Source organism: Anabaena sphaerica FACHB-251, assembly GCF_014696825.1.
In the GTDB taxonomy this organism is placed as follows: Bacteria; Cyanobacteriota; Cyanobacteriia; order Cyanobacteriales; family Nostocaceae; genus RDYJ01.
Genome location: NZ_JACJQU010000015.1, coordinates 1 through 57,671, shown reverse-complemented (window position 1 = coordinate 57,671; position 57,671 = coordinate 1). Strand labels below are relative to the sequence as shown.

General features: G+C 37.6%; 47 protein-coding genes and 2 pseudogenes (1 of these 49 running past the window's edge). 30 read left to right on the top strand and 19 right to left on the bottom strand.

Annotated features, from left to right (window positions below; translation table 11 throughout):
- Both thiO and H6G06_RS20230 read left to right on the top strand, forming a co-directional pair.
- Window positions 1–339: the end of a glycine oxidase ThiO gene (gene thiO, locus H6G06_RS27875; protein ID WP_190563388.1), read on the top strand. 1,665 nt of this gene lie to the left of the window's left edge; the window shows 339 of its 2,004 coding nt (coding positions 1,666–2,004); its start codon lies off the left edge, out of view; the stop codon is at window positions 337–339.
- A 168-nt stretch (window positions 340–507) separates the two neighbouring features.
- A complete protein-coding gene (locus H6G06_RS20230; RefSeq protein ID WP_190563497.1) occupies window positions 508–1,194 on the top strand; it encodes a Coq4 family protein in 687 nt (228 codons plus the stop codon).
- 61 nt (window positions 1,195–1,255) lie between these two features.
- Here the strand turns inward: H6G06_RS20230 and H6G06_RS20225 are convergent, their stop codons facing one another.
- Window positions 1,256–1,714, bottom strand: coding sequence for a hypothetical protein (locus tag H6G06_RS20225; RefSeq protein WP_190563386.1), 459 nt, complete (start codon window positions 1,712–1,714; stop codon window positions 1,256–1,258).
- Between the two features lie 2 nt (window positions 1,715–1,716).
- On the bottom strand, window positions 1,717–3,024 hold the full coding sequence (locus tag H6G06_RS20220) for an AAA family ATPase (RefSeq protein WP_190563384.1): 1,308 nt from the start codon (window positions 3,022–3,024) through the stop codon (window positions 1,717–1,719).
- 240 nt (window positions 3,025–3,264) lie between these two features.
- Here H6G06_RS20220 and psb34 point away from each other — a divergent pair, with 240 nt between their 5' ends.
- From psb34 to H6G06_RS20185, 8 genes are all read left to right on the top strand, one after another.
- On the top strand, window positions 3,265–3,444 hold the full coding sequence (gene psb34, locus H6G06_RS20215; protein ID WP_190563382.1) for a photosystem II assembly protein Psb34: 180 nt from the start codon (window positions 3,265–3,267) through the stop codon (window positions 3,442–3,444).
- Between the two features lie 238 nt (window positions 3,445–3,682).
- The gene (locus tag H6G06_RS20210) at window positions 3,683–5,851 is read left to right on the top strand and encodes a tetratricopeptide repeat protein (protein ID WP_190563380.1); all 2,169 of its coding nucleotides are present in this window, start codon (window positions 3,683–3,685) and stop codon (window positions 5,849–5,851) included.
- A 206-nt stretch (window positions 5,852–6,057) separates the two neighbouring features.
- The gene (locus H6G06_RS20205) at window positions 6,058–7,938 is read left to right on the top strand and encodes an ABC transporter ATP-binding protein (protein WP_190563378.1); all 1,881 of its coding nucleotides are present in this window, start codon (window positions 6,058–6,060) and stop codon (window positions 7,936–7,938) included.
- 852 nt (window positions 7,939–8,790) lie between these two features.
- Window positions 8,791–10,059 carry an insulinase family protein gene (locus tag H6G06_RS20200; RefSeq protein ID WP_190563495.1) on the top strand — a complete coding sequence of 423 codons (1,269 nt, stop codon included), beginning with the start codon at window positions 8,791–8,793 and terminating at the stop codon, window positions 10,057–10,059.
- 130 nt (window positions 10,060–10,189) lie between these two features.
- Window positions 10,190–11,464: a M16 family metallopeptidase gene (locus tag H6G06_RS20195; protein ID WP_190563376.1), complete on the top strand. Its 1,275-nt coding sequence runs from the start codon at window positions 10,190–10,192 to the stop codon at window positions 11,462–11,464.
- A gap of 109 nt (window positions 11,465–11,573) precedes the next feature.
- The gene (locus tag H6G06_RS27870; protein ID WP_277875212.1) at window positions 11,574–11,708 is read left to right on the top strand and encodes a hypothetical protein; all 135 of its coding nucleotides are present in this window, start codon (window positions 11,574–11,576) and stop codon (window positions 11,706–11,708) included.
- A gap of 26 nt (window positions 11,709–11,734) precedes the next feature.
- On the top strand, window positions 11,735–12,553 hold the full coding sequence (locus H6G06_RS20190) for a peptidoglycan-binding domain-containing protein (protein ID WP_190563374.1): 819 nt from the start codon (window positions 11,735–11,737) through the stop codon (window positions 12,551–12,553).
- 72 nt (window positions 12,554–12,625) lie between these two features.
- Complete coding sequence (locus H6G06_RS20185) at window positions 12,626–12,979, top strand: phage holin family protein (RefSeq protein ID WP_190563372.1); 354 nt, start codon at window positions 12,626–12,628, stop codon at window positions 12,977–12,979.
- Between the two features lie 46 nt (window positions 12,980–13,025).
- Here the strand turns inward: H6G06_RS20185 and H6G06_RS20180 are convergent, their stop codons facing one another.
- Complete coding sequence (locus tag H6G06_RS20180; protein WP_190563370.1) at window positions 13,026–13,460, bottom strand: cobalamin biosynthesis protein; 435 nt, start codon at window positions 13,458–13,460, stop codon at window positions 13,026–13,028.
- Between the two features lie 370 nt (window positions 13,461–13,830).
- Entirely contained in the window at window positions 13,831–15,114 is a 1,284-nt protein-coding gene (locus H6G06_RS20175) for an ankyrin repeat domain-containing protein (protein WP_190563368.1), read from the bottom strand.
- Window positions 15,115–15,269: 155 nt separating this feature from the next.
- On the opposite strand from H6G06_RS20175, the gene H6G06_RS20170 reads away from it, so the two are divergent.
- Window positions 15,270–15,740: a DUF4079 domain-containing protein gene (locus H6G06_RS20170; RefSeq protein WP_190563366.1), complete on the top strand. Its 471-nt coding sequence runs from the start codon at window positions 15,270–15,272 to the stop codon at window positions 15,738–15,740.
- 110 nt (window positions 15,741–15,850) lie between these two features.
- Here H6G06_RS20170 and H6G06_RS20165 read toward each other — a convergent pair whose 3' ends face one another.
- A complete protein-coding gene (locus tag H6G06_RS20165; RefSeq protein WP_190563364.1) occupies window positions 15,851–16,513 on the bottom strand; it encodes a DUF1997 domain-containing protein in 663 nt (220 codons plus the stop codon).
- A 179-nt stretch (window positions 16,514–16,692) separates the two neighbouring features.
- Here H6G06_RS20165 and H6G06_RS20160 point away from each other — a divergent pair, with 179 nt between their 5' ends.
- Entirely contained in the window at window positions 16,693–17,358 is a 666-nt protein-coding gene (locus tag H6G06_RS20160) for an NAD(P)H-binding protein (RefSeq protein ID WP_190563362.1), read from the top strand.
- Window positions 17,359–17,444: 86 nt separating this feature from the next.
- Window positions 17,445–18,152 carry a glycoside hydrolase family 24 protein gene (locus tag H6G06_RS20155; protein WP_190563360.1) on the top strand — a complete coding sequence of 236 codons (708 nt, stop codon included), beginning with the start codon at window positions 17,445–17,447 and terminating at the stop codon, window positions 18,150–18,152.
- Between the two features lie 238 nt (window positions 18,153–18,390).
- Here the strand turns inward: H6G06_RS20155 and menH are convergent, their stop codons facing one another.
- Window positions 18,391–19,221 carry a 2-succinyl-6-hydroxy-2,4-cyclohexadiene-1-carboxylate synthase gene (gene menH / locus H6G06_RS20150; RefSeq protein ID WP_190563358.1) on the bottom strand — a complete coding sequence of 277 codons (831 nt, stop codon included), beginning with the start codon at window positions 19,219–19,221 and terminating at the stop codon, window positions 18,391–18,393.
- A 175-nt stretch (window positions 19,222–19,396) separates the two neighbouring features.
- On the opposite strand from menH, the gene H6G06_RS20145 reads away from it, so the two are divergent.
- From H6G06_RS20145 to H6G06_RS20135, 3 genes are all read left to right on the top strand, one after another.
- Complete coding sequence (locus H6G06_RS20145) at window positions 19,397–20,767, top strand: aminopeptidase P family protein (RefSeq protein ID WP_190563356.1); 1,371 nt, start codon at window positions 19,397–19,399, stop codon at window positions 20,765–20,767.
- Window positions 20,768–20,969: 202 nt separating this feature from the next.
- Window positions 20,970–21,482 (top strand): hypothetical protein, encoded by a 513-nt coding sequence (locus H6G06_RS20140; protein WP_190563354.1) that lies wholly within the window; start codon window positions 20,970–20,972, stop codon window positions 21,480–21,482.
- A gap of 300 nt (window positions 21,483–21,782) precedes the next feature.
- Window positions 21,783–22,127: a hypothetical protein gene (locus H6G06_RS20135; RefSeq protein WP_190563352.1), complete on the top strand. Its 345-nt coding sequence runs from the start codon at window positions 21,783–21,785 to the stop codon at window positions 22,125–22,127.
- Window positions 22,128–22,256: 129 nt separating this feature from the next.
- On the opposite strand, the gene H6G06_RS20130 is transcribed toward H6G06_RS20135, so the two are convergent.
- The 5 genes from H6G06_RS20130 to H6G06_RS20110 all read right to left on the bottom strand — a co-directional run bounded on the left by H6G06_RS20130 (window position 22,257) and on the right by H6G06_RS20110 (window position 27,890).
- The gene (locus tag H6G06_RS20130; protein WP_190563350.1) at window positions 22,257–22,859 is read right to left on the bottom strand and encodes a hypothetical protein; all 603 of its coding nucleotides are present in this window, start codon (window positions 22,857–22,859) and stop codon (window positions 22,257–22,259) included.
- Between the two features lie 42 nt (window positions 22,860–22,901).
- Window positions 22,902–23,927 (bottom strand): glucokinase, encoded by a 1,026-nt coding sequence (locus H6G06_RS20125; RefSeq protein WP_190563348.1) that lies wholly within the window; start codon window positions 23,925–23,927, stop codon window positions 22,902–22,904.
- 196 nt (window positions 23,928–24,123) lie between these two features.
- Window positions 24,124–24,771, bottom strand: a complete 648-nt coding sequence (locus tag H6G06_RS20120; protein ID WP_190563346.1) for a histidine phosphatase family protein — start codon at window positions 24,769–24,771, stop codon at window positions 24,124–24,126.
- Between the two features lie 893 nt (window positions 24,772–25,664).
- Window positions 25,665–26,333, bottom strand: a complete 669-nt coding sequence (locus H6G06_RS20115) for a ribonuclease T2 family protein (protein WP_190563344.1) — start codon at window positions 26,331–26,333, stop codon at window positions 25,665–25,667.
- A 387-nt stretch (window positions 26,334–26,720) separates the two neighbouring features.
- On the bottom strand, window positions 26,721–27,890 hold the full coding sequence (locus H6G06_RS20110) for an FAD-dependent oxidoreductase (protein ID WP_190563342.1): 1,170 nt from the start codon (window positions 27,888–27,890) through the stop codon (window positions 26,721–26,723).
- 159 nt (window positions 27,891–28,049) lie between these two features.
- Between H6G06_RS20110 and H6G06_RS20105 the strand changes: the two genes are divergently transcribed.
- The 5 genes from H6G06_RS20105 (at window position 28,050) to H6G06_RS20085 (ending at window position 37,340) form a co-directional block, all read left to right on the top strand.
- Window positions 28,050–28,712 carry a pentapeptide repeat-containing protein gene (locus H6G06_RS20105; RefSeq protein WP_190563340.1) on the top strand — a complete coding sequence of 221 codons (663 nt, stop codon included), beginning with the start codon at window positions 28,050–28,052 and terminating at the stop codon, window positions 28,710–28,712.
- Between the two features lie 253 nt (window positions 28,713–28,965).
- Entirely contained in the window at window positions 28,966–30,438 is a 1,473-nt protein-coding gene (locus H6G06_RS20100) for a pentapeptide repeat-containing protein (protein ID WP_190563493.1), read from the top strand.
- 385 nt (window positions 30,439–30,823) lie between these two features.
- Window positions 30,824–32,296: a S8 family peptidase gene (locus tag H6G06_RS20095; RefSeq protein ID WP_190563338.1), complete on the top strand. Its 1,473-nt coding sequence runs from the start codon at window positions 30,824–30,826 to the stop codon at window positions 32,294–32,296.
- 704 nt (window positions 32,297–33,000) lie between these two features.
- Window positions 33,001–34,179: a lipase family protein gene (locus tag H6G06_RS20090; protein ID WP_190563337.1), complete on the top strand. Its 1,179-nt coding sequence runs from the start codon at window positions 33,001–33,003 to the stop codon at window positions 34,177–34,179.
- Window positions 34,176–37,340, top strand: a complete 3,165-nt coding sequence (locus tag H6G06_RS20085) for an NB-ARC domain-containing protein (protein WP_199306814.1) — start codon at window positions 34,176–34,178, stop codon at window positions 37,338–37,340. The genes H6G06_RS20090 and H6G06_RS20085 overlap by 4 nt, the downstream gene beginning before the upstream one ends.
- A 222-nt stretch (window positions 37,341–37,562) precedes the next feature.
- Here the strand turns inward: H6G06_RS20085 and H6G06_RS20080 are convergent, their stop codons facing one another.
- Together H6G06_RS20080 and H6G06_RS20075 are read right to left on the bottom strand one after the other, a co-directional pair.
- Complete coding sequence (locus H6G06_RS20080; protein WP_190563335.1) at window positions 37,563–39,059, bottom strand: beta-barrel domain-containing protein; 1,497 nt, start codon at window positions 39,057–39,059, stop codon at window positions 37,563–37,565.
- Window positions 39,060–39,124: 65 nt separating this feature from the next.
- On the bottom strand, window positions 39,125–40,003 hold the full coding sequence (locus H6G06_RS20075) for an SDR family oxidoreductase (protein ID WP_190563333.1): 879 nt from the start codon (window positions 40,001–40,003) through the stop codon (window positions 39,125–39,127).
- Window positions 40,004–40,123: 120 nt separating this feature from the next.
- On the opposite strand from H6G06_RS20075, the gene H6G06_RS20070 reads away from it, so the two are divergent.
- The 4 genes from H6G06_RS20070 (at window position 40,124) to H6G06_RS20055 (ending at window position 45,094) form a co-directional block, all read left to right on the top strand.
- A complete protein-coding gene (locus tag H6G06_RS20070) occupies window positions 40,124–40,339 on the top strand; it encodes a hypothetical protein (RefSeq protein WP_242039789.1) in 216 nt (71 codons plus the stop codon).
- 150 nt (window positions 40,340–40,489) lie between these two features.
- A complete protein-coding gene (locus H6G06_RS20065) occupies window positions 40,490–42,586 on the top strand; it encodes a hydantoinase/oxoprolinase family protein (protein WP_190563331.1) in 2,097 nt (698 codons plus the stop codon).
- A 60-nt stretch (window positions 42,587–42,646) separates the two neighbouring features.
- The gene (locus H6G06_RS20060) at window positions 42,647–43,420 is read left to right on the top strand and encodes a Uma2 family endonuclease (RefSeq protein ID WP_190563329.1); all 774 of its coding nucleotides are present in this window, start codon (window positions 42,647–42,649) and stop codon (window positions 43,418–43,420) included.
- A 123-nt stretch (window positions 43,421–43,543) separates the two neighbouring features.
- Window positions 43,544–45,094, top strand: a complete 1,551-nt coding sequence (locus H6G06_RS20055) for a hydantoinase B/oxoprolinase family protein (protein ID WP_190563327.1) — start codon at window positions 43,544–43,546, stop codon at window positions 45,092–45,094.
- A gap of 200 nt (window positions 45,095–45,294) precedes the next feature.
- Here the strand turns inward: H6G06_RS20055 and H6G06_RS20050 are convergent.
- A pseudogene (locus tag H6G06_RS20050) lies at window positions 45,295–45,486 on the bottom strand (DUF4383 domain-containing protein); the annotation flags it as partial.
- A gap of 359 nt (window positions 45,487–45,845) precedes the next feature.
- Entirely contained in the window at window positions 45,846–46,628 is a 783-nt protein-coding gene (gene xth, locus H6G06_RS20045) for an exodeoxyribonuclease III (protein ID WP_190563325.1), read from the bottom strand.
- A 653-nt stretch (window positions 46,629–47,281) separates the two neighbouring features.
- Here xth and H6G06_RS20040 point away from each other — a divergent pair.
- From H6G06_RS20040 to H6G06_RS20030, 3 genes are all read left to right on the top strand, one after another.
- Window positions 47,282–47,476 (top strand): hypothetical protein, encoded by a 195-nt coding sequence (locus tag H6G06_RS20040; RefSeq protein WP_190563323.1) that lies wholly within the window; start codon window positions 47,282–47,284, stop codon window positions 47,474–47,476.
- Window positions 47,477–47,641: 165 nt separating this feature from the next.
- Complete coding sequence (locus tag H6G06_RS20035) at window positions 47,642–49,003, top strand: folate/biopterin family MFS transporter (protein ID WP_190563321.1); 1,362 nt, start codon at window positions 47,642–47,644, stop codon at window positions 49,001–49,003.
- A gap of 666 nt (window positions 49,004–49,669) precedes the next feature.
- Window positions 49,670–50,812: a Gfo/Idh/MocA family protein gene (locus H6G06_RS20030; protein ID WP_190563319.1), complete on the top strand. Its 1,143-nt coding sequence runs from the start codon at window positions 49,670–49,672 to the stop codon at window positions 50,810–50,812.
- A gap of 59 nt (window positions 50,813–50,871) precedes the next feature.
- Here the strand turns inward: H6G06_RS20030 and H6G06_RS20025 are convergent, their stop codons facing one another.
- A complete protein-coding gene (locus H6G06_RS20025) occupies window positions 50,872–52,206 on the bottom strand; it encodes a cytochrome P450 (protein WP_190563317.1) in 1,335 nt (444 codons plus the stop codon).
- A 196-nt stretch (window positions 52,207–52,402) separates the two neighbouring features.
- Between H6G06_RS20025 and H6G06_RS20020 the strand changes: the two genes are divergently transcribed.
- On the top strand, window positions 52,403–53,692 hold the full coding sequence (locus H6G06_RS20020; protein ID WP_190563315.1) for a Glu/Leu/Phe/Val family dehydrogenase: 1,290 nt from the start codon (window positions 52,403–52,405) through the stop codon (window positions 53,690–53,692).
- Between the two features lie 85 nt (window positions 53,693–53,777).
- Here the strand turns inward: H6G06_RS20020 and H6G06_RS20015 are convergent, their stop codons facing one another.
- The 3 genes from H6G06_RS20015 to H6G06_RS20005 form a co-directional block, all read right to left on the bottom strand.
- The gene (locus H6G06_RS20015) at window positions 53,778–55,145 is read right to left on the bottom strand and encodes a hypothetical protein (protein WP_206754719.1); all 1,368 of its coding nucleotides are present in this window, start codon (window positions 55,143–55,145) and stop codon (window positions 53,778–53,780) included.
- 477 nt (window positions 55,146–55,622) lie between these two features.
- On the bottom strand, window positions 55,623–55,823 hold the full coding sequence (locus H6G06_RS20010) for a hypothetical protein (protein WP_190563311.1): 201 nt from the start codon (window positions 55,821–55,823) through the stop codon (window positions 55,623–55,625).
- Window positions 55,813–56,814, bottom strand: coding sequence for a hypothetical protein (locus tag H6G06_RS20005; protein ID WP_190563308.1), 1,002 nt, complete (start codon window positions 56,812–56,814; stop codon window positions 55,813–55,815). The genes H6G06_RS20010 and H6G06_RS20005 overlap by 11 nt, the downstream gene beginning before the upstream one ends.
- Window positions 56,815–56,959: 145 nt before the next feature.
- Here H6G06_RS20005 and H6G06_RS20000 point away from each other — a divergent pair.
- A pseudogene (locus H6G06_RS20000) lies at window positions 56,960–57,459 on the top strand (DUF29 domain-containing protein).
- Window positions 57,460–57,671: the final 212 nt, after the last annotated feature.

Sequence of the window (57,671 nt, the reverse complement as noted above, 5' to 3'; positions counted from 1 at the left end):
GTTGGTTGTGCAACAGTGATGCCTTTAGCATCGCCTATTGGTTCAGGACAAGGGTTGAAAACTACTGCCAATATTCAGATTATTATTGAAAATGCCAAAGTGCCTGTGGTGGTAGATGCGGGTATTGGTGCGCCTTCGGAAGCTGCACAAGCGATGGAATTAGGTGCGGATGCGTTGTTAATTAATAGTGCGATCGCACTGGCTGAAAATGCCCCAGCAATGGCTTATGCGATGAATTTGGCAACTGTAGCGGGACGCATGGCTTATTTAGCAGGAAGAATGCCAATGAAGAATTACGCTAGTGCTAGTTCTCCTTTAACTGGAACAATTATGGGCTAATTTTCACTAATTTTGTGAGGCGGGTATTTTGCCCGCTTTTCTCTTGTTTATGTCTACCAAAAGTAAAATTAATTGTATAAATACATCTCCCTTTTGATACAGGAAAAATACTTCTCATCTCTCCAATAATAAGAGTATATTTTCATGATTTATAAACGCAGAATTATCATGGATAATCTTATTACCTATAACAACGATAAAGGACTTCTGGCTTATATTCAATTTCTTGCATCAAGAGCATTAAGAACCCAATATGATGGCACTGATCCAGTATTTGATTTTGAAGATGCACTTGATCAAACAGAAATAGCACATTTAACTGTAGATGAACTGAAAAAAGATCCTGAAATTAACGCTTTATTTACAGAAAGTTGGCTACCTGCACCGATAAATTTAGATGAATTAAGCAAACTTCCAGAAGGAACTTTAGGTCATATTTATGCTAAGGAAATGAAAGCTAGAGGCTTTGATCCTAACTTCTATAAAAAAGTTCCTGTTGTTGATGATATTTCTTATTTAAAGATGCTTTGGAGAAGTACCCATGATATTTATCATGTAGTCGCTGGGTTTGATACTGATGTTATGGGTGAATTGGGTTTACAAGCTTTTGTTTTAGCACAAACTCCTCTACCTATTAGCATTATGCTGGTAAGTTTTGGCATGGTTTTGATTAGTCTTTATCAACCTAATAAATTCCAGCCTTTAATGATGGAAATATCCCGTGGTTACTCTCTAGGTTCTCATACTCCTGTTAAATTGATATCCAAAAAATGGGATCAGTTTTGGAATGTTCCCATTAGTGAAATTCGCGCTCAATTACAAATAAATTCTTTTCCTGAATTAGCGGTAAGGTAAAATAGAATTACTGATACCACTCAATTATTTATATTTTTGGGAGTAGCAGTTGGTATTCTCTTCAAATACTTTCTTCTAATTTACCACTTTTATACTTGATTAAATCACCACTATCTTTACCATTTTGTTGTTTAAGACGTTTCCTGAGTTTAATTTCTACAGAACTATTAATATCAGGACTTGGAGTTCTATTTAATACAATACGTGCATAAATTTTGAATTCTTGCATTTCACTTATCAGTTTAGTTATAGATGAATCTATTTGGTTAAGCGATTTTTCTAACTTATGTCCTTTTAACTCAACAAAAAATGCTGATTTACCTTCACAGGATAAAATTAGATAATCACATCTTTCACCATCTTTAATTAAACAACCATCTACTTTAATTTTACAAATCTCTTTACCGTTTTCGTTAGTAACTCTATACTCTTGTTTATTTCCTGAATCTTTAACAACTATGGTTTTTCTGCTATCACAAAATTCCTTACATTCATTATTTCTAAAGAAATCGTTACACATAGTTAGTCATCCAGGTTGAACAAATCATTAAACTTGTCGTTAATTATACTGGATGCGCTATCTATTTTTTCCGCTTGAATTAATTTTAGTTCTTCATCAATAATTGATTCATAGCCATTTTCAGAAATAAAATAAGCTGAAATACGATCAGGATCAATCCAACTTTTACTATTAACAATACTTTCTACTGCTTCTCTTTCATCACCTACTTTATTTTTACCTACTTGATAAGCATATAAAAGATTATTGAAAGCCGATAAAATATAAGGACTATGGGTAGTTATAATTATTTGATTATTATAAACATTCGCTAATAACCCGATCAGTTCTACAATATCACTTTGGGTTTCAGGATAAAGGTGTGCTTCTGGTTCTTCAAAAACCATAAATACACTCGTTTTATCTAAAATATATCTAAATATCAGCAATAAAATCCAAACAGATTCTTGTTGTCCTGAAGAAGCATACTGTAGTTTGACATATTTGTTATTTTTAAAATAAATTCTTTCTTTATCAAGATCAGCATTAAATCTATATTCACCTTTGAGGATTTTTTTTAATAGTTTTGATAAATCAATACCTATATCTGAAGCAATATCTTTATTTTGAATGAGAGTGTTTAAATCATCGGTAAAGTAAGTTTTTAATAAATTAATTCTCTCTACAAAAGATTTGGTAAAATAGTCTAATGTATCTGGATTTTTTATTTCTTGAAGTTGATCTGTTAATGTAGACATCAAACTTCTACCCGCAGGAATAAATACAGAAGAATGTGTTTCTTCAAATATTTGATCAATGCGTGATTTGAAAAGTTTAAATCTGAATCTTATGTTTGATTCTAGTTCTCGTAATTCTTCTAATGATTTAAATAGATCATATTGTTCTTTAGAGATTATTTGGTAATTTGAAATTTCTGTAATTAGCAAATTTAATTCATTCTCTAAGATCAAGCTTAATTCTATATCTAAATGATCTTCGGATTTATAAATTGTTATTTTTTTTTCACTTGAATATTGATATGTAATTCTAAATTCTGCACAATCTGGTTTTAGTCCAAAATAATCGAAAAAATTAGATTCTATAAACCTTAATAAGGTATTATATCTATGACTGCTTGACACAAAATACATCAGATTATCTGCATATCTTATATAATTAAATATTGCATCTTTAAGAGATTTAAATATAAAAATTGTCTTGCTAATTGTACTTTTACCACTTGCTTGGGGACCAATTAACAGCATTACATCTGTGACATCAGCTTCAAATTTTTTAATTGGTCCAAAATTTTCTATAGATATTCTTTGCATAATTCTAATATTTAAATTTCTATTACAAGAGAAGATCAAGATTTTTATTATAGCAAAAGTATAGAGTCAAAACTTAGTTTGTGGTTGAATAAGTTAATGAAATGGTTAATTTGTCAATAGTTAGCACTGAATAATTAATATAAATTAATATTATTAAATGTAACGTTTTATAAATTAATATGAGAGTGAAACCATAATATATGTAACATTAAATAAAAGAAGATAACAAGGAATTACTTCATGCCCTATACCAACGAAGAAGGCGGTCTTCTCAACAATTTTGCCCGTGAACCCAAGGTTTATCAAGCTGAACCCCCAACGGATGGGCAAAAGCGCACCTACATTATTTTAGGAACTGCTGCTGCGCTTTTGGTTGGTGGCTTGATTTTTGTCGCCTTCACCGTGTCCAATCTCAGTTAAAAACAAATTATTTTAATAAAATTTAATTTTTTCAATTTCTCAGGTTCCCATCTTAGGATGAGCCTGATTTTTTTATTTTTTGTTAGAATTAAAGGGAATTTAAGTATAAATATATACTGTTAACGTGAGAAATCCTAGAAAAATTGATTCATCCTGAACAAAATACATTTACTTGAAAATCAGAGTAAGGAGATTTTTCGGTCAGTATGTATATTGTATTTGGGCTTTTGTAGCCACCATGAGCGTGAATGAAACTTTAACTACAGATATTTTTACCTTAAATCGACAAGTGTATCAACGCCTGAAGTTTGCTCTGAGTATAGGTTTGCGGCGACAGATATTTTTTGCGGTATGTGATGACTTACACTTAAGAAATCAAGTAGCTACTCGGTTGCATTCTACCCTAGCTTATCCAGTCAGTCAAGTGCTATATCACCCAGCAGAAACAGGAGGAATTAGCACGCCAGCTTATCCGCGCTTGGTGACATTGAGATTGAATTTAAATGATCCCAATCCCATAGCGCAGATAAATCAATGGTTAGCGAATTATCCCCCTCCCGTTGTTGGAGAATCAAAAGACAGCCCTGGTCGTCCTTTACCAATACCAGCCTTTCAAATTGTGGGTGTAGAACTGCTGACGAAACAATCAGTTGCAGTACAGCGTTTATTTCTGCACTATCTTCGATTAAGCGAGCAATATTTTTCTACCCAAGAAGCTAGTCCATTTCTCGAATCTAGCTTGCTGTTTTGGGTTCCTCGTCCTTGGTTGTATGCAATCCAGCAATCAGCACCAAAATTTTGGCAGTGTCGGACTGGTGTATTTATCTTTGCGGGAGAACCAACACCAACCTTAGAAAATCGCAGTTATCCAGAAAATTTCTCTAGTTTGCGAAGTGTAGATTTAGGCAATTTGGAAAAATCGATTCTCGATGAATCAATCACCTCAGAGGAAATCACAGACAACGCTGTCCAAGATTTTAAGTTTACTGAAGAGGATGAGGATTTTCTGGGACATCCTTCTGAAAATATGGAAGATAAATTACAGCCATCATCTACTAAATCTGCTCAGAATGATGTTATCCCCAAACTCTCATCTTTCCTACATATTAGTAATGAGTTAATGTCGTTATTTGAAGCAACACTCAACCCAAATATTGATGAAGATGCAAATGAAAACTTGCAAGCAAAGCAACTACTTTGGGAAATTGAACAATTAAAAATTCAGCAAGTTTCTGGGGAAGAACTTGCAGTAGCTTATCACAATTTAGGAACTTTCTATCGCTTCCGTATCGAACAAGGACAGTCAAGTTTAGAAAACTTGATGGTGGCTATTATTGCCTATCAGGAAGCTGTGAGCTATGACGATACTTCACCCCAACTCCCAGATACTTTAAATGATTTGGGTACGCTGTATTGGATGTTGCACCGCACACCAGGGAGCAGTGATGATGGGCAAACTTATATACAGCAGGGAATAGAGTTTTATCAGTTAGCAATCAAACTAATTTCACCTGATAGTCAATCGGAAATTTATGCTCGTGTGCAGAATAATTTAGCGACAGCTTATGGTGATTTAGCAAGATTTTCTCACCCTGTGGAAAATTGGCAGGAAGCTGTTAAAGCTTACAATGAAGCACTGCGCTACCGAACCGAAGAAATTGATCCCTTAAAGTATGCTGCTTGTCAAAATAATTTGGGGACTGCGTACTGGCATTTAGGACAATATAGTCAACCGGTGGAGCATCTTCAGAAAGCGATCGCTGCTTATAATTTAGCACTTGTTTATTACAAACCCAAAGATGAACCCATCAAGTATGGGATGATTCAAAATAATATCGGTACGGCTTATTGGAATTTATCCCAATATGAAAAACCATTGGAAAATTTACAATTAGCAGTTGATCTTTACCGTGAAGCTCTAAAATATCGCACACCAGCTAATATTCCTGCTGCTTGCGCTGCTACACGCAATAATCTTGGTACTGCCTACTGGCATATAGCAAATTTACCACAAGTAACGAAGGACATTCGCCAAAATTTCCTACAATTATGTATTAAGACATATCAGGAAACCCTTACCTTAGCTAATTCCTTGAATCAGAATATTTTAAGTTTTGATTTATTAGCGACACAAAATAACTTGGGTTTAGCTCATTATCAATTAGTCACAGATCCGTCTTTTAAAGGGGACAAACAAATCCTCTCTCAGCATTTAGAAGCATCTTTGGAAAATCATGTGCAAGCATTAGGAGGATTGGTTAAAAATACAGAAGCTTATCACGCAACTTTCAGTCATATAGTCAAAATAATTCGGACTTTTCATCTTGAATTAGGTATTCAAGGACAAAATCTGGCTTTATCTAAAGTCCCAGGTAATTTGATTCCAGAAATTTTACCTAAGTTGTAAAAGGAGGGAACAGGGAACAGGGAACAGGGAACAGGGAACAGGGAACAGGGAACAGGGAACAGGGAACAGGGAACAAGGAGATAAATAACCCAATTACCAATTAATTCCCTGCCTTCACAGATATGATAACTATTCCAACGGACTTGATATAAAATAGTCTTCTGTACTCTGTTCCCTGTTCCCTTGTTAATTACTACACCAGACCTATGAGAGAGACTTTCCTAGAGGTTCGCAATCTACAAGTTGAATTTTCCGGTGATGGCAGTCAGCTTAAAGCTGTGGATGATATCAGCTTTAATTTACGTCGAGGTGAGACTCTAGGAATAGTAGGAGAGTCTGGAAGTGGTAAATCGGTGACAGCACTAGCAATTATGGGTTTGTTGCAATATCCCGGTAAGGTGAGTGGGGGAGAAATTTGCTTTCGTCCCCAGGAAAATGCTAAAGCTATCGATTTATTGGCTTTACCTGCTGAAGAAATGCAGCTTTACCGGGGTGGAGATATTGCTATGATTTTTCAAGAACCAATGAGTTCTTTGAACCCAGTTTATAACATTGGTTTTCAGCTGACAGAAGCAATTATGCGGCATCAAAATGTCAGTGCATCGGAAGCCAAAAGAATTGCGATCGCAGGTCTGCAAGAAGTTAAACTTTTACCTAACGATGAAAAAATTCAACAGCAATATCTCGATAACTGGCATGAAACAAACCCGAAAATGCCTCTACCCAGTGATTTTAAATTAGCGCAGTTGGTGAAGGAACAAAAAGCAGCGATGCTAGAACGTTTCCCTCACGAACTATCTGGAGGACAGTTACAACGGGTAATGATTGCAATGGCAATTTCCTGTAATCCATCACTGTTAATTGCTGATGAACCGACTACAGCTTTAGATGTAACGGTACAAGCCACAATTATTGAGTTGATGCGTGAATTGCAACAAAGCCGCGATATGGGCATGATTTTTATTAGCCATGATTTGGGGTTAATTTCCGAAATTGCTGACCAAGTTGCAGTGATGTACAAAGGTAAAATTGTTGAATATGGGGCAGCATCAGAAATTTTTACTTATCCCCAACATCCATATACTAAAGGTTTGGTAGCTTGTCGTCCTAGTCTTAACCGTCGTCCCCAAAAATTACTGACAGTTTCTGATTACATGATTGCAGGGAAAGATGAATTTGGACAAATAGTAATTAAAGCCCAAGAACCAGCAGTACCAACGGAAGTTACTACAGAAGAAATTAACATAAGAGTGGAAAATCTCATCCAAAAAACACCACTTTTACAAATTGATAATCTTAAAGTTGGGTTTCCCATTCGGGGAGTTTTCGGAGCTACAAAACGTTATCATATAGCAGTAAATGGCGTTTCTTTTGATGTCTATCCAGGGGAAACATTGGGATTGGTGGGAGAATCTGGTTGTGGTAAAACTACTTTGGGTAGAACTTTGCTCAGATTAATTCAACCGATGGCTGGTAAAATTATTTTCGATGGGCAAAATATCACCACTCTCAAAGGAGAACCGCTACAAAAATTAAGACGGGAAATGCAAATAGTTTTCCAAAATCCCTTTAGTTCCCTTGACCCTAGAATGAAAATTGGGGAAGCGATTATGGAACCTTTATTAATTCATTCTGTGGGAAAAACAAAACAACAACGAAGAGAAAGAGCAGTAGAACTTTTAGAAAGGGTGGGATTGAGTGCTGATGATATGAAACGCTACCCCCATCAATTTTCTGGTGGTCAACGTCAACGCGTTTGTATTGCTCGTTCTTTGGCTTTAAATCCTAAGTTTATTATTTGTGATGAGTCGGTTTCTGCTTTGGATGTTTCGGTACAAGCCCAAGTTTTGAATTTGTTAAAAGAATTGCAACATGATTTTAAATTGACTTATATTTTTATTTCCCATGATTTAAGTGTGGTGAAATTTATGAGCGATCGCATTTTAGTCATGAATCAAGGTAAAATTGTCGAATCTGGTACATCTGAAAGTATTTATCTTCAACCACAAGAAGAATATACACAAAAATTAATTGCCGCTATTCCTACAGGCAGTGCTGAACGGATGAAAAACCGCAATTTCAATTAAGTAGTTGTGCAGAATAAATGTACATTTAGGAGAGGGAACAGGGAACAGGGAACAGGGAACAGATAAGCACTACAGGAATTTGTATTTGTTCCAAAAATATGCAATTAATTTTGCTCAGGTACTTAAATTAGGAGTCAGGAGTCAGGAGTCAGAATAATTGTTTAACAAGTGCTGAAATATAAGATCCCCGAATTCTTTTTTATCCTATAAATAAATGATGAATTGATTTCAGAAGTCGGGGATATAGCGTTTTCCAGTCTAATGAAGTACACATCAATTTATTCCTTGTTCCCTGTTAAGAGTTCCCTTAAACTAAAAAACCTTGTATCTCACGAGCATGGGAACTGCTATATGATTGTTCAGTTTTTTTAATATCGATTTTTATAAAAAAGTTAATTCTTCTCATTTTCGCAATAAGTAGCCCATATTTTCAACATTATTGAGACTGTTGTCAATAATTTCACGAATTTAGGTTTTTTCAGCCATTGATATTGACATAATTCTTTTTTCTGGTATTATCTCTATATAATCTGAGAGTATTTTTATAAGTATTTTTCTATCATTGCTGTTTTAGGGCTTTAGAAATGCTAAACCCCAAGGTTATAATTTCATTTTGCCCAAATACTCAAAGACGCAAATATTAAAGGTTATTCAAGTTATTTAAAGTCAAAAAAGGGGTTTTGAAGATAGCCCATAACTCACCATCTTTTTTCCTTGGTTGGCACTTCAGTTTAAAGACAAAAATCTGTATAATTTGATTCTAAATGAAGTAAAATTCAGAGTTAAGATGACACAATTGGGTTAAATTGTGATTGAAGCTACAAAAAATTGACAACATACCTACCTAACACAGTGTTTCCAGCCTCGGTTTTTCAGCTAGATAATGGTTTGACATTTATTCATCAGGAAATACCTGCTACCCCTGTAGTAGTGGCAGATGTTTGGGTTCGTGCTGGAGCGACCTTAGAGCCAGAACCTTGGTTTGGGATGGCACACTTTTTAGAACACATGATTTTTAAAGGTACAGCCACCTTAGCTCCTGGGGAGTTTGATTATAACATTGAGAAGATGGGTGGTGTGAGTAATGCAGCTACGAGCCATGATTATGCTCATTACTACCTGGCTACAGCTACTCCTTACTTAGGAGATACATTACCCCATTTAGGCGAACTTTTGCTCAATGCAGCAATTTCCGAAGATGAATTTATCCGCGAACGAGATGTAGTATTAGAGGAAATTCGCTCTGGTGCTGATGATCCCGATGCCATAGGATTTGAATCGCTGCTGAAAAACGTCTATCAAAACCACCCTTACGGACGTTCTGTATTAGGTACTGAGCAAGATTTAATGCAGCACTCACCAGAAGCGATGCGGTGTTTTCATCGTTCCCACTACCAACCGGAAAATATGACAGTTGTGATTGTGGGGGGAGTGGAACAGGAAACAGCTTGGGAATTGGTAAATAAAACTTTTACAGATTTTACCGGAGAGGGGGAGCGCACTGCCGGAAGCAATCGCGCTGATTGTCCCCCATCAGAGAAAATACCAGCACCAGTAATTACAGGCATTCATCGACAAGAGCTAATTTTACCACGCCTGGAGCAAGCACGGTTAATGATGGCGTGGATAGCACCAGGAGTAGAAAAACTGAGAGACACCCATGGTTTAGATTTGCTAACGGTGTTATTAGGACAAGGAAGGACTTCCCGCTTAGTGCATGATTTACGGGAAGATAAACAACTGGTACAGGCAATTTGCAGTAATTTTTCCTTACAACGGGAATCAAGTTTATTGACAATTACCGCTTGGTTAGAAGCAGAATATCTGGAAAGAGTAGAGTCTTTAATTCAGGAGCATTTACATAACTTGCAAACTACAGGTATTAGCGAGCAAGAACTTAACCGCATCCGTAGATCATTATGTAATGAATATGCCTTTGCAACGGAAACACCCAATCAGTTAACATCCCTTTATGGTTACTATAATACCATTGCCCAAGCTGAATTAGCCGTTGCTTATCCTCAGCAAATTCAGTCCTTTGATACTCAAGAACTGCAAAAATTAGCACAAAATTATCTTTCACCGCAAAATTACGCAGTTACTGTTCTCAAACCATATTAATAAGTGACAGGGGACAGTAAGAAGGGAATAGGGAACAGAAAAATTAAAAATATCCTGACTCCTGACTCCTGACTCCTGACTCCGGCCTCCTGCCTCCGGCCTCCTTTAATCATTAACCTATTGAGTGAGAATGCAAAATATAAATAATTCTAAGTCTTCTATCCATCGCACTGTATTACCAAATGGCATTGTTGTATTGGTAGCAGAAAACTCAGCAGCAGATATTATTGCCGGGAGAATTTTTATCCGTGCTGGTAGCTGTTATGAAAATCGAGAACAAGCAGGTTTAGCACATTTGTTATCAGCAGTAATGACAAAAGGTTGTGATGGTTTATCGAGCTTAGAAATTGCCGAAAAAGTCGAGTCTGTGGGAGCAAGTTTAAGTGTCGATGCGGGTACTGATTATTTTTTGCTGTCTTTGAAAACAGTAACTGCTGATTTTGCCGAAATTTTAGCACTGTCGGCGTTATTATTGCGATCGCCCACATTTCCCGAAAGCCAAATAGAACTAGAAAAGCGGTTAGCACTACAAGATATACGCTCTCAAAAAGAGCAACCCTTTAACTTGGCTTTTGAACAAATGCGACAAGCCATGTACCAAGAACACCCATATTCTCTGTCGGTTTTAGGTACAGAAACAACTATTAGCAGCATTACTCGTGTAGACTTAACAGAATTTCACCAAACTCATTTTCGTCCAGACAACATAGTAATTAGCATTGCTGGACGCATCACACCAGAAGCAGCACTAGAGTTAGTCGCAGAAGTGTTTGGTGATTGGTTCCCACCAACTCAACCACGTCATATACTAGATTTACCTGCAATTTCTGTTACACCAAAATCCTGCCTCAAACCCTTAAATACACAACAATCAATTGTGATGTTGGGTTATATGGGTCCATCAGTCAGCGCCCCCGGATACGCCGCCCTCAAATTGTTATCTACATACTTGGGAAATGGGCTTTCTAGCCGCTTGTTTGTGGAATTACGAGAAAAACGGGGTTTAGCTTACGAAGTATCTGCTATTTACTCTACTCGGCTGTTTCCCGCTTCATTTATAGTTTATATGGGAACTGCATCAGAAAATACCAGTATCGCTTTCCAAGGATTGCGCCAAGAAGTAGAACGACTATGTAATACTGAACTATCTGCCGATGAACTACAAACAGCCAAGAATAAAATTCTCGGACAGTATGCCTTGGGTAAGCAAACTAACGGGCAAATTGCTCAAATATATGGATGGTATGAAATTTTGGGCTTAGGAATTGAATTTGATCAGGAATTTCCCGCACTGATTCACAAAGTCAGTCCTAAGTCAGCGATGACAGCCGCTAATAAATATTTACAGGAACCTTATGTGTCTTTAGTTGGTCAAGAGGAAGCAATAAAATCAGTTAACAGTTAACAGTTATCCGTTATATAGGACTCCTATTTGATTATTGAACAAGACTCAGTACACACGGAAAATCTTCTTACCTGTTCCCTGTTCCCTGTTCCCTGCCTCTACGAAAAATATGGCTAACGCCACGCTACGCGGACATAAATCAAATCGGATCACTATATTACAGCAATTTGCAGGTGTCACCTGTCACCTGCTATCAGGTCTCCACAGTAAAGTTATTGTGGCGATCGCATCAAATGTAAGATGAGCATGACAATATCCCAGGTAAATTCCATGAAATATAGCCTGATTAAGAGTATTTCCCACAACTTAAGAAAAAAACAGTCGTATTACTCACTTTTATTTTACGTTACACCTGTACTGATTGCTTCCTCTGCGATGCCATCAATAGCAGCACCTATACAAATTGCCCAAATCAGCACCGTAGGTAACATCAACCGCCCCACCTTGCAACTTGGTAGCCAAGGTCAACTTGTCTCGGAACTTCAGGCAGCACTGGCACTTTTAGGCTTTTACACAGGTGCAGTAGATGGTATTTATCAAGAAGGTACAGCCAGGGCTGTTTCCCAATTTAAACAAGCCGCTGGCTTGAATCCAGATAGTGTTGTAGATGCTATCACTTGGCAAAAACTTTTCCCTAATGTATCAAACGTTGCTGCCAATACCTATTCCTCTGGTGTGCAACCCACCGCCAGCAATAACTTGAGTGTTCCTACTCAAAACAATAGAAACACTGTTATTAATAACACAGTTCTCCGAAAACCGACTGCTCCCAAACCAACTACAACTTCCCAAAATCAGCCTAACACGAGCTTTCGTCCGACACCACCCAATCAGCAAAATCCTAACATTCAATACACCCCGGCAGGATGGCCTATTTTACGTTTAGGCAACCGTGGCTCAGAAGTAACTAAGTTACAAAAACTACTACAAACCTTGGGTTTTTTGAAAGGCTCTATAGATGGTGACTTTGGTGTTACCACTGAAACCGCAGTCAAAGCTGCTCAAACTCGCTACGGGTTACAAGCAGATGGCGTTGTTGGTGGAGCTACTTGGGAAGTTTTCGTGCGGCGCTTGCCCCAGCAACGTTAGGCTGATACTTCAGGTAGGGGGCAGAAGGCGGTCTGAATTTTGCTATTTGATAACTATTCAAAAAAACATGAGATGAAACACTTTTTATTAACTTGGCTTGGTACAGCGTTAGCATTATTAATCACATCTCAAATTGTACCAGGTTTCATTATCAAGACTTTTGTCGCGGCCTTATTTGCTGCTATTGTCATCGGTTTGGTAAATGCTATTATTCGCCCAATTTTGAGTTTGTTAACATTTCCCATCACCTTGATTACTTTTGGTTTATTTACCTTTGTTATCAATGCTTTAACTCTGTGGTTGGCAAGTGCTATCACTCCCGGTTCTGGCTTTGAAATTCAAGGTTTTGTACCTGCTTTTCTCGGCTCTATTGTGCTGGCAATTGTTTCTAGTATTATTAACTATTTTCTCAGAGTTGTTGACTGAATATGGCAGGAGGCAGGATATTTTTAATTTTTCTGTTCCCTGTTCCCTATTCCCTATTCCCTATTCCTGCAACAGCTACCGTAACTGCCCCAGCTTCCCCTGGTAAACGAAAAATTTGCTTGGGAACTAATAACGTCACTTCTGAAGTCATTTGAGCAGCAGCAATAATAGCAGATGCCTCTGCTACACTAGGTGTTCCCACGGTTTCTGTAATTATTTTTCCAGGGTTAGGAACACAGACACCAGCCAGAATTTCTGCCGTGAAGGTTTTTAAAGGCAAATTATTTATTCGACAAAATTCTCTTAAACCAAATTCAGACGCTTTAATATCAATGGTAGCAATACCCGCTATATCAGTATGGGTAAGCTGATATTCTCGAAAGACTTTCTCAATTGCTGCACTAATTAACTGGGGAGAAATTCGTTTTTGACAACCGATACCCACCCATAAAACCTGTGGAAACAATAAATCTACTTGCACAATTGGCTCATTTAATGCTATTTAAGAAGAAATTTAATTATTTATAAAGAATTGCTTGAAAAGCTTATAAATCAAGAGAAAATCACACCTAAGAAAGATTGATTTTTTATTATTGTACACTTTGATACATCAAAAATGATAATTTTAATACTTTCCCCAAAAGAAAAACCGATATATTAAGTAAATCTAGCACAGTAGGAAACATCGAGGGATAGACAAAACAAGGCAAAAGGTAAATTAAGTCTTCATGTTTACTTTTTTCCACCCTTGTAGCGCAAGCTTTTGATCTTGGTGTTTCAATTTCTTATTTCTCCGTCGTAGCAACTTCACAACAGTTACGGCGGAGTTTTGCTCAAAAAAACGCTTGATATTAGTCCTGCGCCCCAGCTTGTCGTAAAATTCGGGCAATTGTGCGATAGCTATTAAATTCAGCAATCATTAAAGCTGTATAACCACCTTGGTTTTTTAAATTTACATCTGCTCCGGCTGTAATTAACATCTGCACAGCTTGAGTATAACCCTCAGCAGCAGACCACATTAAAACCGTTGCACCTGCTGAGTCTTGAAAATTTACATCTGCTCCTTTTTCTAACAGCAGCTTGAATATATCTGGATGGTTGCCGACTAAAGCTTTAACTAAAGCAGTTTTACCATCATCTGCTAGAGCATTGATATTAGCACCATAGTCAAGTAATACTTTGACTGTCTGGGTGTGTTCTTGAGATACTGCCAATGTGAGGGCAACTTCACCAAAGTTCTTTTTGTTCGCATCTGCTCCTGCACCCATTAAAGCTGCTACTATTTCGCTATATCCTTGGAATGCTGCTATAAGTAAGGGTGTATCTCCAAGATGATTTCTAATTTCTACATTTGCACCCCGATGCAGTAAGATTTTTACTATATCTAGGTATTCTTCCACAACAGCAAAGTGCAGAGCGGTTTCACCTTCTTTATCTTGGTGATTAATTTCTGCACCTGCATCTAATAAAGCTGCAACAATATTACTATGGCCTGCGGCAGCGGCTGCTAACATTGCAGTGCTACCATCGGCGTTTTTTAAATTGGGATCAGCCCCATGTAACAACAGTGTTTGTACTACATCCAAATATCCCCAGTCTGCGGCTATCATTAAGGGTGTCTCACCTTCTGCATCCGGGGTATTGACAAACTTACCATTTTGTATTATGGCTTGAACAACTGCTGTGTAGCCTTGTTTGATTGCCAGTTTGAGGGCGTTATCATCATCTTTATCAGTAATATTGGCATCAGCACCGGCAGCTAAGAGAACCTGTACTACATCAAGATGCCCTTTTTGGGCGGCAGCCATTAAAGCTGTGCTGCCATCTTCATTAATGGCATTTATATCTGCACCTCTAGATATTAAAAGCTTGACAATATCAACCTGATTATTACTAGCTGCCAACATTAACGCTGTTAAACGGTATGTTTTTCTAGGTAGGTTGATATTAGCGCCAAAATCTAGGAGCGATCGCACTATTTCTGTATAACCTAAATTAGCCGCAAACATTAATGCTGTAGTGCCATTGCGATCGCACGCATCCACTTTAGCACCAGTTGCCAGTAGTTCACAAAGCCGCTTGATATCGCCGCTTTTTGCCGCCTTGATCAGTAGATTATTATTGTTTTCAGTCATAAGAGAAATCCCGCACAGGCCGATATTGCTGAATTTAGCCTTAAAATTTAGTCTGAGCCTGTTTCAGCACTTTGGCAATAGACAAGAACAAAGAATAGTCTGGAATCAATTTATGCTAAGTTTTATTAAGATTTAATAATTTGGATAACCAGGCGATGAGTCTAGAACTTTCTCCAGAAGTGAAATACGGGTTGAACTTCTTTCACCCAGCAATGATGTGGATACTATTAGCACTCTCCTTGTATGCAGCTTACTTAGGTTTACAAGTACAGCGTACCAGAAATGCTCAGGGTGAAGAAAAGAAAGAATTGATTAAAGGCAAATATACAATTAAACACCACCAAATTGGGTCTATCATCTTAGCTTTGATGGTAGCAGGTTCAATTGGTGGCATGGCAGTCACTTACATCAATAACGGTAAATTGTTTGTTGGACCCCACCTGTTAGCTGGCTTAGGGATGACAGGTTTGATCGCATTTTCTGCGTCCTTGTCTCCCTTTATGCAAAAAGGAGCAAATTGGGCGCGTGCGACTCATATTCTTCTTAATTTTGGGATTTTAGGGTTATTTATTTGGCAAGCTTTCTCAGGCGTAGAAATCGTCCTCAGAATTATTAGTAAAGCATAGTCAGGAGGCAGGAGGCAGAAGAAGCAGGGGTGCAGGGTGCAGGGTGCAGGAGGAGAATAACAACTGATGACTTTCAACTCTGTCACCTTTCACCTGTCACCTGTCACCTGTCACCTATGACGCTTTTTCTTAGAATTAACAGGAAAGGGAACACCGAGAGATTGATGAAAATCTTCTTGGACTTTGCGAGTTAAACGACGGGATACTTGACGGACAATTTGATTAAGTAGGCGATCGCCTGTAGACTGAATTAAAGAATGGGGTAATCGCTGAATAAATCTGGGAAAATGAAGCTCAACCGTCAAATATAATTCCCATTCCACCTTTGTTATCCCCGGCAAACTTTCTACTAATTCCATGCACGCATTATAGTCCACATCATAACCGGGAGCTTGGTAGTCAGGGATAGGAATTGTGCGGATGTGGTATTTACCTTGCTGTGGGGCTAACAATTCCAAACCAATTTTTGGCTCAACTTCATAACCAAAAGAACCAAACCGACCAATTACCAACGCATAGCCATTTTGTCCCAAAGGTTCCACCCTCATCGGTTCAGCACAGCGTACAAACCATGAAGAATGGGAATTCAGATACTCAGCAACCTGTTCTTTAGGGGCATACATTTCCATGCAGTCTTGATGACGACTATGGAATCTGCTAGGACCACCATGAGCTTCTTTTGCTGGTGTTTCATCTGAGGCTACGCTTGAATCCGTTGGTAAAACTGATTCAGTTATTTCCAAGGTTTGAAATTCCCAGTTGTTTGCTACCATAAGTACGTTTTCTGTATAGTTAAAAGTTTGTCTATACTAATGATTCCCAATGAGGGATAGTTTTTTCACACAAAAATGCAAATTTCACGAAAACATTACTAATTTGTCTTCAACTCCATAGAATCACTACAATTAAGAACGAAACCAGCACATCTTAGTTTCCCAGGATAGCGTTAATCATGAAAGCATTTGTAGCAGGTGCAACAGGTGAAACCGGTCGTCGGATAGTACAACAGTTAGTAGCCAGGAATATTCCGGTTCGTGCCTTGGTGCGGGATCAGCAAAAAGCTCAAGCTATCTTCTCTCCTGAAGTTGAGTTAGTTGTGGGAGATGTGTTAGCACCAGAAAGCCTAATGGCTGCATTAGGTGATAGTACCGTAGTCCTGTGCGCCACAGGTGCAAAACCCAGTTTTGACCCAACAGGCCCTTATAAGGTCGATTTTGAAGGTACGAAAAATTTAGTTGATGCAGCTAAAGCCAAGCAAATAGAGCATTTTATTCTGGTTTCTTCGTTGTGTGTTTCCCAGTTTTTTCATCCGCTAAACTTGTTTTGGTTAATTTTAGTATGGAAAAAGCAAGCTGAAGAATACATTCACAAAAGTGGACTCACTTATACAATTGTCCGACCTGGAGGACTGAAAAATGAAGATAACACCGATGCCATAATTATGCAGGGCGCTGATACTTTGTTTGATGGTAGCATCCCTCGGCAAAAAGTGGCTCAGGTTTGTGTTGAATCTTTGTTTGAATCTGCTGCAAGTAATAAAATTGTCGAGATTGTCGCTAAACCGGAAGCCACCCGCAAAAGCTTCGAGGAATTATTTCAGGGAATAGGGAATAGGTGACAGGTAACAGGTGACAGGGGAGGAAAGGGAGAATATTTTCCCCAATGACTAATGACCAATGAACAATGACCAATGACTAATAACTAATGACTTTTAAACTCAAAGGTGTAGAAAAACTAATTGGTCCTATCGCAGCACTTCTGGGCTTCGTGTATCTTTTTCAATGGTACATTTTTGGAGATTTGCAATCAACAACCGATCCGGTATTTGACAGACAACAACCCCCCTTAGTGATGAAAGACGGAGATCCTTATATCCGTGCTTTGATGCGGACTATATCCTTCAGTGAGTCTAATACCAAGCGTCCCTACTCTGTGTTATATGGTGGTCAACAGGTAAATGACCTTAGTCGTCACCCTCAGATATGCGTCACCATTGTCACAGGGCCAAATACAGGTAATTGTTCTACTGCTGCGGGTAGATATCAAATTATTAATACTACTTGGTATGAAATTGCTCCCCGCTATCATCCCCATCCTTCGCAGTTGATGTTCTGGAATAATTATAGTTTTGAAGCTGAGTATCAAGATGTAGTAGTTTACCGTTGGTTGAATGATTCAAAGGTTTGGGGAATTGATATTTCTCAACAACTACGTCAAAAAAAATTAAATGAAGTTTTACGTCGACTTTCTCCCACTTGGACAAGTTTAGGATTTGGGATAGAAACTAATTCTAATACTCGCTTTTTACCCCAAGTTTATCAGAAGCTTTTGCAAGAAGAATTAACAGATGCTAATAAAGCAGTAGGGGCAAATTCTACACCGTCTTCAGATTCTTTGAATAAATCAAAATAAAAAACACATACCTTTTTAGATCCCCGACTTCTTAGAGGTTGTTTGAAAAGTATTAGATGAAACCAATAATCTTCAGTAACCTAATCCCCCTTTCCCCCTTCCCTACGAGGGAATGGGGGTTTCAAAGCCTCTCCCCGCGTCGGGGAGAGGTTTGGAGAGGGGTTTATTTATACATTCAAAACTTTTAAAACATCCTCTTAAGTCGGGGATCTGGTTGTCGGGGATATGGTTATAATTGCTAAATCAAAAACTTTCTAATCTTCCGCACAAATGCCAATGTATTTTCCAAGTGAGTATTATGTCCAGCTTGCTTAATTATTTGTAGTTTTGCTAATTCACTTCTGTAGGACATGGCTGTATTAATATTGATAAATTTCTCATCATATTCACCAACTAGCAAAAGTAAAGGAATTTGATTTTCTGCTAGTTTTTCCCACAAAGAAGGCTGGTATCCAGTCCCCATAAATCGTAGAGATTTTGTCAGTTCTAGAGGATTATTTTTTAACCGACTTTCTAGTATATGTTGAAATGCTGGATGATTTTTAAAATTAGCAAAAATAGGCTGATTATACCAATTTTCCAAAAAGATATTAAACTCATGTTTATCAATAATTCTTGTTAGTTTTTGGGCAATTTTGTCATCACTTTTAATCCGGGCTAATCTTTCTGTATCTGTTAGTAATCCTGGGGAAGCTGATTCTAATACAACCTTGATAAACCTCTCAGGAAAATGGAGGGTGAGATATAAAGTTAATCTTCCTCCCATTGAATAACCAACCAAAAAGCATTTTTCTATTTTTAATACATCCAATAAGTTGATGATAGCTTTGGCTGTGGGTTCCATTTTATAGTATTCATTACCTCCTAAGACTGTAGTTTTACCATGTCCTGGCAAATCAAGAGTAAGATAAGAAAAATCTTTACCTAATAATTTTATGACTTCATCAAATTCATGGATGTTACCTATGAAACCGTGCAGAAAAAGAATTACTGGTCTATCCAGATGTCTAATTAAAAAATAGTTAAATTTATAATTTTTATCTAATGGGGCTATTTCTTCAGAAATCATATAGGATTGATTAAGAATTATTTATGATTAAGTTATCCCCAACATATCATTATTTTCCAAATAGCAAAAAACGGATAAATACTGAACTATATGATCAGAATTTTTAAGTAATTTTTGGTAAGATACAGAGTTAATTTTCGGATAACAGAGATTGATAATTGCTAATTTATAATTTATGAACATCTCAACTTCTCTCCCAGAAATCCTCCGCCACCGTCGTCAAAAATTAGGAGAATTAATTGATTTTCCCGCCGTTCTCTGGTCAGGTGGTAGCAGTTCCCGCAACTTCCCTGCTAATACCTTTCCCTTTCGCGCCAATAGTCATTTCCTGTATTTTGCCGGAATTTCTCTGCAAAACGCCGCCATTCGCCTAGAAAGAGGCAATTTACAACTATTTATAGATGACCCTCACCCCAGCAGCGCCCTGTGGCATGGAGAAACCCCCACTCGTGAGGAAATAGCCGCTAAAATTGGCGCGGATAATGCTAGACCAATGGCAGAATTAGCAGATTATTTGGAAAATGCGGCTAGTGTTTCTGTACAAGATGCACCTACTTGGACACAACAATCACAATTATTAGATAGATGGGTATTACCTCAACAACCACCCCAAGGAATAGATTTAGAATTAGCTAAAGCGATTATTTCCTTACGTATTATCCACGATGAAGCGGCGCTAGTGGAATTACGTAAAGCTGCGGCTGTGAGTGTCGAAGCACATAAAGCGGGAATGGCTAGAACTGGTAAAGCGAAACTAGAAGCGGAAGTTCGCGCTGCAATGGAAGCAGTAATTATGGGTCATAATATGACTACTGCTTACACAAGTATTGTGACGGTGCATGGTGAAGTTTTACATAATGGGCATTATTACCACTCCCTACAACCAGGAGATTTACTTTTAGCTGATGTGGGTGCGGAAACAGAAACTGGTTGGGCTGCTGATATCACTCGCACTTGGCCTGTTTCTGGTAAATTTTCGCCTACTCAAAGGGATATTTATGATATTGTTTTAGCTGCCCATGATGCTTGTATTGAGAGGATAGCCCCTGGTGTGGAATATGGGGAAATTCATCTTTTAGCTGCAATGATTATTGCCGAAGGTTTGGTAGATTTGGGAATTTTACAAGGTAAACCGGAAGATTTGGTGAAAATGGATCTTCATGCGTTGTTTTTCCCCCACGGAATTGGGCATTTATTGGGCTTAGATGTGCATGATATGGAAGATTTGGGAGATTTAGCAGGGTATGATGAGGGCAGAAAAAGAAGTAGTCGCTTTGGTTTAAGTTACCTGCGTTTAAATCGTCCTCTACGTCCGGGAATGTTAGTGACAATTGAACCAGGATTTTATCAAGTTCCCGGAATTTTAAATGATCCGAAAATTCGTGATCAATATCAATATTTAGTCAACTGGGAACGGTTAGAAAAATTTGCTGATGTGCGTGGAATTCGGATTGAAGATGATGTTTTAGTAACAGAATCAGGTAGGGAAGTTTTAACTGCTGCATTACCAAATCAAGCAGAGGCAATAGAGAATTTAGTATCGTAAAAAATCACAATTATATCCCCTAGATCCCCGACTTCTTTTGTCAACTTCTGAATAAATTGGTAATTGTTCTCAGAAGTCGGGGATCTCAAGCACCCGATTTTTTTTATTCCTGTAAATAAATCAGGAACTAATATTAGTGGTCGCGGGTCTAGGTGAGAGATATACTATTAAGTTTGATGATTTTTGATAAAAGTAGATAGTCATGATCAATAAATCAATGGGATCTTTGTTTGCTGGAGTTATTATCAGTTTAGGACTTTCACCATTAGTAGTCCAAGCACAGCAACCTGTTTCTGATAACCAAGTTGCAGCAATGGTAGAAGCATTAAGACTAGCTGCACCCCAGAAAAAAAAGCCAACTCCTGGATATTATAGTGACTGGCAAGTTAAACCAGAAACTTTGAGAGGTTGGTCAAAATTTTGTCTGAAAAAAGAATTAACACCGACTCAGTTTGAAAATGATCCTAAAACAGCAAGGCAAATTATTTCTTGCATTATGAAGCGTGAGTTAACTAACCAGTTTAAGGCTACGAATAATAATGAAATTGCTGCTGTTACTGGTGCTGCTTGTTGGTGGATGACTGGACTTTATACAGGTTGTAATAAAGGTTTTACAGGTGATTATGTGCAGCAAGTTGTCAAGTTGTATCAACAAGAACGGGCAAAACCAAAAGCTGTAAATTCTCCATCATCTAGTTCAAAAATGGACAATTAACAAAGGAATATTGACAATTACCTCTCCTTTCCTTACTTGGAAGTGAGAAGATTGGGAAATAAGAAATTTTTTCTGCTTTTTCTCCTTAAAAGGAGAGGTTTTCAACCTTGAGTAAAACAATTATCAATTATCAATTGATAAATTATCATCATGGTTTCTAACTTTCGATATATGAATTGATGTTGATTTATCTGTCAAAAGTTAAGGAATTAATTGCGGTTAATATATAACATTAAATTAAAGACTTATCAAGTTTAAATCTGGGTATTACAAAAAATGTTGTTTTTGAAGGAGGCATAAATGTTTAAAAATCAACAATCAGCGGTGCAAAACTCCAGTCTTTACGAAGAAATAAACGACAAAGAAATGGATCAAATTCGAGGTGGACAGTATCCCGGTGGACAATATCCCGGTGGACAGTATCCCGGTGGACAATATCCTGGTGGACAGTATCCCGGTGGACAGTATCCCGGTGGACAGTATCCTGGTGGACAGTATCCCGGTGGACAAACTTCAAAAAAACATCATTTTTACCAAGGTACACCAGGAAGACCGCCTGTATACGTCAACCCCACTTATCCTGGGGAAAGGTTTTACTGTACTTACGATCCTTACACTGGTCAACAAACTTGTTACAATTATTAGGAAGCAAGAAGATTGTTTGGTTCAAGACTTGAAACCACAAAAAAACCATTTAGCCCGCGTAGACGGGCTTTGTTTGTATAGACCTAGATTTCTAATCTGAGGGTAATTTTCTCAAAATCCAAAATTGTCTCATCTTCTGACAACCAACTGAAAGGAATTCAAATATCCTGTCATGGTTTTACTTAAAGTTGAACGCTGTTTTTTAGAGACTATCGCCATGACTTGATAGAGTCGTCCTTCAGCAACATACATCCTATTTGTAGTTACCTTACCAGACGAATCTACATATTGAATTTCTTTGCCTGGATGACCGTTTGAACTGCGAATATTGCGTTCACTAATTAAATTGCTTTGTGTAGCTTTTAAAGTGTTAGATTGCGCTTGATTCAGTATTTTTTGTGGACTAGTCATTTGGGCATAACTATAAGGAAATTCATTGTAAGTTACTAAATATGCAACTTCTTGTTCCGGTGGTAGGGCTGTAAATATTTGTAATTTTATTTCTCCCATGTAGGTTTTTTGCGTTTGAGTTTTCACTTTTGGTCTTCCTGGCATCAAAATCTGAAAACTTTTATCTGGGGGAGTGAATACCTTCCATTTTGGCTGCACGACTTTAGGAACAGTTGGTTTACTGCCAGAAGCAGCGGCTTTAGGTTTACGCACCTCGGCCGAAACAAACCCACTGTATAAAAAAGTGGCAGCGATGAAAGGTAATAAAAATTTGATAGTCATATTTGTAGCCTTCGCAGATGCTGATTTCACTGTTTCTGCTATTTATAACCTAGACGCAGACAAAGCAGCACCAATTAATCCTACTTGTTGATTAAGAATTATATGCACCGGTATTTCTTCGAGGAGAGAACGCATTCTTCCTTTTTGGGTGAAACTTAACATAAAACTACCATTTTGCATCAAAGGCTGAATTTTGGGAGCGATACCACCAGCAATGTATAATCCACCGTAGGGTAAGAGTTTCAAGGCTAAATTACCAGCTTCGGCACCGTAAGCTTCAACGAAGAGTTGCATGGTTTGTTCTGAAAGGCGATCGCTTTTAGCTACGGCTGCACTACCAATAGCTGCACCAGGATCAACGGTTTTTTCGGCTTGTCCGGCTTCTTGTTCCCAACTTCTGACAATTTGGGCAATTTCTGGGTTTTCGGAGTCTATTTGACGATCTCTTAAAAATTGGTAAATGGAAGTAATGCCCAAACCAGAAACTACTCTTTCTACAGAAGCACGTTGAATATCATGTTTATCTAACAAGTATTTCAACAATTGAAACTCTAACTCGTTGCGGGGGGCAAAATCTGCGTGTCCACCTTCTGAGGGAAAAACTTGATACTGGTTTCCCTGTTTGATTAAAAAACCTTGTCCTAAACCTGTTCCTGCACCAATAACCGCCATAGGTGCATCGGCTTGGTGTTTCCCAACTTGCAAAGTGAGTAAATCTTGTTTGGTTAAACCAAAAATACCATAACCAACGGCTGCAAAGTCATTAATCAGGGAAATTGCAGGTATACCTAATTGTTGGGCTAAACGTTCCGTATCTAAAAACCAGGCTAAGTTAGTCAGTTTAGCAGTATTTTTTACCACAGGGCCAGCGATCGCAAAACAAGCTTTTTCTGGTGTTGATGTATTCGCGGCGGCTAAAAACTTCTGCACTATTGGCACTAAATCGGGAAAATCTCCACTGCGGTAACTCTCCTCATGCAAAGTTTTTAACCCTAACGACTCCAAGGATTCCACCAGTCTCAAAATTGTTTTGGTCCCGCCGATATCTCCTGCTAATAGCAATGTCATAAAATTTATCAGTTAGTTACTTGTGCTGTAATTATTTAGCTATCAGCAAACAGCAGTTAGGTTTTTCAGGTTTACGCCAAAAATTACTACTTGATCATCTACTGATTTATCAAATATTCTGACTCCTGAACGGCAGTTGCTTTATGCCGGGGAACCCGTCCACCGCACTGCCTCCTCCTAACTCCTGACTCCTGACTTATACAAATCTTACTACTTCCTCGATTGTGGTCAAATGAGAAGTATCTCCCTTTAGTTCTAGTAACCATTCTGATTCTTGACGTACCACTTTTACTAAAGAACATAAAGTAGCTTTAACTTCTGTTTTGGCTATATCACCTACTAAACCCATCGCTGCACCCAGTACAGAAGCGCCATGTGCTACCAAAAGAATATCATCAGGCCAGAACTCAGTCACCAGACATCTTGCTGTTTGTGCAGAACGTTGTCTTACCTTTTCATGGGTTTCGGGATATTGTGCCGCAATCCGCGATGTGTAGCTAATATCTATTCTGGGGAATAATGCTGCTAAATCCGACGTTGACAGTCTTTCTGGTGCTTCTGTCATCCATTCTGGATTTAACCATTCACTCAAGCCTGTTTCTAGTTTAATTGGTAAATCTAAGACTTCTGCGATCGCATTAGCTGTTTGCACTGTTCGCAAAAAGGGGGATGCGAAAATATGGCTGATTTTTTCGCCTTTTAGTCGTTTTGCTAGTTGTTGTGCCTGTACCATGCCATCATCTGATAATGGTGGATCATAGCGTTTTTCCGCTGTGAGAAACCAATCAGGATTTACAAAGTCGAGTCGGTTGGCGTGTCTTGCGATCCAGATGATTTGATTCATGGGGTAGAATTGTACAGGTATCAATGGGTGCAATTTAAATATTAGGACATAAGTGTTATATTTCGTAATAATTTAGAGGATTTTGTTTTTTAATGAACCACGTTCTGCGTTCGCGTAGCGGTGCGTAGCACTCAGCAGTTCCCGCAGGGTAGAAGCGAAGAACACGAAGAGAAGAGAGGAAGAGGGAAGAAAATTTTTTGGTTCTTCAGTACCTAATATGCAAAATCAATCTCAAAAAACTTCGGAAGGCTTAATATACATAAGAAATAAGCCACAAATTTTGGATATTATCACAAAATTTGCCTCTTTACCCTGTTCCCTGTTCCCTGTTCCCTGTTCCCTCTTTCAGACTGGTAATTTAGCATAACAAGTACGGTAGAACCAATTTTTTTAATCAGAGTATTAGTATTTAAATTTTCTAATATCTCAGTTAAATCTTGCCAAACTGGGTGATTTTTAAATTGGAGTGTAGTCATAATTTTTAGATGGATTAATGTTCTGTTATAAAACCAGGAAAATGCAAGATACCATTAATATATTTTGCATGAAACCTTCTATCACCATCTTTACCTAACACTTTAGATTTTAAATCATATCCTTTTTCTTGAGAATCAACAAGCCCAATACTACCACGCGGGTGTACTAGTCATTTCATAATTGCCTTTAAATGCTTACTTTTTGATCATATTTTATCTGTTACTGACTAAATAAAACTGGCAAATCACCAGTTGAAAGAGATACAACATATACAATTTCAGGTTGAATATCTTTCCAATTATTGGGTAAAGATTCCATGATATTTAACACTTGGCTTACCTAGCAAGATTTGTGAATCTGAATGAATATATTTTTTCCAGTTCATGATTCAAACCTTCCCTTAATTTTATTTAATTTTACCTTACATTTCTCACTAAAAAACTATCCTGTCCACAACTTTTTTGAGAACGTCTCAAAATCTCCTCACTACAAATACCAGCCTTACCATCTTTAGAATAACAAAAGAAAACTTCTTGTAAAAACCTACCAGAATCAGAACAATAGGGCGCAATACTATTAGCAGTAAATTTTTTATTAGCACTGAGAAAGGCAATTTTTAAGTTTTTAACCGTAGTACGAAAAGGTTTTTCAGGACTTTTATAAGCTGTGGGAATAACGAGAGAATATTTTAACTCTCTACTTAATGCTAGATATTCGTTAGGTTTTTGACCTGAACAAGTTCCATGTTTTTCCCATTCATGATTATAAAGTTTCTCACTGGGAAACAAACCTCTAAACTTCTCTTTGACTAAGGAAGGTAATTTTTCAGTTGAACAGTTAGCGGGATAACCTTTTTGATATTGTGGCCAAAGTCCATGTAAAACAAAACCATATTTTCTTCCTGGACTGCACTGCTGGGGGTCACGATTACCATTTCTCGCGCAATGATCAGGAGACCAGGATAATGTTAAAACATAAAAATCAAATTTACCAGGAATACCAGGTTTTTGAGCTACTGCACTATTCGGTATAGCTAAGGTAGTTATCAATAAAGAAGAAGCGACTACAAGGTTCTTTATTTGCATATTAATAACCAGTTGGCTTTGTGCTAAAAGTGTTCAAAATTACAATACCGCATTTGAGCCAGAAAAAAAAGACATTAAGAAGAAATTTGCACAACCAGATTCCCAACTTCTTCAAGAAGTCGGGGATCTAAATCCCTTCACAATGTAAACTACATTTACAGCAACTCAGGAGGGAAGAAGACCATTGGAAAATTTATTAAACATCTCAAACTTTATTGATACCTGCACTGAACGCATCGGCCGCTGGACTAGTTGGTTAGTCTTAGTTATGGTTATAGTTCCAAAAAGCATAGACAAATATCTCATGTCCTTTGTTTGCCGGGAATAACCCCTATGGGGCGAACTACAATTTCCACTACTATATCTTTAGGCTGATAGTGCAATTTATCAGGTTTTTGGTATATTTTGAAATTTTGCCATGAAGCGGCGATCAATAAAGTCTTTCCAGTGCCAAAGTAATTGATGAGGTGGTAAGGTGAAATTTCCTCTCGTGGCTAATGCGCGTCCATCACCAGTCCCAATTAAACTTAAATACTCTTTTTGTGGTTTGTAGGGTTGAAGTGATTTACCGAAAATCATCCTTCGCAAATTCTCATACAGTGGTTTACCTTGACGCACCGCAAATACACCAGCTTTTGATAAGTGATAATTAATCATCGTGGCAATATCACCCGCTGCAAAAATTTGGGGATGGGTAACAGATTGCAAATGATCATCTACTAAAATAAAACCTTTTTCATCAGTACCAATTCCCGAATCTTTTACCCAATTTGCTGCTGCTGCTTGTGTCACCCAAAATACTTGATCACACCTGATTATTAAGCCAGATTCAGATTTAATTTCTAATTGATCATCTATTATTTGTCTAACTTGACACACATTTTCACACAAATGCAATTTTGCACCTTGACTAATTAGAACTTCCTGCATAATTTGCCGCACTGATGGGTGATGATTTGGCATTAATTCCCCAGTGCGTTGCCATAAATGCACTTCTAAATTTTCAATTCCCAATCTCCGTAAACCTGCCAACATTGATAACGCCAATTCTACACCCCCAGCCCCACCACCAACAATACTAATACTTAGCGGCTTTTGGGGGTTTCTCATCACCATTTCCTGTAATTTATACCAATGTTCTAAAAGTTGTGCTACTGGTTTCGCCGCAATTGTATATTCTGCCGCACCTGATACAGACAATTTCATCGGAGTGCTGCCAATATCGATAGACAGAATATCAAAATCTACCGCAGGTCTGTTAGCACAAACCACTTTGTTATTTTTTAAATCTAGCCCCACGACTCTATCAAGATACAAACGAGCTTTAGCAAATTTGCTTAAAGTTTGCAAGTCAATATGGCATTCAGAATAATTGTAAAATCTGGCAATATGTCCGGGCAACATCCCAGAGTAGGGTGTATATTGATCTGGAGTAATTAAGGTCAAATTTACTCCAGCCACAGGGTTATTACCAAAAAGCTTCAAGACAATGGCATGACTATGTCCACCACCTATGAACACTAGGTTTTTTAGGCTTGGTCGGGAATTTGGCTGCATCTGGAAACTTAAATTTCATCAGGGATTAAATATCAATATAATCATGATTTCCATCGGTTGGTGATGAATAATCTACTCATCCCCAAAGTTTTCTTAATTATCAAGACAGCACAAGATTATTTTAATTAATGTATGTTGGTAAGCAAAATCCTCCATTGGATGCTGGCAATTCAAAATAAACTAAAGAATAATAAAGGCGATAACTCTAATCAAGATTATTTAATGAAAGTTTTACAACGACTGGAGAATAATCCCATAGAAACCAGTCTAGCTGCAATTAATGATTTAGAGCGTCTGGCGGAAGTTAATCCACAATACCACTGGATAATTATGGATATGCTGACTAATTTCGTCCGAAATAAAGCTGCTAATCTATGCCCAGAAGAAGTAATGAGTAACACTTCAGTAAACACGCGATCACTGATTCAAGCAGCTATTACCGTCATCGGCAGGAGAGACACAAAGAAAGACCCAGAAAATGAGCAGATTGACTTAAGTTACACAGACTTAAGGGGACTAAACTTGCAAGGTGCAAACCTAGAACAAACTAACCTTTATCAAGCTAATCTATCACAAGCAAATCTAGCTGATGCAAACCTCTCTGGTGCTATCCTCAGTGCAGCAAATCTCTCTGGTGCAAACCTTAGTGCTGCTGATCTCTCTGGTGCTATCCTCAGTGCAGCAAACCTTAGAGGTGCTGATCTTTCTGGTGCTAAATTGCATCGAGTTAATTTATATTTAGCTAGTTTAGAGGATGCAAATTTGAGTGATGCTATCCTTGATGGAGCAAATCTGAGAGAAGTTAACTTTAATAAGTTTTAAGAATCAATATATACCTAGTGCAATGAGGTAGGAGGTTGGTGCATGACTTTTTCACACTCCTGTTTGTACTTCCTGCAACCTGCTATACACTGTAACTATATCAAGAAGGGTAAAGGGTAAGGGGAAAAATGAAAAACCTTTACCCTTTGTTGTGAGAAAGAAAATTTTACATTTCTAAATTTGCGGCTAAATGCTATACTGTTTTTTTTAATCATTTCCGTAATAACTCATTATTGTGAAGCATCTTTCTGGTATGTCTGCTAAAAAGACAGACACAACTTTGTATTGGTTGATCACCATCATCGTTATTGTGCTTCTGTCCTTAATACTGATTGTCTTCGCATCTACTAATATTGAGAAGTTATCACTTCAGCAGCAAATATCTGACAAAAATCAAGCATTAATTACTATTGCCTTAGTTTTTCTGGCTGTAGCTGTCATGCTTAATGTTTATTATGCAGCAAGGCGCACACAAGCAATAGAGAAAAATGCAATTACAGCAGAGAAAACTCTAGCAATTAGCATTGAAAATACCAAACTTACCCAAGAAAGACTGATTGCAGAACGGTTTATTGGCGGAATTGCCCAGTTAGGACATGACAAAGTAGAAACGCGCACAGGTGCAATTTATGCTTTAGAAAGAATTGCTCAGGAGTTCCCCCAAGAACATTGGACAATTATGGAAATTCTCACTGCTTTTGTCCGCGAAAATGCACCGATACAAACAGAGAGGAAACTACAAAAACCAGAAGATTTCATGAGCATTGATTTGGGTAAAAATCGTGACAGGATGCGCCGTCAACAGCCAACCAATTATTCTCTAGCATCAGAATCTTTTAAACTTCGTACTGATATTCAAGCAGCATTGACTGTGATCAGTAGACGCAATTTTCAACAGGATCGAGAAAATCAAAAATTGGATTTACGTAATACCGATATTAGACGAGTTGATTTAGCAGGAGCTAAACTGCAAGGGGTAGACTTACGGGGAGCGGATTTGTCTGGTGCAGATTTGCGGGATGCTGATTTAAGTCAAGCAGTTTTGGATGGTGCTAAACTCATCGGTTCGATTCTTTATAAAGCCAACTTGTTTAAAGCTAGTTTGCGGGGAGCTATTGTAAGTCGAGCTAATCTCAATCTTGCTAATTTATATGGAGTAAACTTGCGTTCAGCTAATTTATTTGGTGCAAGTTTGCGTTCAGCCAACTTACAAGCTGCAAACTTGTATAAAGCTAATTTGCAACAAGCAAATCTTAAAGCTGCTAACCTCTCCGGTGCTAAGTTATTTCTAGCTAATTTGCAAGGGGCGAAATTAGGTAAAACTAACTTACGTTCAGCAGGTTTGATTGCTGCGAATTTGCAAGGTGCAAATCTCAATGGTGCTAATCTGCAAGGTGCAAATTTGAATGCTGCCAAATTACAGCAAACAGATATTTATTTTGCTAACCTTAGTGAAGCTAGTTTGACAGAAGCAGATTTACATCATGCTAATTTGATGGGCGCTAATCTTTGTAAAGCGATACTTGATGAAGCTGATCTTTCCGGGGCAAATCTCATAGGTGCTAATTTATCGGGCGCTCATTTTGATGATGTTAAACTGACTGGGGCGATTTTAACCGGGGCGAAAAACCTTGAATCTGAGCAGATAATTAGGGCATTGGGCGATCACACTACTCGTCTTCCTGATTATATAGAAGCGCCAGCTACTTGGCGTGAATCTGTTTAAGTATCTAAAACTGTCTCTTTTGCTAATTTCGGTGCATTCTACTTTTTTATTTAAATTATTTAATTATCGAAATTTTCCGTACCCTGATCCCCGACTTCTCAAAGAAATCGGGGATCTATTTACTTATCTACTTAAATTGTTATTATATTCTCACATTTAACTATCAAGTAAGTTATTAAATCATGACTTGATAATTGTCATGATTGCTTGTTTTTAAATTAGTGAATTAGTAATCAAATTAGCTTTTTCTATTGGTCAATCCATAGTAATTATGGACGAAGGGGAATAACTGGCAATTTCAAAACGGCTTCAAGCTTTTGTTTAGCAAAGTTTGAAAAATTCAGACTGTGACAAAAAGATTATTATTTTAAAGGATAAAAGTCTGATGAAATTTGATATTCAAGAAAATTTTTCCTCCCCAAAAGAACTCAATATTACTTCTGTCTTACCAGTCGATTCTTTTCATACTCAGGTTGACAGTAGCTTAAGTTGGGGTAGTCGTAGTAGCTATTCACAGCAGGAAACAAATGAACCTACTGCTACCACAAACAGCTATAACTCCAACAATGGTTATGGCTTAGTAAATGCAGGAACAGCAGTCAGTAAAGCAGCTGGTGTGAGTCCATATCCAGATGCTCCTAAGTTGGGTGGAAATAATTGGGGTGCAGATATGGTAAACGCTCCTACAGCTTGGCAGAATGGACATACAGGACAGGGCATTATTGTTGCTGTTTTAGATACTGGAGTTGACTATAACCACGAAGATTTAAATGATAATATCTGGACGAATACCAAAGAAATTGCTGGTAATGGAATAGATGATGATGGAAATGGTTATATTGATGATATTCAAGGTTGGAATTTTGATAATAATAACAATAATGTTCTAGATAATAATGGTCATGGAACTCATGTTTCGGGAACTATTGCGGGAGAAAATAATGGGAGTGGTGTAACTGGTGTTGCCTTTAATTCTAAGATTATGGCAGTCAAAGTTTTAGATCAAAATGGCTCAGGTTCTTATGGAAATATTGCTAACGGTATCCGTTACGCTGTAGATAATGGTGCGGATGTAATTAACCTCAGCCTTGGAGGTAATGCTTCTAACAATACTCTCAAATCAGCTATTGAATATGCCGGCAATAAAGGGGTAATTGTTGTGATGGCCGCAGGTAACGATGGCGGTTCTACACCATCCTATCCGGCTCGCTATGCTTATGATTCAGGAATTGCTGTTGGGGCAGTAAATAAAAGTAATCAACTGACTGATTTTTCTAACCGTTCTGGTTCTCAAGAAATCAAATATGTTACAGCCCCAGGCGAGGATATTTACTCTACAGTTCCAAATAATCAATATGCTAACTACAGTGGCACTTCTATGGCCGCTCCCCATGTTGCTGGTGTAGTGGCGCTCATGCTTAGTGCTAACCCCAACCTGACAGAAGGCCAAGTGCGAGATATTATTACGAGTACGGCTGAAAATGACCCAAATCCTCAACAGCCTAGTCAGCCTTCAAATCCTATGCCTTCTCTGCCGTTTCCATTTCCTATTCCTATTGATTTATTACCCTTCGGTCTGATTGATATCGGTTCAGCATTTCCGATAGGTTTCCAAGCGCAATCAACTATTCCTTTACCACCAATTGTTTTATCTGTTGGTAATAATAATTTAAAGTTAAGCTTTGGTGATTTTGGTACTAAAACGCCAAATTTGGAGAGTTTGAATCAGCAGAATGATGACAGATTAGTTAGTTTAGTTTCTCAGTCTTTATCGCGCTCTTATGGCAGTTCGGTGGTTAAATACTCTATTGCTAGTGATGGGGATATTGAGGAGGAGGAGTTGTTTAAGAAAAGGTAATAAATAGAGTAAATGAACTGATATCATTAGGTTAAAGAATATGCGGTAGTAAGTTGCATAATTATATCTTGTATAAAAAATCAAGATTGATATTAATTGTCTGAATCAGGATTTACAGGATTTGAGGATTTACAGGATGGTATTTTTTGTCTGAATCAGGATTTAAGTAAGTGGGCGTTAAAAATTGTCGTTATGACAAGGGAACAGGGAACTCTTAACGGGGAACGGGGAAGAGGGTTTTGGTGAATTTACTTTTTGTTACATACTACTCTTCGAGAAGCCGCTACGCGTCTACGGTTTTTTGCCACCGACTTACTTACAGCAGGATAAAACTAAAATTCCATCTGTGTATCTGTATTCAATATCTGTGTATGCTCTGTTTCTCACAAAGTCGAAAAGAATAAATTAACCGTGAAAATAATAGAGAATTACCAAAATTTTCTCATCCCGTCTTAATGATTAATCCTCATCCTGTAAATCCTCAAATCCTGTAAATCCTGATTCAGGCAGTGAAAATGATAACATCACAAACAATACTGTAGAGACTATTCAAAAAAACTATACAAGTATTTTAATTTATTCTATTTAATTAATTCACGTATAAGCCGATGTTAATTTTTTATATACAAATTGACAGAAATAGCATTCTTACCGATAATGATTGATATATAGGTAAATTTATCGGTGAGAGTATATATTGATTAATGACAACTGTAATATTTATTCATGGCACAGGGGTAAGAGAAGCCGAATATAACAAAACGTTGAAGTTAATTGAGCAAAAGCTACTTAGCCAACGTCCTGATTTAACAGTGCTTCCCTGTTTATGGGGTGACTCTTTAGGGATAAAGTTCAATGCTCAAGGTGCATCTATACCGTTGTATGATGCGACACTGGCGTTAGGAGATGAAGAAGAAGACCCGGAAATTATCCTTTGGCAACAATTGTACCGTGACCCTTTGTATGAGTTGCGGGTGTTGTCACTCAAGTCGGTGGAAGGAAGTAATAATCCGTTTGGGGAACAGCCGAGCGATCGCATACAATTAATTTTAATAAACTACCAGCCCACACCAGAACTAAACGCACTATTAACAAAAGCGGGAATTACTGAAGAATTTACTCCAGCTTTAGCAAAAGTTACTCAAAGTGAACCTTACAATCTTGCGTTATCAACAGCAGCAGATTCCGTCTATGAGTGGTGTTTAGTAATATCAAGGGCGATTATTGCTCAGGCAATATTTGACAGTCAGGAAAAAGAGCAGTATCCCTTAATACTTACTGATGCAGATTTGCGAGATAAGTTAGTTGAAAGCCTGACTCTGACTTTAACAGAACCAGAATTAGGGTTAGGGAACTGGACATTACAAAAAATCTCCCAACTTCTACAACCAATAGGTACTAATTGGGTAAAACGCCGACGTGGTGCAATTACCAATTCAGTATCGCCTATGCCTGGGGATATTTTGCTATATCAAGCCAGGGGTGAAAAAATTCGCGCTTTTATTCGGGAAACAATAGCCAACGCTGAACCACCAGTAGTTTTAATCTGTCACAGTTTAGGCGGTATCGCTGCTGTTGATTTGTTGATACAAGAACAACTACCCGCAGTGGAATTATTAGTTACAGTTGGTTCTCAAGCGCCGTTTTTATATGAAATTAATGCTTTATCCAGTTTAGAATTTGGTCAACCTTTACCCGCATATTTTCCACAGTGGTTGAATATTTATGATTTACGGGATTTTCTCAGTTATATTGGTGCTAATATATTCCCGAATCAAGTACAAGATGTGCAGGTAGATAGTAAACAACCATTTCCCCAAGCACATGGCGCATATTGGACAAATACCGCCACTTGGAAAGCGATAATCCCCAGACTACCATGATCAAGTTTACCGCTAAACCAGAGCGGACTTATGCTCTAGTTGTTGGCATAGAGAAATATCAAGAAAAAGCTTGGAATGTCACAGCCCCAGCAATGGACGCGCTCAAATTTGCTGATTGGCTAATTCAAAGGGGAGTACCAAAAGCAAATATTCGCCTGTGTTTGTCTTATTTAGAAGAAAATCAAAATTTATTTTCCCAAGCAGATTTAGAGATAGAAGCAGCAACAGAAGCAAATATTTTTACAATTATCACAGATTTTTTATCACAAAAATCAGGAGATTTGTTTTATCTATTTTGGGCAGGACATGGTTTAATTACTTCAAAACGAGAACGACGGTTATTGTGTGCTGATATTACCAAACTGAATTGGCAGAATATTGATTTAGATTCTTTGCTGCTATTTTTCAAGTCAGATGCTTTTGCAATTCGTCATCATGTTGTTATTATTGATGCTTGTGCCAATTATCTTGTAGAATCAGCAGGAAGACCAACGAATTTAGGTGGCAGAAGTTTTTCTAGTGGTAAACCAAGAACAGAAAGTCAACAATTTATTTTATTAGCCACAAGAGAGGGAGAAAAAGCTAAAGTTAATTCCCAAGAAAAAACAGGGTATTTTTCCCAAGCTGTCAGGGAAGCTTTGGCACAAGAACCGTTAGATATTTGGCCTCCCGATATGCGGACAGTTGCTGATAAAGTTAAACAGCAATTTGCGAGTTTAGATAAACAACAATTACCAACATATTATTATTATCAAAATTGGGATGGCGATAAACATAGTGAAAATCCGTTTACAAAGTCAATTACTCCCCAAAATATTCCCCGCAGTAGTGTAATTAAATTTGTCGGACGAGAAACAGCACTAACAGACTTGCACCAGAAATTACAACAAAGAGAACGAGTTGCAATTACCGCTATTGCTGGTATGGGTGGTGTAGGTAAAACCGAATTAGCCTTGCAATATGCTTTACATTATTGGGAACAAGGAACATATTCTGGTGGTGTTTGTTGGTTGCGGGTAAGAGATGAGAATATCGGTGAACAAATTGTTAATTTTGCTCAAAACTATTTAGGCTTAAAGATTCCTGAACATATTAAAGGTTTAGATAATCAAGTACGTTGGTGTTGGCAAAATTGGCAAGAGGAAAATGTTTTAATTGTATTAGATGATGTTAATAACTATGCACATATTAAATCTTATCTTCCTTCTGTAAATTCTCATTTTCGAGTGTTAATAACTACACGATTAGAACTATTACAATCTAATCAAAGAATAGAGTTAAAAGTATTAGGACTAGATACAGCCATTATTTTATTAGAGTCATTTATCAGTAGAGAAAGAATACAAAATGAATACACAATTGCTCAGAAAATATGTGAGTTTTTAGGTTGTTTACCATTAGGATTGGAGTTAGTAGGACGTTATCTGCAATATAAACACGATTTATCATTAGCAGAAATGTTGGAACGTTTAGAAGCCAACGGAGTGAAGCAACAAGCATTACAAAAACCGGAAAAGTTTACTTCAGATATGACGGCTGAGTTAGGAGTTTCGGCCGCTTTTGATTTAAGCTGGCAAGAATTAAATTCTACAGCCAAAGAGTTGAGTTTATTTTTGTGTATATTTGATTTAGTCCCTATGTCTTGGCAGTTGATAGAGCAGTGTTTTCCTGAGCAAGATCCAAAAAATTTAGAAGAAGCTAGAGATGAATTTCTAGTATATCTACATTTACTGCAACGTGAAGGAAAAGAGACTTATAAACTCCATGAATTAATTAGAGAGTTTTTTCAAAGTAAATTAGTTGAATTAACACAGACTAATTTAATGGAAGCAGTAGCTTTAAAAATTGGGTATATTGCAACTAAAAATACTATCTGTATTACCGAAATTTTACAAAAAGGATTATTAAATTGGAACTTTCCTCCAACTTCACCATTATCAGCATTAGAATGGGGAAAGCAAGTTTATATAGCCAGTCAATCTTGGTGTAATGGACTAGATAAATTAGCCAAATTATTAATGCCTCTAAGAGTAGATGGTAATTTACCAGTTTTAGGTGTTGCTTTGGTTGAAAAAAATAGCAGCAGTTTCATAGATAATCTGCTCAATAAGCTACCTAATTCTGGTGCTATTCTCTCTGAACAAATATTAATAAATAATCCAAATCTATTTTCCCTTGTAACAGGTTGGTATTTTGGAGATAATATTCAAGAAAATATTGTTGAATTACCTTCAGAAGCTACCAAAATTGTTGACTATCATTATACTTGTGATTCTTCATATCTAAATGCACTTTTTGAATTAGGTTGGAGTCATTTTCAATCTCGATCATCCTTGATTAAACCCAATGTATCTACAGCTTGGCAGTATACTTTTGATCATATTGTTGAGAAATTATCAAAACTATTACAAGAACGTTCGCTTCCTGTTTCATCAGGATATCTTTCTCTGGAGGCTGGTTGGCACGCAGCTATTTATTTAACTCGGAAACATCTAATAAACTCCTACCCATACCGAAATGAATATTATGATCCAATTGCTTTAGACGAGATTGAAAACTGCTTATCTAAAGTTAATCAAAACCAGTTTTCCTCAATGAGGAAACACTGTTTAAACCAGTTAAGAATTGAGATAGAAGCTTGTAGTGATAAAGGTCAAACTCATTTAACTTTTTCTCCTTCTATTCAAGTATATAAAAGTCGCTCTAATATTTCTGATGAAATTTTATTAAATTATACAACAGAAATTTTTCAGCAATCAATAGAAAGTTATGAGCAATTAGTTAATAATTTATTTATGAAATTTGTTCCTAAATTAAAGTTAGCATCAATTTTACCTGCTCGACTTGTTGGTTATATTGCTCCACCTAAAAATTCTGCTGATTCAATTAGTATGCGTTGGCATTGGGAATCTTTATCTAAAAATCAAAAAAGTTATGTAGATTTTAAATTAATTGAAAATGAAAGTTCTCTACCCTCTTCATTTTCCCAAACGGCTCTATTTCCTCAAGGACTCAAAGTAAGTCCATTTACTCCATTTACATGGCTAGGGACTAACCCTGTAACTGAACGGGTATATCAATGGCTGTGGGAAGATTTAAAAAAAATAGGATGGGTTAAAGGAGATCGCTTAAACCATGCAGGGTTTCCTTACTGGAGATGAAGTTATTAAACGTTTCAGGTACATTTACAATAGCCCAATATGATAATTCTTTTTCCATTACTCTAGGCAAAAGAAAGTTTTCTGGTAGTGATAAATATGTAGTGAAATTAGAACGACATATCAAAGCTTACAGACTCTAAAATCACTACTTATATACCATTACCGTTTACCAGTAGCTTATTACCTGACAAAGCTAGGTAACTAAAATCATATATACTCTAATTACCTCACAGAAAAAGCCTCACTAAATCTGCGGGTAATTGGCTCAACAATAAACGTTAAAACCGACTTCTTCCTAGTCACAATCTCAGCATTTGCAGCCATCCCTGGCGTAAATTCCACCTCTTGTCCCCGCACATTCATTGAATGCTTACTTAGCTTAATTCGCGTCGGAAAAACTAAACCCAATTCTTTATCAACAACTGCATTTGGACTAATTTGTAAAACTTCACCATCCACAACACCAAATTCTTGAAAAGGGAAAGTTGCTAGTTTGACTTTTGCTTTCATATCCTGACGGATAAATCCTATATCCCGGTTCAGAACTTTCACCTCTAAAAGCATTTCTTCTCCTTCGGGGACAATTGATAACAATTCTTCCCCAGATTGAACAGGTCCTTTAGTCGCTTTGATTTTATAAATTGTTCCCGCTACAGGTGCTTTAATAGTTTCTCCGTCTTTTTGCTTTCTCGCTTGTTCTAATTGTCCAGCAACATTAGTTAATTCTTCTTTGCGTTTATTGATTTGGGTTAAAATTTCACTTTGTCTTTCAGAAGTTAAACGTAAATCTTGATTTTTTGCAGTTTGATAAGCTTGTTCTGCTTGGCGAATTTCTTGCTTTTGAGCAGCAATATCTTTTTCTAAAGATGTCACTTTATCTTGAGCTTCTGTAACTCTATTTTCGGCGTTGGTTACTTCATCTGAACTTCTAATAATATCAGTATTTGCACGGTTTAATCTTTCTTGTGCCTCTAAATAATCAACTCTGGGAACAGCACCGGGAGTTAATAAAGTGCGGAGATTTTCTTCTCTTTTTTGAGCAATACTTAAACTATTTGCAACTTTAAGACGGATATTTTCGGCATTAGCTAAATTAGTTTGAGCATTAATAACACTGGTTTTCGCACTGGCTAAATTTTCTTGTAAGCGAGTTGAAAGTATTTTGGCTTGATTGATAATTGCCAGTTGACGTTGTGCTTCAGCTTCAGCTGCTGCTTGTTTAGCTTTATAGTCTAACAAACGCGAATTTAACAATTCATCTTGTAATTTCGTTCCCGCAGTTTTTCCCCCAGTCCTTTCAGCTTGTAAACGTTGTAAATCTTCCTCAATCAATTTACTAGCTTTAGCCAATCGGTTCACATCAGTTTGTTGTAAATTAGGATCACGTTCAATTAAAACTTGATCTTTGGTAACGCGATCGCCTTCTTTCACTTTCACTGCTAAAATAGTTCCATTACCCAAAGATGTCACAGGTCTAACTTGACTAGAAGCAATTAATTCTCCTGGTGCTGTAGCAACTTCATCAATTTCTGAAAAATGCGCCCAGGAAATCGCCCCAAATATAACAACGCTAATTGTTCCCGCTAATAATCTGGTATAAAGTGGTGGTAATTCCTGTACAGCTTTACCTAATTCATAAGATAATTGTTCCTCTGGTTTGGCAAATCTTTCTTTGGTTTGACGTGCTTGAACAGCATTTGCAGATAGGGAATATTTCATAATCTTTGTCCTTTGTTATTAGTCATTAGTCATTTGTTTAATTACTAATGACTAATGACTATTTTCTAAATTTCTAAATAACGGCGCAAAAAGTTTTCTAATGTTTCCAAATGAAAGTTATAAATCCTTTCTAAATTGGTGATTTCTTCTGATGTACAGAAAAATTCATTAGCTAGTAAAGTGCGAAAAGTTCCTAAAGTTGTTTGTGCTGAGGAGTTAAATAAACCTAATGCACCCCGGAAGCTGTCAACAGCAAATAATGGGACATTAATGATTATTGGTTCTTTGTTAAAGATGCGACTAAAAATTTTAGGAATATCCTCACGCAATAAAATTTCTGGTCCTCCTACTGGTAAGATTTGATTACAAGCATCAGCAATGGTCAAAGAATCTACAATTATCCTGGCTAAATCATCGGTACTAACAATAGATGTGCGATTTTTTGAATCACCGATGAGCAGATACAAACCCGTTTCTCGAAACCGTTCCGCTAGTGGTAGCAGGTTTGATGCTAGTCCAGATGGACGTAAAATAGTGTAATCTAAGCCACTACTTTGCAGATATCTTTCTACTGCTCGTTTGGCTTTGAACACGGGAGCATCTTCATATCCTCTTTCAGCACCTAAAACAGATATAAAGACAAAATGTTCAACACCCTGGACTTTAGCCTGGTCAATGAGTTCAATATTAGCGCGATAATCCAAAGATAGAGCATCATTATTAGCAGAACCGTGGGCGCTAATGATATATTTCACACCTTGGCAAGCTTTCTGAATGTCCTGTTCTCGTCGTAAATCACCGATGAAGATATCAGAACCCCGGTGTTCTAACTCGCTGTAATGGGACGTAAGACGGACAAATGACCGCACAACTTGTTGTTGTTGGCGTAACAGTCGCACGACACGGCGACCAATTCCTCCAGTTGCTCCAGTGACTAGAATCATAGCTTTTGGATTTGAGTATGGGGCTGTTTCTGTAGTTAAGTTTAATCACTATTTTGAAAACAGAAAATTCCCAAAATCGAAACTCAGACAATTTTGCCTAGAATGAAGATGTTGGGTTAAATGCAATATTTACAAAAAAAGGGAACAGGGAACAGGGAACAGGGAACGGATAAGAAACAAAAGTTGCTGAGTTTAAAGCTCAGTCAAAAAAAGGGAACAGGGAACAGGGAACAGGGAACAGGGAACAGGGAACAGGGAACGGATAAGAAACAAAAGTTGCTGAGTTTAAAGCTCAGTCAAAAAAATAGTGTCATTATTTCAATCTCATGTTTTTAAACAGGAGTTTTTTCTGTTAAGAGTTGCCCGTTCCCTGTTCCCTCTGAACAAATCAACCTTTCAGACTACTTACTCAAGCCTTCAGGTAATTGAGAGGAATAGCCCAAATTCAATTACAAATAAATCTACCAATTTTGAGGAATTTGCATCATGTTGAAAATTTTTGCAGACCGGGGTGGGACATTTACAGATATTGTTGCTGTCACCAATAATCAAACAATCATAGACAGACTCTCAAATTATACACAACGTTTTTTAATTGTCCCTCTACCTAACCAGGAATGGGTAATAGTCTATAAATTACTGTCAGAAAATCCCGAACAATATGAAGATGCAGTTATTCAAGGAATTCGAGACATTATCGGAATTCCTAGTCATGAATCTATTCCCTATCAAACTATAGAAATAGTGAAAATGGGAACAACAGTAGCTACAAATGCACTGTTGGAAAGACATGGAGATAGGGTTGTTTTGCTCATTACTAAAGGGTTTAAAGATGCCTTGAGAATTGGCTACCAAAATCGTCCCAATATCTTTGCACGTCGGATTATATTACCTACCATGCTTTATGAACAAGTAATTGAAGTCGATGAAAGATATGATGCTCAAGGAAATGAATTAATCCCATTAAATATTGAACAAGTTAAACAAGATTTACAAACAGTTTACCATACAGGAATTAGAAGTTGTGCTATTGTATTTATGCACAGCGATCGCTATCCCCAACATGAACAACAAATAGCCCAAATTGCTCAAGAAATTGGCTTTACACAAATTTCTGTATCCCATCAAGTCAGTCCATTAATGAAACTCGTAAGTAGAGGAGATACCACCGTTGTTGATGCCTATTTAACTCCTATTCTTCGTCGCTATGTTAACCAGGTAGCTAGTCATTTACCCAACGTCAGATTAATGTTTATGAAATCCGATGGAGGGTTAACCGACGCAGAACAATTTCAAGGTAAAGATAGCATTTTAAGTGGCCCTGCTGGTGGTATTGTCGGTGCAGTACAAACCAGCAAAAGAGCAGGTTTTGATTTAATTATTACCTTTGACATGGGAGGAACAAGTACAGATGTTGCTCACTTTAAAGGAGAATATGAAAGACAACTAGATTCAGAAATTGCAGGTGCGCGGATGCGAGTTCCTGTATTAGCAATTAACACCATTGCTGCGGGTGGTGGTTCAATTTTATATTTTGATGGTTCTAGTTATCGTGTTGGACCAGAGTCTGCTGGATCAAATCCTGGTCCAGCTTCTTATCGTCGTGGTGGACCATTAACTGTGACAGATGCTAACGTCATGTTAGGTAAAATTCAACCTCAATATTTCCCCGCAGTTTTTGGTAGTGAAGGTAAATTACCCCTCGATCAAGAAATAGTCATTCACAAATTTACACAATTAGCTGAAAATATCGCATCTGTTACCGGAAATTGTCGTACTCCTGAACAAGTAGCATCGGGTTTTATTGCTATTGCAGTTGAAAACATGGCAAATGCTATTAAAAAAATTAGCCTCCAACGTGGTTATGATGTAACTAAATATGTACTTTGTTGTTTTGGTGGTGCAGGTGGACAAGTTGCTTGTTTAATTGCTGATACTTTAGGAATGAAAAAGATATTTATGCACCCTTTCGCTGGTGTTCTTTCTGCTTATGGAATGGGTTTAGCTGATGTGAGAGCTACCAGAGTTACAGGAATAGAACAACCTTTAAATTCAACACTAATTCCTCAATTACAGCAATTAATGGCAGCTTTAGAAACTCAAGCTCGTAGCGAATTAAACCAACCAGAAGAAACAATAGAAGAAATAGTTAAAAAAGTTAATTTAAAATATGAGGGGACTAATTCGATTCTCACAGTTGATTTTAACTCCGATGTGGCATTAATGCAACATCATTTTGAGATTGAACATAAATCAAGATATGGTTTCATCCAAACACAAAAACCATTAATTGTTGAATCTATTTCTGTGGAAGTAATTCAAAAAATGGATACTCCTGAAGAACCTTTAATTATTCGTAAATCCCCCTTAAAGGAAAGACCCCAACCTGTAGAAATAGTCAAGATGTTTACTGCTGAAAAATGGCATGATACGCCAATTTATAGGCGAGAAAATTTACAGCCAGGAGATTGTATCAACGGTGCTGCTATTATTGTCGAAAAAATCAGCACAATTGTAGTTGAACCTAACTGGCAAGCAAACTTAAATGAGCGTAATCATTTAATCTTAGAACGTTTGGTTTAATGACTTTGTGGCAACTGTAATTAGTGCTAAGATAAACAAATAACTACTTGGTATCATATCATGATGATTACTCAAGAAATAGTATCTGAAGAAAGCTTCTTTCCAGAAGATTTAACTTTTCCTCCAAGTGATTTATATAGCGATGAACCGACCGTAGAAACAGAACTACATCTAAGACAAATAATCCTACTTTTCAAATGCTTAGAATGGTTATGGAAAGAAAGAAATGATTTCTATGCTGCGGGAAATTTAAGTATTTACTATAGTCCTAACCAGAAAAAAACAGAAAATTTTCGTGGACCTGATTTTTTTGTGGTCTTAGGAACTGATCGCAAAACGCGTAAAAGTTGGGTAGTGTGGGAAGAAAATGGTAAATATCCTCATGTAATTGTCGAAATTCTCTCACCAACAACAGCGAAAACAGATAGGGAATCTAAAAAAGAACTTTATCAAGAGACTTTCCGCACACCGGAATATTTTTGGTTTGACCCATTTACATTAGAATTTGCAGGTTTTCATTTAAACAATGGCAAATATCAACCTATTCAAACCAACGAAAAAGGACATTTATGGAGTGAACAATTAGGTTTATATTTGGGAATTCATGATGGTTTACTACGTTATTTCACACCAGAAGATAATTTAGTACCTACACCTGAAGAAACCGCAGAACAGCAAACTCAACGAGCAAAACAGGAAGCTCAACGAGCAGAACGTGAAACTCAACAAGCAGAACAGGAAACTCAACGAGCAAAACAGGAAACTCAACGAGCGGAGCGTTTAGCAGCAAAATTGCGGGAATTAAATATTGATCCGTTAAGCAAAAAAAACTGAAAAAGTAGGTTGGGTTGACTGTTCAAAAGATCCCCGACTTCTGACATTACCTCATAATTTAGTGGATGCTCAAAAAAGAAGTCGGGGATCTGATACCTGCAAAAATACAACATGATCAAAAAAATGTACATAACATCTCAACCAGATCCAGTCCGTTTAGAAATATTCAAAAATCTCTATCAATTTATCGCTGAACAAATGGGAATTGTTCTGCAAAACACAGCAGCATCAGTCAATATTAAAGAACGACTAGATTTTTCCTGTGCTATTTTTGATGCTTCTGGTTTATTAGTTGCTAATGCTCCCCATATTCCTGTACATTTAGGCTCAATGAGTGAAAGTGTCCGCAGTTTAATTAATGATCAAGGTGACACTATCAAACCGGGAAATGTCTATTTATCAAATAACCCCTATAACGGTGGCACACATTTACCTGATGTCACAGCTATTACTCCCGTCTTTTTAGAAAGTAGCGAAAATATTGCTAGTCCTATATTTTTTGTTGCTTCCCGTGGACACCAAGCCGATATTGGTGGTATTACTCCCGGTTCTATGCCTCCTCACAGTACCACAGTAACAGAAGAAGGAATTATTTTTGATAATTTTCTCTTAGTTCAAGAGGGAGATTTTCAAGAAGCAGCCGTTAGACATCATTTGTTAAATCATCCCTATCCTAGTCGAAATCCTGATCAAAATATTGCAGATTTTAAAGCTCAAATTGCTGCTAATGAAAGGGGTGTTCAAGAACTTGGTAAAATGGTTAATCAATATGGACTAGAAACAGTTAAAGCTTATATGCAGTTTGTCCAAGATAATGCTGAAGAATCTGTCAGACGGGCAATTGATGTTTTAAAAGATGGGTCATTTATTTATAAAATGGATAGCGGTGCAGAAATTAAAGTTCAGGTGAAAATTGACAGAGAAAATCGCTGTGCTAAAATTGATTTTGTTGGCACATCTGCACAATTAAATAGTAACTTTAATGCTCCCAAAGCTGTAACTCAAGCAGCGGTTTTATATGTATTTCGGACTTTGGTTGATGATAATATTCCTCTCAATGCTGGTTGTCTCAAACCTTTAGAAATTATTATTCCTGAAGGTTGTATGTTGAACCCAACTTATCCCGCAGCGGTAGTTGCAGGCAATGTGGAAACTTCGCAAACTATTGTTGATGCTTTATATGGTGCTTTGGGTGTGATGTCAGCTTCCCAAGGAACTATGAATAATTTTACTTTTGGTAATCAAAAATATCAATATTATGAAACTATCTGCGGTGGTTCTGGTGCAGGAATTAATTTTGATGGTACTGATGCGGTTCATACTCACATGACTAACTCTCGCTTGACTGATCCTGAAGTTTTAGAAACTCGTTATCCTGTGCAGGTGGAAAGTTTTAGTTTGCGTCCCCATAGTGGAGGGAAAGGAAAATATTCGGGAGGTGATGGGGTAATTCGTCGCATTAAGTTTTTAGAAAAAATGACTGCAAATATTCTTTCTAACCATCGTTTAGTTCCTCCTTTTAGTTTAAATGGTGCAGCAGCGGGACAGGTAGGACGCAACTGGGTACAACGTCAAAATGGCACTGAGGAGATTTTAGATAGTACCGCAACTGTAGAGATGCAACCAGGGGATATTTTTGTGATCGAAACTCCAGGAGGTGGGGGTTTTGGGTAATACTCAGATCCCCGAATTCTCACCGAAATCGGGGAACTATCTCATTTAAATTAAACATTTTGTGATAAGTAAGTGGGCGTTAAAAAATATAATATAAACCTAACCCCCCAACCCCCTTCCCTGCTAGGGAAGGGGGAGTCAAAGCCTCTCTCCTGGTAGGGGAGAGGTTTGGAGAGAGGTTTTATATTTAATTGTGCCAAGTTACTTACATTAACACCAGCTACTTTGGATGGAATGATAATGCCATAGTAAGCAGCTGCGATCGCTGATAAGGCATTCACCAAAACATTATTACCAAAGAGTGGCATTAAACCGAAAAATGTCTTGGCTAAAGGCAAAAATCCCATAATTGCTAATGCAGCGTAAGCAATTGCAAAGGTGCGATTAAATAAACTAAACGCGCACTACTATAACACAAATGACTATGTTTGACTATATCTGACTATATTTTTTTTATTTAAACTATATACTTTCTATTCAACTGAGCCAATCAAATTTGTAACTCTATCAAAAGACAGGATTACGGTGATTTTCTACCACCACCGACGTATGATCACTAGGTATCGCTTTCTGGTTTATAAGTTAATGTTGCCGTAGGCGATCGCAATTTGTTTCATAAGTTTATACAGCAGATTGCAGATCAATGAGGTACAGAATCTAAATTGAAACCTATACACAAAGCCAGTTTTACTCCTGACTCCTGCTGTATGCAATGCGATCGCTCAAAATTCTCTTCCGTAAACTGTGCCAACTAAAACTCCACAACTACTGGCGTATGATCACTAGGTTGTTCTAACTTCCTGGGTGCAACATCAATAATGCAACTTTGAGCGCGATCGCACAAAACAGGTGTTAAATAATGATGGTCTATTCTCCATCCTAAATTCCTTCTAAAAGCCGCAGTCCGATAATCCCACCAGCTATAATTTCCCCCTTCACTGTTAAATTTACGAAAAGCATCAGTAAAACCCAGTGAAAGGATATCCCGTAAAGCTTGGCGTTCTGGTGCTGATGCCATAATGTGATTTTCTATCTTCACTTTGTCATTAATATCTATATCTTCCAAAGCAATATTAAAATCACCACACATAGAAATAGCAGGGTTGGATAACAACAGCACCTGCAAATATTTCTGCAACACGGTCAACCAACGCAGCTTGTATTCATATTTCTCACTTCCTACAGCCGAACCGTTAGGAACGTAAAGATTAACAATTCTCACTCCATCAATAACACCAGTAATTACCCGCTTTTGTTCGTCCCATTGTGGGTCTAACTCTGGCAAAATTGAACAGAATCCCATACTGACATCTTCCAGTGGTTGACGGCTAATGAGTGCAACGCCGTTATAAGCTTTCTGTCCGTAAATATAAGGATGATAGCCTAAGTTTTCAAAAGGCTCTAGGGGAAAATCCTTATCTACAACCTTTGTTTCCTGCAAACACATAACATCAACAGGATTTTCATTTAACCAGTTGATAACCTGTTCTAAACGTGTACGAATTGAATTGACATTCCAAGTAGCGATTTTCATGAGTTATTTATCAGTATTGTGGAAAATTAAGAAATATAAAATATGTAACTTTTTTGTAACCATTTTTGAGTGTTAATTTTTTTTTCTAGCTCCCATTCACGCCAAAATAGGCTATAAGTAGTTGATCCCTGCTGTAAAGTCGTATTCGCAAATACAAAAGTAAAAAAAATGTAAGTTAGGTTACAGAATATTTTAATTGATCATGATCCCCAAGATAGATGAAAATACTAAATACTCACTGGTAAATTTATAATGAAGTTAATTGTTAGCTATTAATGCAACTGTGACATTATATTTGTGAGTGAGTTAATAGTACAGTTAACCGGAATTACACTTTTACAAATCAGAAAAGTTAACTTAAATCTAAGAAGAGTAAGTACAAATGCTTTGTCCTCATAAAATGATCTCACGATTGGTCACAGGTGATGTCAAATCCATAAATTAATATATATGATGTTGACACTCTTTGTAGACCAAACCAAAAATCACAAAATTTAGCATATTAGGTCAATTTTCCAGAGAAAATATCCCCAAATATGCAATTTATGTCACCAAGAAGAATGGTTGGCACTTTAACAGATACATCCATTCGAGTTTAATCAAAATTTTTTGCCTGATTACAACAACAAACTTTTTTTTAGGAGGACATTGGTATGAGTAATAGAGCCAACACTTGCCCATGCTGCGGTGGAGCAATCCTGCGTCATGTCCGACATGGTGAACTGTATTGGTTTTGCCTGTCGTGTCGGCAAGAAGTACCACTGTTGACCATCAGTCGCTTATCTAATCATTTGGAAACCCGTAATACAGGAGTAGTTACTCCCTCTACGGTTAATTCAGTAGAGTAGAGTGATATAGAGTGGTAAACACAAGTGCATATTAGTTGATAACAAGCATCCAGCTATAGATGGCGCTGGCGCTTTGGTTTAAAGTTTGTGACTAAAATAGCTGATAACATTATCCGTATATAGATATGATAGAAAAGTAGAGAAAACTTAAAGAATATTCATAAAATGCTGATTCACTCCTCTGGCTTGTCCAAAGTCAAAGACTCAGTAACCAAAAAAATTCTCTTAGGTAATGAACCTAAGCCAGAATTAATTGCGATCCTTGCAGTCTACTTTGTTCAAGGCATATTAGGGTTAGCGCGTCTAGCTGTTAGCTTTTTCCTGAAAGATGAATTACATCTGAGTCCAGTTGAGGTATCAGCACTGTTGGGGATAGTTGCCCTACCTTGGATGATTAAGCCATTATTTGGCTTTATTTCCGATGGTTTGCCCATATTTGGCTACCGTCGCCGTCCCTATTTGGTGTTATCTGGGATATTGGGGTCTGCTGCTTGGGTGAGTTTGGGTACAATAGTTCATAGTAGCTGGGCTGCAACAATAGCGATCGCTCTGTCTTCCCTCTCTGTTGCCTTCAGTGATGTTATAGTTGACTCCCTCGTTGTCGAACGTGCCAGAGTAGAATCTCAGGCCAAAGCAGGTTCTCTACAATCTTTATGTTGGGGTGCTACCGCCCTGGGAGGGTTAATAACAGCTTATTTTAGTGGGTTGCTGCTAGAATATTTCACCACCCGCACAGTATTTTTAGTCACTGCTTTATTTCCGTTAATTATTTCAGTGGTAGCTTGGTTAATTAGTGAAACACGAGTTAACAAAGATGCCCCACAGCATCACCAGAATCATCCCCTCAGCATCCAAACTCAACTCAAACAACTACGCCAAGCCTTTACACAAAAAGCAATTTGGCTACCCACAGCATTTATATTTATCTGGCAATCTACCCCCAGTGGAGAAGCAGCATTTTTCTACTTTTTCACCAACGAACTGCACTTTAAACCAGAATTTTTAGGCAGAGTCCATTTAGTTACAAGTTTAGCCTCATTAATTGGTATTTGGATTTTCCAACGTTTCCTCAAAAGCGTCCCGTTTCGGGTAATTTGTGGTTGGAGTATCGTCATTTCCGCACTATTAAGAATGACGATGTTACTGTTAGTTACACACACAAATAGAGCTTTGGGAATAGATGATCAATGGTTTAGTTTAGGTGATAGCTTAATTCTCGCCGTCATGGGACAAATCGCATTCATGCCTGTGATGGTATTAGCAGCAAGAATTTGTCCTTTGGGAATAGAAGCAACATTATTTGCACTCCTAATGTCAATCTTCAATTTAGGAGGAGCTATTTCCAGAGAGTTTGGGGCATTAATTATGCACTGGTTAGGCATTACCGAAACTAACTTTGATACCCTATGGTTATTAGTGATAATCACTAATTCAATTGCCCTTTTACCGCTGCTATTTATTCACCTCTTGCCAAACGAAGAAGAAACAGAAATCCCAACATTTGCAGCTAATTCAATTAATAATTGAGGATCTTCGGTACTTGTTATACTAAATTACCAGTCGGTAAAAGGGAACTCTTAACAGGGGAAAGAGAGAATATTTTGCCATAATATTCAAAAATATGGCTGATTTCTTATACGTAGCAAGCTTTATAAGATTTTTTTGTTCAGATTTTGCATATTATGTACTCAAGAGCCATAATTGATTGTATTGTAAAATATAGCAACTAAGTAAATCGGTGGGAAAAAACCGTAGACGCGTAGCGGCTTCTCGAAGAGTAGTATGTAACAAAAAGTAAATTCACCAAAACTCTCTTCCCCGTTCCCCGTTAAGAGTTCCCTGTAGCTATAAAAGCTGCCATCCCAAAGACCATCTGCCAGGAAGAAAGTATTTCCTAAGTATGATTAGAAGTATGCTTAAAGTTATCTCATCAGTATGATGGAATACTTAAAAAATTTCATTAGCCTAAAAGAATGATTTTTTTCGGCATTCAGCCGTCAGTGAATAGCTATCAGTAAAAGCTGGAATTTATGAGCATTTTACCGAGGAATTAGGAATGGCTTTTAGTGTCAGTCTCCCTAACTGAAAATCCTCTAAACTTAGCCTTAAAAACGGTTTTGCTTGACTGCTGGTATCTGATAGCCGAATGCTTACTGACTTTTTCAAACAAGTTCTTCATCAAGAGGTCTAAAAATGACAACAACAAACGAAAAGCACAAAATTCGTTATGCCGTTGTGGGTTTAGGTTGGTTTGCTCAAGAAGCAGCTTTACCTGCATTTACTTCTGCCGATAACTCTGAATTAGTTGCTCTAGTTTCTGATGACCCGACAAAACGTGAAGAACTCAGCAAAAAGTATGGCATTCAGCATACTTATTCATATGATGAGTATGAAGACTGTCTGACAAGCGGTGATATTGATGCTGTTTATATTGCATTACCCAATCATCTACATTGTGATTTTACTGTGCGGGCAGCTAATCAGTCCATTCATATACTTTGTGAAAAGCCAATGGCTGTGACAGAAAAAGAGTGCGAGGCAATGATAAAAGCTGCCAATGAAAATGGTGTAAAATTGATGATTGCTTATCGCTTACATCTAGAACCAGCAAATTTACAAGCAGTAGAAATAGTGCGATCGCCTTCGGCGGGGCATAGCCCATCGCACCAAATTGGTGAACCAAGACTTTTCAACTCTGTATTCTCTCAACAAGTAGAACAAGGCAACATTCGTTTACGAGAGATTACAGGTGGGGGAACAATTTATGATATTGGTATTTACTGCATCAATGCCGCACGCTATCTGTTTCAAGATGAACCAACCGAAGTGTTTGCTGTAGCTGCTACTAAAGGAGAACAACGCTTCAGCGAAGTAGAAGAAATGACTAGTGTTATCCTGCGTTTTCCCAACGAACGACTAGCAACATTTACCTGTAGTTTTGGCGCAGCAAAAGTTTCTAATTATCAGGTTGTAGGCACTAAAGGCGACATCCGAGTAGAATCTGCTTATACTTGGCATGGAGAAATTAAGCATTATCTGACTATTAATGGTGAAACCCAAGAACGCACCTTTGAGAGCCATGATCAACTAGCAGCTGAATTCACCTATTTCTCAGATTGCATTCTTCAAAATAAAGACCCAGAACCGTCAGGAATAGAAGGATTGAATGATGTTGGCATTATTCAAGCACTCTACCAATCTATTGAAACAGGTCAACCTGTGAAAGTGCAAACTCTGAAGCGTGATCAACGCCCGACATCGGCTCAAACTATTGAGCTTCCTGCTACTGAAGAAAAACCAGAGCTAATTCATGCTACTTCACCTGCTGGTAATTGATGAACTAGATGAACTACACGATCCCTAACTTCTCCCCGAAGTCGGGGATTTAGTACAAATTAAATAGAACCGAAAATTACCTTTAAACCATCACGGGGTTGGGATGTGGGTATCATTATTAAATCCAGATTTTGTCCCGCTACAAGTTCCCATTCATAACCACGTAACAGCAAAGCTGCAAATATTTTCATCTCCAACTTAGCAAATTCTTTACCTACACATTCTCTCATTCCACCCCCAAAAGTCACATAACTAAAAGGCTTAGATTTATCCTCAGCCCTAGTTGGATCAAACCGTTCTGGATCGAAATTTTGAGCATCTTTATATATAGTTTCATCTTGATGTGTTTTTCCAATTTGATATAATAAACTCCAACCTTGAGGAATGCGATATCCATTAAATTCACAACTTTGAATTACTTCCCGAAACCCACCACCAACAGGGGGAATAACTCGCAAGACTTCCTTGAGTATTTGATCTAAATAAGTCATTTGTTTCAGATGTTCAGATGTTAGCATATCTGTACAAGTTATTTGCTGCTGTTCCTTCCTTGCTGCTGCTAAAATTTCCGGTTTTTGTGCTAACAGCAAACAAAAAGAAGACAATGCAGAAGTTAAGGTTTCATGTCCAGCAAACAACAAAGTGAGAATTTGGTCTTTGAGTTCGTCTATGCTCAAACTATTACCATCTTCATCCTTTGCATTTAATAATAAACCTAAAGCATCTTGTTCAGAACTGGGTTGTTTTTGACGTTGTAAAATAATTTGTTCAATTTTGGTTAACAACTGCTCTCGGCATTTCAAAGCTTTACTAAATTTAGTCCAAGGTAAACGAATGGAAAGAGTAAATAAACCCCCAGACCATTCTTCAAATAATTCAGTAAAATGATGATCATTAGTAGTATCTGTTCCTACTAATAATTTACAAGCTACATCAAAAGTATATTGTCTCAGTTCAGGATACCAGGTTAATTGACCTAAATTTGCCCATTTCTGTAAATAGCTATTAGTAATTTCTACCATTGCAGGTGTATAACTTGCTAAAGCTCTGGGTTGAAATGCTTGGGATAATAATTTGCGTCTGGTTTGATGAATGCTACCTGTTTGCATTGATAAAGAAGCTGGTCCAAGCAATACTGCAACAGTCTCAGGCCATTTAATGGTAAAATTCTGATTTTCACCGCTAAATATAAAGCGATTGGCTTCTGCTCCTATCATCATAATCGTGGGAGAGCCAAATAGATTAGTTTTAAAAATGTTACCGTATTTCTTTTGTCTTTTGGTGGCAAAATCTGGATCACTTAAAAAACTAATTGTTTCACCAATGACAGGTAAACCTAAGTTTCCAGGTGGTAAAGGTAATTGATTTTGTGATTTGGTTGCTTGGGTTTTCATTTTGTGTTTAACTTACTTAATAAAACTTAAATAATTGTAAAACATTTGTTCCTTTAAGCAGAGCAGTTATTGGCATACACAAAAATCTATATAAAATTGTAACAGAAACTACAAAATTGATATTTTTTTGAAAAACCAGGGTAAGCTAACCATACATATCCGGTTCACCAAAATACCGTGATGAGGAGTAAATGTTATGGTTACAACCTCTCGCCCAGTGTGGGAAAATCACTCTCCAGCGCATATTTGCCCGTTTGACCAAGCTTGTAGCTATTTAGAATGGGCTGCTAAAGAATTAAAATTAGATCCAGGTTTATTAGAAATTCTCAGCCATCCCCGTAAAGTCGTCACTGTTTCCATACCCGTAAAAATGGATAATGGGGAAGTGCGGGTTTTAGCGGGACATCGGGTGCAACATTCCGATATTTTAGGACCCTATAAAGGTGGTATTCGTTACCATCCGGCGGTGACATTGCGGGAAGTCTCCGCTTTAGCCATGTTAATGACTTGGAAATGTGCGTTGTTGGGTATTCCTTACGGTGGTGCAAAAGGTGGAATTCCCATAGATCCGAAAAAATACAGTGTTGGGGAATTAGAAAGAATCAGCCGGCGTTATATCAGTGAATTAATTAAAGACATTGGACCATCAGTGGATATACCAGCCCCGGATATGGGTACATCTGCCCGTGAAATGGCGTGGATGATGGATACTTATTCTGTGAATGTCGGTCATGCTGTACCGGGGATTGTGACAGGTAAGCCGCTTTCCGTCGGTGGTTCTCTCGGTCGGGAAATGGCCACTGGACGCGGTGTAATGATTATTGTCCGTGAAGCATTGGCGGATCAAGGTAGATCCCTTCCAGGTGTGCGAATTGCCATTCAAGGTTTCGGTAATGTAGGCGGTGCTGCGGCTGAATTGTTACACCAGGAAGGAGCGAAAATTATTGCTGTTTCTAGTGGTGCTGGGGGTGTATTTTCGGAAACTGGTCTTGATATTCCGGCGTTGAAAGCCTACGCTGCTGAAAATCATCGGAGTGTGGTAGGATTTCCCCAAGCTACACCAATTAGTAACGCAGACTTATTAACTTTACCTTGTGATGTATTAATTCCCGCAGCTTTAGAAAATCAAATTACGGAAGAAAATGTTGATCACATTCAAGCGCAGTTTGTTGCTGAAGCTGCTAATGGACCTGTGACTCTGGAAGCCAACCGAGTCCTAGAAGCCCGTGGTGTGACGGTTTTACCGGATATTTTAGCTAATGCTGGTGGTGTGGTGGTGAGTTATCTGGAATGGGTACAAGGTCTTTCTTACTTGTTCTGGGACGAAGAAAGAGTGAACCGGGAAATGGAGCATTTGATGGTGAATGCTTACCGTCAAGTGATTCAACAAGCACAGGCGCGACGGGTGAATTTACGGCTGGCGGCTTATACGCTGGGTGTAGGTAGAGTAGCCCAAGCTTTGACTGATAGGGGTTTGTATCCTTAGTTATACAGTAGGGGTTTAGCATTGCTAAACCCTGACAGTATGATGAGAGGAACTAAATTTTGTAATTCATTCTCTCATTAAATAGTTAATAGCTGACAACATCTAGCTGACTGATGCTATTAATTTCAGTAATTGAACTATAATTCCAAACATCTTCCAATACTAATCTTTCCTCTCGGTTTCCTTTGAGATCATAAAGAATTTCTGTGACAACTCTTAGGTCTGACCTTGATAAGTCAACATTACCTAATCTCAGTCTACTAAATTGGATTACTTCTGGGTTTAAAAAGTATTTTTTACCTTTTTTTTGAATCCTTTTAGTTTCAGTAGTGCTGTAACATTTTACCCAGCTATTGTTTTGACGAGCGTAAACTGTGTGGAGTACATTTGCATATTTAGTAGCTGGTTTGTCCAGGATATCTAGATACAGAACTAAAGCTCTTTGATTAGAATTAACTAATCTGTTTACCTTAAAAGAGCCATTCCAACCTTGGACTCTGAAGGCTTTGGATGAGTAACGTTTTTCTTCTTTTTTGTCTTCTCTTCGCGCTTCAATTCGGCGACGATCATCATCGTTATCACGTCTGTTATAGTTGTTGTTATAACTACCTGTTTGAGTGCTTGTAGTTGTTGTTGCACTGACAGTGGTTAGCTGAGTAATGCTACTAATTTCGCTAATTGAGCTATAATTCCAGACATCTTCAAATACCAATCTTTCGTCACGTTTGGTATTGCTATCATAGCGAATTTGCGTGACAAATCTTAAATCTGACTTCGATAAGTTAATATTATCGAGTCGCAGTTTACTAAATTCGATTACTTCTGGGGCTAAGAAGAATTTTCCTCCTTTATTTTCAATCAGTCTTGCTCCGGTAGTGCTGTAAAATTGCACCCAACGATTATTTTGACGAGCGTAGACTGTGTAGACTACATTTGCGTATTTAGTAACTGGTTTTTCTAGGATATCTAGATGTACAACTAACGCTTTTGTTTTGGAATTAACTAACCTTCCTACTTTGAAGAAGCAATTCCAATCTTTGACGCGATAGTATTTTGAGGAACGATGATATTCTCCCCTGTGGTCTTGGTTATGATACTTGTGATCGTTATCATAATCTCTGCGACGATTCTTTTTATCATCGTCATCATCGTCGTCATCGTCGTCATCGTCGTCATCGTCGTCATCATCATCACCTCTGCGACGATTATTCTTATCATCATCATCTTTATCTTTTTTAGCTAGGAAAAAATTTGATTCCTCTCCACCCAATTTATTTGTCAATAAGTTGGTTTCTAGCCCGGATTTTTCAAGCGTCTTATCTGGTTGTAAATTGGCTATTTCCCTTGTTAAAGAGAAAACATCAGTGGGAACAGACATCACAGCTACAACAGAGAGGCTTGTAACTGTTAACACATCTTTGCAAAACGAAGTGAACGAAGACTTGTGCGACATTGAGATCCTTTAGTCAAATAGGTTACTTTAGTTAGATTTCCTATATGACTTTAGGCATAGCTACAAGTTCCCAAGTTCATGTAATTTTCTACACTTCTTTATCATTGGTTACAAGTGTACAAGTGTGTGATTTTAACTATCTATCTTTAGGCATATTTCCGTAGGCGATCGCACCGACTATTTTTTTAGGTTCGCTTTTGCCATGATTTTGGATCTCTTCGACTGTGAAAAATTGCTGTTACAATCACACGACTAGATACAATTCGATAATATATACCATAAGGAAAACGCCGCGCTACCGCCCGTCGCACATCAAGATATACTACTGCACAAGATTCGGGTATTTAACAAATGCGATTTAGCATTTCATCTACAAGTCTAAAAACTCATCACCAAGTCCTGCTTGCTGATTTTGATACCATATATACACCTCATCTAGTTCTTCACGAACTTCTGGACGAAAAACAAGGACGTAATTCATTGTTTTCCTCTAATTGAAGTTTTAATTTCCTCCCATGTCATGACATTATCTAGATTTGCTTCATAATCAGTAATGCGACGCTCAAGTTCTTGTTTTTTTCTAGGATAAGCGATGCCTACGGCGAGCGCAGCTATCGCTCTCACCATTGAGTTAATTGAAAGGAATTTATGGGGAGTGATCGCACTTTTAATAACCATTTTCTTTCGCCCACGGGCGCAAATGCTCTACTCGTTGCTCGTAAAGTTCCCTTTCATGTTCAGAAAACTGATCTACATTTGGTTTCATCATATTCACCCAATTGTCAAATCCCATGCCTAGAATAAATGATTTGTCATTCTCGATCATTTGATTCTGAACTTTTTCCTCTGAGATATTCGGTAAACTTTTAATCCAAATAATTAAATCTTGAACAGTAGAGTCTGAGTCCGCAATTAATTGGATAGATTCAAAAGCATCCTCACCAATAGTTTTTTCTAATCTATCTACTTCTAATTCATCCAATCCTCCAAAACCTGGTATATCAATACCGAATTTGGCGGAGTAATCGAAACGAATAACACTTACTGGATACTTAATCAAATGCAAAATAGATAGTATTTTAATTATCTCTTCATAGGCATCTACCCATTTATTAAAACCTCTTTGCTCAAAAGTTTGTTTATTGGATTTTAGAATGCCAATAGTAGTTGAGAATTTCTTTCCTTTTGCATGAACATAATCGTGAAAGTATCCGAGATCAAGCAGCCTCTGTTTGATATTATGCTTGTTTTGATAAATGGTAAAGTTGGGATGTTGCTCAATTTTTCGCCAAATATCACGAAAAGGAGGAGTGTTTTTCCGTGATTGAAGCCAGTTTTGGATAACTTCATGACCATCATCTTTCAAATTCCAATACACAGATAAAAGACCTAACTCGAAGCTACTACGCAATGAGATCATTGCCTGTTTATAGAAACCTAGTAGACAGAGATTATATGAAACCTGAATTTCTTCCCATGAATCATGCCAAGGGAAAAAATGTCCAGAAAACATATTTTCTGTGGTCATAGGAATAACTTTGCCAAGACTCTGGTATGTCCATGCTAATTCTGATAATTTACTGGCTATTTCTAGATGTTCTTCAAGATACTGCTTTGACTGCTCGTATACTTCAAGACTGGCATCAAAAGTAAATGTAAAGGGACGCATAGTGTCTGATACTCAAATAGTTGCGATCTATTTTTTAAAAGTTGGTTCAAATACTGCATATTGCTCTGCTAAACAATACCTGCCAATATCTGACTATAACTAAATTAAGCTAAAATACAAAAAATAGCAAAAATACCGCTATTCTATGCAAACACCAACAAAACCCGAAGCTCAAACCCTATACGACCAAGATTATTACCTGTGGATAAAAACCACCATCAACCAACTTCGCACAGGTCAATTTTCTACTGTTGATTTAGAAAGTTTATTAGAAGAATTAGAAACTATGGGTAGAAGTCAGAAACGAGCAATTAAAAGTTTATTAATTAAACTGCTTGTACATCTACTCAAACTCAAATATTGGGATAATGAAAGAGAACTAAATCAAGGACATTGGAAAGGGGAAATTAGAACATTTCGCAGAGAGATAAAAGATGATCTCAAAGATAGTCCAAGTTTAAAACCTTACATTTTAGAAATATTTGATGAATGTTATCAAGATGCAAGAAAAGAAACATCTGATCGCTCTCAACTTCCTCTTGACACATTCCCCCTTATACCCATAGGTTCTTTAGAACAAATAAAATATTAGATGAAAACTGGTTTCCCGAATATAGCTGCAATCATCACGGTAAAGCCGACTAAAATAGATACACAAATTACCGATACAAAAAAGCTAACAAATGCTAACAATTGTCCGCTTTTTCTTCCTGCTTCATCCTGGAAGTGTCGGCACTGTCCAGTCCACAGGCTAAAACGGTCAACCTGACCGCTTCTTGTCTTAAATTAATAGCAGCATTCAAATCTCTGTCACACTCAAAACCACAGCTAATGGCTTACGCCACGCTGCGCGAACA

Excerpts from the sequence above, each read along its gene's own strand:
- H6G06_RS20230 (WP_190563497.1), top strand. The coding sequence starts at position 508 with ATGGATAATCTTATTACCTATAACAACGATAAAGGACTTCTGGCTTAT.
- H6G06_RS20225 (WP_190563386.1), bottom strand. The coding sequence starts at position 1,714 with ATGTGTAACGATTTCTTTAGAAATAATGAATGTAAGGAATTTTGTGAT.
- H6G06_RS20220 (WP_190563384.1), bottom strand. The coding sequence starts at position 3,024 with ATGCAAAGAATATCTATAGAAAATTTTGGACCAATTAAAAAATTTGAA.
- psb34 (WP_190563382.1), top strand. The coding sequence starts at position 3,265 with ATGCCCTATACCAACGAAGAAGGCGGTCTTCTCAACAATTTTGCCCGT.
- H6G06_RS20210 (WP_190563380.1), top strand. The coding sequence starts at position 3,683 with ATGAGCGTGAATGAAACTTTAACTACAGATATTTTTACCTTAAATCGA.
- H6G06_RS20205 (WP_190563378.1), top strand. The coding sequence starts at position 6,058 with ATGAGAGAGACTTTCCTAGAGGTTCGCAATCTACAAGTTGAATTTTCC.
- H6G06_RS20195 (WP_190563376.1), top strand. The coding sequence starts at position 10,190 with ATGCAAAATATAAATAATTCTAAGTCTTCTATCCATCGCACTGTATTA.
- H6G06_RS27870 (WP_277875212.1), top strand. The coding sequence starts at position 11,574 with ATGGCTAACGCCACGCTACGCGGACATAAATCAAATCGGATCACTATA.
- H6G06_RS20190 (WP_190563374.1), top strand. The coding sequence starts at position 11,735 with ATGAAATATAGCCTGATTAAGAGTATTTCCCACAACTTAAGAAAAAAA.
- H6G06_RS20185 (WP_190563372.1), top strand. The coding sequence starts at position 12,626 with ATGAAACACTTTTTATTAACTTGGCTTGGTACAGCGTTAGCATTATTA.
- H6G06_RS20175 (WP_190563368.1), bottom strand. The coding sequence starts at position 15,114 with ATGACTGAAAACAATAATAATCTACTGATCAAGGCGGCAAAAAGCGGC.
- H6G06_RS20170 (WP_190563366.1), top strand. The coding sequence starts at position 15,270 with ATGAGTCTAGAACTTTCTCCAGAAGTGAAATACGGGTTGAACTTCTTT.
- H6G06_RS20165 (WP_190563364.1), bottom strand. The coding sequence starts at position 16,513 with ATGGTAGCAAACAACTGGGAATTTCAAACCTTGGAAATAACTGAATCA.
- H6G06_RS20160 (WP_190563362.1), top strand. The coding sequence starts at position 16,693 with ATGAAAGCATTTGTAGCAGGTGCAACAGGTGAAACCGGTCGTCGGATA.
- H6G06_RS20155 (WP_190563360.1), top strand. The coding sequence starts at position 17,445 with ATGACTTTTAAACTCAAAGGTGTAGAAAAACTAATTGGTCCTATCGCA.
- menH (WP_190563358.1), bottom strand. The coding sequence starts at position 19,221 with ATGATTTCTGAAGAAATAGCCCCATTAGATAAAAATTATAAATTTAAC.
- H6G06_RS20145 (WP_190563356.1), top strand. The coding sequence starts at position 19,397 with ATGAACATCTCAACTTCTCTCCCAGAAATCCTCCGCCACCGTCGTCAA.
- H6G06_RS20140 (WP_190563354.1), top strand. The coding sequence starts at position 20,970 with ATGATCAATAAATCAATGGGATCTTTGTTTGCTGGAGTTATTATCAGT.
- H6G06_RS20135 (WP_190563352.1), top strand. The coding sequence starts at position 21,783 with ATGTTTAAAAATCAACAATCAGCGGTGCAAAACTCCAGTCTTTACGAA.
- H6G06_RS20130 (WP_190563350.1), bottom strand. The coding sequence starts at position 22,859 with ATGACTATCAAATTTTTATTACCTTTCATCGCTGCCACTTTTTTATAC.
- H6G06_RS20125 (WP_190563348.1), bottom strand. The coding sequence starts at position 23,927 with ATGACATTGCTATTAGCAGGAGATATCGGCGGGACCAAAACAATTTTG.
- H6G06_RS20120 (WP_190563346.1), bottom strand. The coding sequence starts at position 24,771 with ATGAATCAAATCATCTGGATCGCAAGACACGCCAACCGACTCGACTTT.
- H6G06_RS20115 (WP_190563344.1), bottom strand. The coding sequence starts at position 26,333 with ATGCAAATAAAGAACCTTGTAGTCGCTTCTTCTTTATTGATAACTACC.
- H6G06_RS20110 (WP_190563342.1), bottom strand. The coding sequence starts at position 27,890 with ATGCAGCCAAATTCCCGACCAAGCCTAAAAAACCTAGTGTTCATAGGT.
- H6G06_RS20105 (WP_190563340.1), top strand. The coding sequence starts at position 28,050 with ATGCTGGCAATTCAAAATAAACTAAAGAATAATAAAGGCGATAACTCT.
- H6G06_RS20100 (WP_190563493.1), top strand. The coding sequence starts at position 28,966 with ATGTCTGCTAAAAAGACAGACACAACTTTGTATTGGTTGATCACCATC.
- H6G06_RS20095 (WP_190563338.1), top strand. The coding sequence starts at position 30,824 with ATGAAATTTGATATTCAAGAAAATTTTTCCTCCCCAAAAGAACTCAAT.
- H6G06_RS20090 (WP_190563337.1), top strand. The coding sequence starts at position 33,001 with ATGACAACTGTAATATTTATTCATGGCACAGGGGTAAGAGAAGCCGAA.
- H6G06_RS20085 (WP_199306814.1), top strand. The coding sequence starts at position 34,176 with ATGATCAAGTTTACCGCTAAACCAGAGCGGACTTATGCTCTAGTTGTT.
- H6G06_RS20080 (WP_190563335.1), bottom strand. The coding sequence starts at position 39,059 with ATGAAATATTCCCTATCTGCAAATGCTGTTCAAGCACGTCAAACCAAA.
- H6G06_RS20075 (WP_190563333.1), bottom strand. The coding sequence starts at position 40,003 with ATGATTCTAGTCACTGGAGCAACTGGAGGAATTGGTCGCCGTGTCGTG.
- H6G06_RS20070 (WP_242039789.1), top strand. The coding sequence starts at position 40,124 with ATGCAATATTTACAAAAAAAGGGAACAGGGAACAGGGAACAGGGAACG.
- H6G06_RS20065 (WP_190563331.1), top strand. The coding sequence starts at position 40,490 with ATGTTGAAAATTTTTGCAGACCGGGGTGGGACATTTACAGATATTGTT.
- H6G06_RS20060 (WP_190563329.1), top strand. The coding sequence starts at position 42,647 with ATGATGATTACTCAAGAAATAGTATCTGAAGAAAGCTTCTTTCCAGAA.
- H6G06_RS20055 (WP_190563327.1), top strand. The coding sequence starts at position 43,544 with ATGTACATAACATCTCAACCAGATCCAGTCCGTTTAGAAATATTCAAA.
- xth (WP_190563325.1), bottom strand. The coding sequence starts at position 46,628 with ATGAAAATCGCTACTTGGAATGTCAATTCAATTCGTACACGTTTAGAA.
- H6G06_RS20040 (WP_190563323.1), top strand. The coding sequence starts at position 47,282 with ATGAGTAATAGAGCCAACACTTGCCCATGCTGCGGTGGAGCAATCCTG.
- H6G06_RS20035 (WP_190563321.1), top strand. The coding sequence starts at position 47,642 with ATGCTGATTCACTCCTCTGGCTTGTCCAAAGTCAAAGACTCAGTAACC.
- H6G06_RS20030 (WP_190563319.1), top strand. The coding sequence starts at position 49,670 with ATGACAACAACAAACGAAAAGCACAAAATTCGTTATGCCGTTGTGGGT.
- H6G06_RS20025 (WP_190563317.1), bottom strand. The coding sequence starts at position 52,206 with ATGAAAACCCAAGCAACCAAATCACAAAATCAATTACCTTTACCACCT.
- H6G06_RS20020 (WP_190563315.1), top strand. The coding sequence starts at position 52,403 with ATGGTTACAACCTCTCGCCCAGTGTGGGAAAATCACTCTCCAGCGCAT.
- H6G06_RS20015 (WP_206754719.1), bottom strand. The coding sequence starts at position 55,145 with ATGTCGCACAAGTCTTCGTTCACTTCGTTTTGCAAAGATGTGTTAACA.
- H6G06_RS20010 (WP_190563311.1), bottom strand. The coding sequence starts at position 55,823 with ATGGTTATTAAAAGTGCGATCACTCCCCATAAATTCCTTTCAATTAAC.
- H6G06_RS20005 (WP_190563308.1), bottom strand. The coding sequence starts at position 56,814 with ATGCGTCCCTTTACATTTACTTTTGATGCCAGTCTTGAAGTATACGAG.